General features: G+C 46.4%; 42 protein-coding genes, 1 pseudogene and 1 riboswitch. Of the genes and pseudogenes, 11 read left to right on the plus strand and 32 right to left on the minus strand.

What is annotated here, in order from left to right:
• The first annotated feature begins 53 nt into the window (after positions 1-53).
• A riboswitch (TPP riboswitch) is annotated at positions 54-160 on the plus strand.
• A gap of 92 nt (positions 161-252) precedes the next feature.
• The 5 genes from QMA09_RS14205 to QMA09_RS14225 all read left to right on the plus strand — a co-directional run bounded on the left by QMA09_RS14205 (position 253) and on the right by QMA09_RS14225 (position 4237).
• Positions 253-852 (plus strand): YkoF family thiamine/hydroxymethylpyrimidine-binding protein, encoded by a 600-nt coding sequence (locus QMA09_RS14205; RefSeq protein WP_290213572.1) that lies wholly within the window; start codon positions 253-255, stop codon positions 850-852.
• Positions 845-1426 carry an ECF transporter S component gene (locus tag QMA09_RS14210; protein WP_290213573.1) on the plus strand — a complete coding sequence of 194 codons (582 nt, stop codon included), beginning with the start codon at positions 845-847 and terminating at the stop codon, positions 1424-1426. The genes QMA09_RS14205 and QMA09_RS14210 overlap by 8 nt, the downstream gene beginning before the upstream one ends.
• Complete coding sequence (locus QMA09_RS14215) at positions 1413-2849, plus strand: ABC transporter ATP-binding protein (protein WP_290213574.1); 1437 nt, start codon at positions 1413-1415, stop codon at positions 2847-2849. Before QMA09_RS14210 ends, QMA09_RS14215 begins: the two co-directional genes overlap by 14 nt.
• Before the next feature lies 1 nt (position 2850).
• A complete protein-coding gene (locus QMA09_RS14220) occupies positions 2851-3588 on the plus strand; it encodes an energy-coupling factor transporter transmembrane component T family protein (RefSeq protein ID WP_290213598.1) in 738 nt (245 codons plus the stop codon).
• 184 nt (positions 3589-3772) lie between these two features.
• Entirely contained in the window at positions 3773-4237 is a 465-nt protein-coding gene (locus QMA09_RS14225; RefSeq protein WP_290213575.1) for a hypothetical protein, read from the plus strand.
• A gap of 56 nt (positions 4238-4293) precedes the next feature.
• Here the strand turns inward: QMA09_RS14225 and QMA09_RS14230 are convergent, their stop codons facing one another.
• The 4 genes from QMA09_RS14230 to QMA09_RS14245 form a co-directional block, all read right to left on the minus strand.
• Positions 4294-5118, minus strand: coding sequence for a GNAT family N-acetyltransferase (locus tag QMA09_RS14230; protein ID WP_290213576.1), 825 nt, complete (start codon positions 5116-5118; stop codon positions 4294-4296).
• A 123-nt stretch (positions 5119-5241) separates the two neighbouring features.
• Positions 5242-5655 carry a sporulation protein gene (locus tag QMA09_RS14235; RefSeq protein WP_290213577.1) on the minus strand — a complete coding sequence of 138 codons (414 nt, stop codon included), beginning with the start codon at positions 5653-5655 and terminating at the stop codon, positions 5242-5244.
• Between the two features lie 63 nt (positions 5656-5718).
• Positions 5719-6906 carry an AI-2E family transporter gene (locus tag QMA09_RS14240; RefSeq protein WP_290213578.1) on the minus strand — a complete coding sequence of 396 codons (1188 nt, stop codon included), beginning with the start codon at positions 6904-6906 and terminating at the stop codon, positions 5719-5721.
• Between the two features lie 56 nt (positions 6907-6962).
• Positions 6963-7913 (minus strand): LCP family protein, encoded by a 951-nt coding sequence (locus QMA09_RS14245; RefSeq protein WP_290213579.1) that lies wholly within the window; start codon positions 7911-7913, stop codon positions 6963-6965.
• Between the two features lie 149 nt (positions 7914-8062).
• Here QMA09_RS14245 and msrA (QMA09_RS14250) point away from each other — a divergent pair, with 149 nt between their 5' ends.
• Positions 8063-8587 carry a peptide-methionine (S)-S-oxide reductase MsrA gene (gene msrA / locus QMA09_RS14250; RefSeq protein ID WP_290213580.1) on the plus strand — a complete coding sequence of 175 codons (525 nt, stop codon included), beginning with the start codon at positions 8063-8065 and terminating at the stop codon, positions 8585-8587.
• 43 nt (positions 8588-8630) lie between these two features.
• On the opposite strand, the gene QMA09_RS14255 is transcribed toward msrA (QMA09_RS14250), so the two are convergent.
• From QMA09_RS14255 to QMA09_RS14265, 3 genes are read right to left on the minus strand one after another with little or no spacing between them, the layout of a single operon-like run.
• Positions 8631-9329 (minus strand): YjjG family noncanonical pyrimidine nucleotidase, encoded by a 699-nt coding sequence (locus QMA09_RS14255; RefSeq protein WP_290213581.1) that lies wholly within the window; start codon positions 9327-9329, stop codon positions 8631-8633.
• Between the two features lie 22 nt (positions 9330-9351).
• On the minus strand, positions 9352-10305 hold the full coding sequence (gene corA, locus QMA09_RS14260; RefSeq protein WP_135501385.1) for a magnesium/cobalt transporter CorA: 954 nt from the start codon (positions 10303-10305) through the stop codon (positions 9352-9354).
• Positions 10306-10334: 29 nt separating this feature from the next.
• A complete protein-coding gene (locus QMA09_RS14265) occupies positions 10335-11510 on the minus strand; it encodes an MFS transporter (protein WP_290213582.1) in 1176 nt (391 codons plus the stop codon).
• 90 nt (positions 11511-11600) lie between these two features.
• Between QMA09_RS14265 and QMA09_RS14270 the strand changes: the two genes are divergently transcribed.
• Entirely contained in the window at positions 11601-11837 is a 237-nt protein-coding gene (locus tag QMA09_RS14270) for a hypothetical protein (protein ID WP_135501383.1), read from the plus strand.
• 255 nt (positions 11838-12092) lie between these two features.
• Positions 12093-13700, plus strand: a complete 1608-nt coding sequence (locus QMA09_RS14275; RefSeq protein WP_135501381.1) for an ABC-F family ATP-binding cassette domain-containing protein — start codon at positions 12093-12095, stop codon at positions 13698-13700.
• A 56-nt stretch (positions 13701-13756) separates the two neighbouring features.
• On the opposite strand, the gene QMA09_RS14280 is transcribed toward QMA09_RS14275, so the two are convergent.
• The 5 genes from QMA09_RS14280 to QMA09_RS14300 all read right to left on the minus strand — a co-directional run bounded on the left by QMA09_RS14280 (position 13757) and on the right by QMA09_RS14300 (position 17441).
• Entirely contained in the window at positions 13757-14233 is a 477-nt protein-coding gene (locus tag QMA09_RS14280) for a YkvA family protein (RefSeq protein WP_135501379.1), read from the minus strand.
• A 40-nt stretch (positions 14234-14273) separates the two neighbouring features.
• Complete coding sequence (locus QMA09_RS14285; protein ID WP_135501377.1) at positions 14274-14480, minus strand: cold-shock protein; 207 nt, start codon at positions 14478-14480, stop codon at positions 14274-14276.
• Between the two features lie 159 nt (positions 14481-14639).
• Entirely contained in the window at positions 14640-16301 is a 1662-nt protein-coding gene (locus QMA09_RS14290; protein ID WP_135501375.1) for a M4 family metallopeptidase, read from the minus strand.
• A 375-nt stretch (positions 16302-16676) separates the two neighbouring features.
• Positions 16677-16874: a cold-shock protein gene (locus tag QMA09_RS14295; protein ID WP_135501373.1), complete on the minus strand. Its 198-nt coding sequence runs from the start codon at positions 16872-16874 to the stop codon at positions 16677-16679.
• A 279-nt stretch (positions 16875-17153) separates the two neighbouring features.
• The gene (locus QMA09_RS14300; RefSeq protein WP_135501371.1) at positions 17154-17441 is read right to left on the minus strand and encodes a DUF1033 family protein; all 288 of its coding nucleotides are present in this window, start codon (positions 17439-17441) and stop codon (positions 17154-17156) included.
• A 201-nt stretch (positions 17442-17642) separates the two neighbouring features.
• On the opposite strand from QMA09_RS14300, the gene QMA09_RS14305 reads away from it, so the two are divergent.
• Together QMA09_RS14305 and QMA09_RS14310 are read left to right on the plus strand one after the other, a co-directional pair.
• The gene (locus tag QMA09_RS14305) at positions 17643-18341 is read left to right on the plus strand and encodes a 5-bromo-4-chloroindolyl phosphate hydrolysis family protein (RefSeq protein WP_290213583.1); all 699 of its coding nucleotides are present in this window, start codon (positions 17643-17645) and stop codon (positions 18339-18341) included.
• Positions 18313-19494: a toxic anion resistance protein gene (locus tag QMA09_RS14310; protein WP_290213584.1), complete on the plus strand. Its 1182-nt coding sequence runs from the start codon at positions 18313-18315 to the stop codon at positions 19492-19494. Before QMA09_RS14305 ends, QMA09_RS14310 begins: the two co-directional genes overlap by 29 nt.
• Positions 19495-19550: 56 nt before the next feature.
• Here QMA09_RS14310 and QMA09_RS14315 read toward each other — a convergent pair whose 3' ends face one another.
• The 9 genes from QMA09_RS14315 to QMA09_RS14355 form a co-directional block, all read right to left on the minus strand.
• A complete protein-coding gene (locus QMA09_RS14315; RefSeq protein WP_290213599.1) occupies positions 19551-21404 on the minus strand; it encodes a vWA domain-containing protein in 1854 nt (617 codons plus the stop codon).
• Positions 21405-21413: 9 nt separating this feature from the next.
• Positions 21414-22271 (minus strand): AAA family ATPase, encoded by an 858-nt coding sequence (locus tag QMA09_RS14320; protein WP_290213585.1) that lies wholly within the window; start codon positions 22269-22271, stop codon positions 21414-21416.
• Positions 22272-22326: 55 nt separating this feature from the next.
• Positions 22327-22524: a DUF6501 family protein gene (locus QMA09_RS14325; RefSeq protein ID WP_290213586.1), complete on the minus strand. Its 198-nt coding sequence runs from the start codon at positions 22522-22524 to the stop codon at positions 22327-22329.
• Between the two features lie 69 nt (positions 22525-22593).
• Positions 22594-23184, minus strand: coding sequence for a DedA family protein (locus QMA09_RS14330; protein ID WP_290213587.1), 591 nt, complete (start codon positions 23182-23184; stop codon positions 22594-22596).
• Positions 23185-23275: 91 nt separating this feature from the next.
• The gene (gene odhB / locus QMA09_RS14335) at positions 23276-24541 is read right to left on the minus strand and encodes a 2-oxoglutarate dehydrogenase complex dihydrolipoyllysine-residue succinyltransferase (RefSeq protein WP_290213588.1); all 1266 of its coding nucleotides are present in this window, start codon (positions 24539-24541) and stop codon (positions 23276-23278) included.
• Between the two features lie 130 nt (positions 24542-24671).
• Entirely contained in the window at positions 24672-27488 is a 2817-nt protein-coding gene (locus tag QMA09_RS14340; RefSeq protein ID WP_290213589.1) for a 2-oxoglutarate dehydrogenase E1 component, read from the minus strand.
• A gap of 223 nt (positions 27489-27711) precedes the next feature.
• Positions 27712-29385, minus strand: coding sequence for a sensor domain-containing diguanylate cyclase (locus QMA09_RS14345; RefSeq protein ID WP_290213590.1), 1674 nt, complete (start codon positions 29383-29385; stop codon positions 27712-27714).
• Between the two features lie 18 nt (positions 29386-29403).
• Complete coding sequence (dapF, locus tag QMA09_RS14350) at positions 29404-30354, minus strand: diaminopimelate epimerase (RefSeq protein ID WP_290213591.1); 951 nt, start codon at positions 30352-30354, stop codon at positions 29404-29406.
• Between the two features lie 14 nt (positions 30355-30368).
• Complete coding sequence (locus QMA09_RS14355; protein ID WP_290213592.1) at positions 30369-31448, minus strand: undecaprenyldiphospho-muramoylpentapeptide beta-N-acetylglucosaminyltransferase; 1080 nt, start codon at positions 31446-31448, stop codon at positions 30369-30371.
• A 130-nt stretch (positions 31449-31578) separates the two neighbouring features.
• Between QMA09_RS14355 and QMA09_RS14360 the strand changes: the two genes are divergently transcribed.
• A complete protein-coding gene (locus QMA09_RS14360) occupies positions 31579-32931 on the plus strand; it encodes an MATE family efflux transporter (protein WP_290213593.1) in 1353 nt (450 codons plus the stop codon).
• Here QMA09_RS14360 and QMA09_RS14365 read toward each other — a convergent pair.
• The 11 genes and pseudogenes from QMA09_RS14365 to QMA09_RS14415 form a co-directional block, all read right to left on the minus strand.
• Positions 32922-33164: a hypothetical protein gene (locus tag QMA09_RS14365; protein ID WP_135501350.1), complete on the minus strand. Its 243-nt coding sequence runs from the start codon at positions 33162-33164 to the stop codon at positions 32922-32924. The two genes, QMA09_RS14360 and QMA09_RS14365, sit on opposite strands and share 10 nt — an antisense overlap.
• Positions 33161-34042 carry a CobW family GTP-binding protein gene (locus tag QMA09_RS14370; RefSeq protein ID WP_290213594.1) on the minus strand — a complete coding sequence of 294 codons (882 nt, stop codon included), beginning with the start codon at positions 34040-34042 and terminating at the stop codon, positions 33161-33163. The genes QMA09_RS14365 and QMA09_RS14370 overlap by 4 nt, the downstream gene beginning before the upstream one ends.
• Positions 34043-34100: 58 nt before the next feature.
• Complete coding sequence (locus QMA09_RS14375) at positions 34101-35630, minus strand: lmo1851 family serine protease (protein WP_290213595.1); 1530 nt, start codon at positions 35628-35630, stop codon at positions 34101-34103.
• A gap of 134 nt (positions 35631-35764) precedes the next feature.
• Entirely contained in the window at positions 35765-36469 is a 705-nt protein-coding gene (gene deoD, locus QMA09_RS14380; RefSeq protein WP_135501344.1) for a purine-nucleoside phosphorylase, read from the minus strand.
• A 69-nt stretch (positions 36470-36538) separates the two neighbouring features.
• A complete protein-coding gene (locus QMA09_RS14385) occupies positions 36539-36754 on the minus strand; it encodes a YozE family protein (protein WP_135501342.1) in 216 nt (71 codons plus the stop codon).
• Positions 36755-37209: 455 nt separating this feature from the next.
• Entirely contained in the window at positions 37210-37635 is a 426-nt protein-coding gene (gene msrB / locus QMA09_RS14390; RefSeq protein WP_135501340.1) for a peptide-methionine (R)-S-oxide reductase MsrB, read from the minus strand.
• On the minus strand, positions 37632-38162 hold the full coding sequence (gene msrA, locus QMA09_RS14395) for a peptide-methionine (S)-S-oxide reductase MsrA (protein ID WP_135501338.1): 531 nt from the start codon (positions 38160-38162) through the stop codon (positions 37632-37634). Before msrA (QMA09_RS14395) ends, msrB begins: the two co-directional genes overlap by 4 nt.
• 15 nt (positions 38163-38177) lie before the next feature.
• The gene (locus tag QMA09_RS14400; protein ID WP_135501336.1) at positions 38178-38759 is read right to left on the minus strand and encodes a YpmS family protein; all 582 of its coding nucleotides are present in this window, start codon (positions 38757-38759) and stop codon (positions 38178-38180) included.
• A gap of 14 nt (positions 38760-38773) precedes the next feature.
• Positions 38774-39571 carry a GDSL-type esterase/lipase family protein gene (locus QMA09_RS14405; protein ID WP_290213596.1) on the minus strand — a complete coding sequence of 266 codons (798 nt, stop codon included), beginning with the start codon at positions 39569-39571 and terminating at the stop codon, positions 38774-38776.
• 33 nt (positions 39572-39604) lie between these two features.
• A pseudogene (locus tag QMA09_RS14410) lies at positions 39605-40445 on the minus strand (DegV family protein).
• Between the two features lie 99 nt (positions 40446-40544).
• The coding region (locus QMA09_RS14415) for a lysophospholipid acyltransferase family protein (protein ID WP_290213597.1) at positions 40545-40979 on the minus strand (435 nt) is incomplete at its 5' end.

Here is a 40979-nt window from a genome sequence, read left to right on the forward strand (position 1 = left end):
TTGCGCTAGACTGAACCCATCGGGAAAACCCGGCACAATAAAACTGCATACCGTTTTTGCACTAGGGGTGCTTATTTTTAGCTGAGATGCAAGCGCAAGCTTCGATCCCTTATAACTCGATCAGGTTAGGACCTGCGTGAGGAAGTGCGGCGCATTTCTGTCCCGATCCTTTCTGGATTTTATACATGAAATTGTGGCTGCATCTTCACGGATGCGGCCTTTTTTGTGTAAATTTTAAGGAGGATTTTTTATATGGAACCACTACAATGCGGCACCAGCCCGATTGTCGGATTTCGCTTTTCATTGCATCCGATGGCCGGGGATTTCATCCAAGTCATTAAAGGGGCATTGCGGGAAACCGACACCACGAATGTTTGGATGCACACTGACGATGTTTCGACCGTCATCCGCGGCAGGCAGCTCCATGTGTTCAATGCAGCGAAGTCGATTGCGCTCCATGCTGCAAAAACGGGCGTGCACGTCGCCATGTCAGGCACATTTTCTGTCGGCTGCCCAGGTGATTCTGCCGGAGATGCCTATTTGGACAAAGGTGACGAGTTGCTGAACACCGATACGTCAAAGCAATATGTTTCTTCGCAATTCGCGCTTTATCCCATGAACAATCCCGATTATATGGCAATTATCTACCGGGAAGTCGAACGTGCGAAGGCACTGGGCGTCTTTAATGACTCCATGCATTATGCGAGCGGCATCCATGGTGATATCCATGATGTATTCGCTTTTTACGAAGAAGCGTTTGCCAATGCCCGAACTTCTGAAAATGCGCACCTCGTGATGACAGTCGCTTTGAGCATAAATAGCCCTTCTCATGGAGGTGGCAGCGGTGCTTAAAGATTGGAAGTTGAAAGAAATCGTCCTGATGTCATTGTTCGGTGTCGTCTTCGGCATCGTTTATCTCGTGTTTATCCATTTCGGCAACATATGGGCTGGCATTATCGGACCAATCGCATATGAATGGATGTTCGGCATCTGGTTTATCGTATCCATCATTTCAATGTATATTATTCGCAAACCCGGAGCCGCCGTCCTGCCTGAAACATTGGCGGCATTAATCGAAGTCCTTCTTGGCAATGCGGTTGGGCCGCGCCTGATTTTGTCAGGGCTCGTTCAAGGCCTTGGTGCGGAAGCTGCGTTTGCAGCCACGCGCTACAGACATTTCAATCTGGCAATACTGATGCTCGCCGGCGCCGGCTCTGCCGTGTTCAGTTTCATCTATGGCTACTTTATATCGGGTTATGCTGCACTCGATCCGTCATTTGTTGCATTCATGTTCACTTTGCGTGTCTTGAGTGGCATGGTGATTGCGGGGATTGGCGGCAAATATATAGCTGACGGCCTCCTCGCAACTGGTTCGCTGCGTGGTTATGCAATTTCCCGCAGCGGCAAAGGTGATGCGGGTGCCTGAGGAAGTCATCCGCTTAAATAACTTGTCATTCCGGTTTCCGGATTGCAGCAAAGCGGTATTGCACAATGTTTCAGCTATTATCCACCGGGGTGAACGCATCGCCGTATGCGGCCCGAGCGGCTGTGGCAAAAGTACGCTTTTGTATTTGCTGAACCGCCTTTATCCACTCAATTGTGATGGCATCGTCAGCGGAGAAATCCGGTTATTCGGAAAAAATGGGGAACATTACGCCCCCGGTGAAATCAATCGACGGATTGCAACCGTGTTTCAGGATCCCGATGCTCAATTCTGCATGCCGACAGTTGAAGAGGAATTGGCATTTACATTGGAGAATCTGCATATCCCTCAGGCTGACATGGAAGAGCGGATTGCGGGCATTCTTTCTTTGACGTCTTTGACTGAGTGGCGGCATTCCAAAATCCATAGCTTATCTGGCGGCATGAAACAGCGTGTCGCTGTCGCTTGCGCATTGATCATGGATCCGGAAGTGCTCTTGCTGGATGAACCATTATCCCATCTTGATCCGGTGACTGCGCGCGATTTCGTTTGTTGGCTCGACGGATTGCAGCAACTCCGGCAGCTGACAATTATCGCTGTGGAACATAGGCTGGTACATTGGAAATCTTTCTTCAAACGGGAAATTCGGCTTGGCAGAGACGGAAGGGTAATCGCGGATGGACCGCCGGCTGAAATACCGGCCCTCCTCTTCCCTTCGCGGCTTTCCGGAAAAGCGGCAGAAGAAGCACTTCGTATTCAAGGTTTGGCAGTAGAAATCGATGGCAAAACACGCCTTTCCCCTCTGTCCTTTTCATTAACACGCGGTGAAGTCACAATTGTCGCGGGTCCGAACGGCAGCGGGAAAACAACGCTTTTAAAAGCATTATGCGGAATCCATCAGGCAAGTGGCACCATCCAGGCAATTTCCCGGCGAGGCTACGTGCCTCAATCCCCCGAGTTCATGTTTTTAGCTCAGAGCGTTTCCCAGGAAGTGGCTTATTCGGGAATCTCTTCGCTGCAAGAAATCAAAGGGCTGATGAACCGGCTGGATCTCTCAACAATTGCGGATTCACATCCTTTTTCGGTGAGCCACGGCCAAAAACGGCGTGTTGCAGTCGGGGCAATGCTCGCAGACAAACGGCAAATCCTGCTTATGGATGAACCGACAGCAGGGCAAGACGCCGCATCGCTCCAAGAATTATATACGTTGATCGGTCAACGGACAGCAGAAGGCGCAGCATTTGTAATCGTCACGCATGACATGTCGTTCGCTTTGGCGGTCGCTGATTCCGTTGTACTGCTGAAAGATGGTGCGATGACCGGCAAATATTCCGCAGCTGACTTTTGGACACGGGATGACTTGCTGCTAGCCCATCATTTATTGGCTCCGGAAAGAGTGGCAATCCATGAAGCATCTATTGAATGACATGAATCCATCTTTCAAATTTGTCATTGTCACTTTATCGATGATCGTGATGGCTTGCTTTTTCAACCCCTGGACTCCGCTGATTTTTTGTTGCGGCATTGTCTTATTGCAAATCCTATTCAGCCAAACCAACTGGAAACTATGGTTGGTCTGCATGCTTCCTTTTGCTTTTGGCGCATTTGGCTATTTATGGACCACGATCGTTTTTGGCCGCGCTTCCAGCGGAACAATTATTTGGTCCTCCGGTTTTTTTGACATCACCGACCAACAATTAAATCTGGCATTGTCACTTTCGTTTCGGGTGCTGGCTTTTTCCGTGCTGTCGCTCATGTTCGCCTTCACTACTGCACCCGTCAAATTTGTCATGAGCCTTATGCAGCAAATGAAGCTTTCACCGAAATTGGCCTATAGCGTTCTAGTGGGCTACCATTTCCTGCCGCTTATAAAAGAAGAATTCGTGCAGATTAAACAGGTCCATGAAATGAGAAATGTTTCAGTGAAGAATAGCAGATGGCTCCAATTAACGTCGATTTACGGCATGCTCATTCCGACCCTTGCCGGTTCTGTCCGTAAGGCCGAAAGCGCCGCTTTTGCTATGGAAGCACGTGGTTTTACCGGTGAACCGCGAACATCTTATTTCCGACCGATTCGGATTAAACCAAGGGATTATTGGCTTTCGCTTCTTTTTTCAGCCCTCTTGGCTGCAAGTTGCATCATCGGTGTTTTACTCGAAAAATAACGGCGCGGCTTGCATATTGCAGGCCGTGTCTTTTTTCTTGTAGGCGTTTTGGGTTTTTAAGAATACCTTATGTAGTTATATACATTTATTATCTCCAAGACCGTCTTTGTGTTTTTCAAAACGATTGTTCGGATTTTTGCATTTAAGGGTATAGACTATAAAACCCGTTGTGGAGGTGCCTGTGATGCACGAAATCCAATTGCTTGATGAAAAAGACGACCGAGTCTACCTTGTTTATATGACCAACCGCCAAGACTCCTTCAAATTATTTGAGCGGGACATGTCACAGATGATGGAACGCGCCTCTGCCGAAATTTCAATTGGCTATACGAATTTATGGGCCATGAAGCGCATCGGCATAATTGAAAAAGAAAAAGTCTGCTACTTCCCTGACAACGAGCTGCTGATCGAGCCTGCCTTTTTTCAGCAGTATGGAAAAATGGAAGTTTACATAATTTTTTTATTTGTAAAATACAATCCTTCCGCTCCTTTTATGTTTTCTAAGCGCATGAATATGGAGCCTTATAGCCGTTTCGAAGATGCTGCCGAGGCTGGATGCAGGCTGATTGAGTTGATGGAAAACACTTATCCTGGCCGCCAATTCAAAGTGCTGTGCGCAAAATTGCTATACGACATCCCTTGGCATTAAAACATCCGAAAAGCCGGCTGCGGGAAATTCCCGCAGCCGCCTTTTTTGCCTTTCACTTATTCCAAACGCGGGCTGCGCAGCACGGCTTTGTCGTAGGCCAATTGAAAACCGCTGCGCCTGGCGTTGCGTGCTGAAGACGTTCCGGGTTTTGTCGTGACCGTGGCATACGTGCATCCTGCTTCTTTCGCATATCGCAGACGCTCTTCGATCAGCATAGCCTGATAGCCTTTGCCTCTTTTAGCAGGCAGCATCGCGGTCATAAACAATTCCGCGAGTTCCCCGTCAATGGCCATGCAGCCGCCACCCGTGCATTCTCCGTTTTCCCTTACCAGAAATGCCGTATTGCCTTCCACTTGCCAAAATGATCTGACCGACTCAACCGCCACTGCCGCTTGGTAATCGTCGTCAGAAATTCCCAGCGCAACCGCCCATGCCCAGTCATGAACATTTTCATCATCCACTTTCTCGACGATTGCCCCGCTGTCTTTCTGGACTTCCCTTGGCTGCCATTGCTGCAAGTCAATCAGCCAAACGTTCAGAAAATGGTCCAATGTATAGCCGAGCACTTGCAGGCGCTTGATGAGCTTTTCATCCGCATATGGCGTAATTTCCAAGAAAAGCGAGAAATCCGTTCTTTTTTTACGCACAAAATTCTCCATTTCATCGATGTCTGAGGATGCAAGCACCTCATCGGTCCCGAAACCGAGACCGTGGCAGGAATCCCCAGAACAAAACACATCGCCTTTGCCTTTCAACATCAGATATTCTCCAGTAAATGAAGGGCTTTGCTTCTGGTATTCTTTAAAATATGCTTGTGTCCCTTTACGTTTAATGTCTTCAATCTTTTTTGTTGTTTCCTTGTTTTGTCCCCATTCCATCATTCGCTGCCACCCTTCTTTACCATAAATACACGCTTCTTCCCGCTCCCTAAATCCTTCGGGAAAATAGAAAAACGGCATCCAAATCAGTATTCAATTTGGATGCCGTCCTTAGCTTGAAATTTATTATTGCGGTGTATAGGTGATTTCATCTTCGTCTTGCGCATCAACGCCGTTTTGGATATGGACGATTGTGCGCAGCAGCAATTTCGCTTTAGGATTGTCCAAAATCCAGCGTTCATCCGGAACAATGTCAAATTGCTGCATGACTGTTCCTTTTGATTTCACCGTACCGAAAAATTCCAGTGTCTGTTTCGTAATCAATTTTTCGATAATCTGAAAATCACTGTCTTCCCGATACTCGACAATCTGTGCCACAACTTGAAGTTCAATAAACTCAACTTCCTGGTCGCTGTCGCCGCCTTCGAAGTAAATCGTACCATTCAGTGTTTCGCCTTCAATTAAATGCGGCCTCTCGACGACTGTATCGATTTTCACCGAGCCGATGCCTACTGAACTAAGGAATTTTTTGAAATTCATAAAATGGAGACCCCCAACTTTTTGTAAGTATTCTATACCACTAAAGAAATAACGTTAAACCGCTCAATTCAGTTCTGTGTAATCGTATTGATGTTCAAGATTGGTTTCATGGCGGTTATAGCGCCGCTTGAATAATTTGTAGAAATGGCTGATCAGAACGCGGAGCAAAGCATACATCGGGATGCCGAGAATGACTCCGGCAATGCCGAATAATGAACCGGCAGTCAGCAGCACGAAAATGATCGTCACGGGATGAATATACATTGTCTTGCCCATGACTTGCGGCGAAATCAAATTGCCTTCAACCAGCTGAACAACCGTCCAGACAACTGCCAATTTGATGAGCATGAACGGCGAAGTCACGAGCGCAATAATTGCGGCTGGCGTGATAGCAATAGCCGGCCCGATATACGGCACCACGCTTGTGATCATCGCCAGGACGCCAAGGAGCAATGCATAATCCATGCCGATGATCAAAAATCCGATGTAGACCATGACGCCAATGCAGAACGCCACGATCAGCTGGCCCTGTATGTATGCGCCAAGCTGTTTGTCTGCTTCGCTCAGCACTTCCCGAGTATCGTCGCGGAAGCGCGGCGGCAGCAGCTTGACGAAGTAGCCCGGCAGCTTGTCCCCGTCTTTCAGCAAATAAAACAAAATGAACGGAACGATGACAATCGACAAGATGACACTGGTGATTGTCGAGATAAAACCGGTGATGCCGGAAATGATGCCGGTTACGACGGATTGCAGCGTATCGGAAACATTCGCTGGCAGCGTAGCCATCAATTGTTCAATATCAAAACTGGAACCGCTGTAATAATCGCCGACAAACGATGTCCGCAGAAAGCTATCGAGGTCTGTCAGCAATTCCATGAAGTATTTTGGGAACTCCATGACCAAAGTCTGAAACTGTTCTTTCAAAAATGGCAGCACCAGTACCGTGATCAACGCCAGGATTCCTGCACCCCCGAGGAAGATGATTGCAATCCCGCCAATCCGGGGAATTTTGGCCTCCATCAACAGCCGCAGGATTGGCCGCAGCAAATAATAGAAGATCAACGCCAAAACCACCGGCAGCACCACTGTCTTCATAAAGACACTTAGCGGATGGAAGATAAAAGACACTTCCCGGAAGATGAAAATGACCATGCCGAGAAGCACCAACGCAATCAATGAAAATAAGGTATTCGTTCCACCCAGAAACCGGATGAAGTTGGTCGAAAAAAAGGATTGCTTGTCAGGTTCCACAAAAACTCCTACTTTCTGATTAAGTTCACTTTAATTTTAGCATATTATCAGAAAGTTTAATTCAATGGCTGTGACAAAAATTCGGAAAGTGCTTGTTTGTTCTGCTCGACATCGATATCCAGCACTGAACCCGCATGCGAGTAGTTCCCATAGCTATAGCTTCCTTCTACAGGAACTGTCAGGCGCTCCAAATCCCCGCCGCCTTTCAAGGCAAGCTGAACTGCAAGTTTTACTTGATCGGCTGTCGAGATATCGGTTTGTACATAGCCTCTCACTGCCCCCGCAAGTTTTGGGTATTGCGGAATAGCGGACGGGCTGATCAGCTCTTCTTTCATTGCAGCCAGGACTTGCTGCTGGCGGCGGACCCGTCCGAAGTCGCCTTCATTGTCGGCGCGGAATCGGGCATAGCCAAGAAGTTCTTTGCCGTTCAAATCGTGGACGCCTTGCTTCAGGCTGACACCGATTAATTTAGACATATCTTTTTCCACATCAATTTCGACGCCATTCGGCGCAGCAATATCGACCATTTGTTCAAAATTCGAGAAGTCGACCAATGCGTAATGATGGATTTCCACGCCGAACATTGAGCGCAATGTATCTGCCAAAAGGTCAGCGCCGCCCAAATAATAAGCCGTATTCAATTTATACGATTGATAATCCGGGATATCTGCGTATATATCACGCATGAACGAAGTCAATTTCACTTCATCAGTTTTTTTATTATGCGACAGCAGCATCATCGTATCGGTGCGGGATTGCTCTTCCCCGCGGGAATCAACTCCCATGATCAAGATGTTCGAGTAATCCGGATTTTCCGGATCTCCATCAAAACTGACCGGCTCAATCTCTGTATTTTTTTCTGCTGATTTTAATCCGCTCTGGTATTGCACAAACGCATAAGCTCCCACTGCGAGCAATATGATAAACAGGATGAGAAGCACGCCGCGGAACCGCAGCCGTTTCTTTTTGCGCCGCCCTGATCTGGCAGGCTGCATTTCTTCTTGCATAATTAACACGTTCCTTTCTATTTCTTGCCTAACATAAGACGACATTTCATAAGAAGAAGTTTCGGCAATCCTATTATAAACATATAAATTGTCGTCTAACAGCGACAATGGTAAGATTTTTCTATTCCCTATGAGAGGAGCAACCCCGAATGACAGAAAAAGCAACATTCGCAGGCGGCTGCTTCTGGTGCATGGTCAAGCCATTCGACCAATTTGATGGCATCGAAAGCATCGTTTCCGGATACAGCGGCGGCAGCGTCGAAAACCCTACTTATGAACAAGTGAAATCCGGTACGACCGGACATCTGGAAGTTGTCGAAATCACATTCCAGCCCGAAGTGTTCAGCTATGAACAATTGCTTGAAATTTTCTGGCAGCAAATAGACCCGACCGACAACGAAGGCCAATTCCAGGATCGCGGCTCTTCCTACCGTGCTGCTATTTTCGTGCATAATGACAAGCAGCGCCGTTTAGCCGAAGAATCGAAACAAGCACTTGATGAAAGCGGACGTTTTAACAAGCCGGTTGTCACCGAAATTCTCGACGCCGCACCATTTTATCCGGCAGAAGATTACCACCAGGATTATTATAAAAAAAATGAGGCGCATTATAAGGAAGACCGCGCCGCCTCAGGACGCGATAAATTTCTAGAAGCAACCTGGAGAGAAGATTAATAAGCAGTCAAAGAAAAGGCCGATGCACGTCATCGGCCTTTTCTTATTCCATTTTTCCGTTGACGATTTCAGGAAGTTCTGACAAACAGCGGATTTCATGTGTCGGCTGGACCGCAGTGCCGTTGTGCTTGCCTTGCGGATTGAACCAGCACGTCGCAATGCCATAATCCATGCCGCCTTTAATGTCCGACGTCAGCGAATCTCCCACAATCAGCACCGAATCTTTGCTTGTCAGGCCCAATTTACGGAAAGCGTAATCGAAGATGCCGCTATGCGGCTTCTGATAACCCGCTTCTTCCGAAATGATGACGTGTTCAAAAAGATGTTGCATCGGAGAATTCTTAAGGCGTGCTTTCTGCACAGAACCGAAGCCATTAGTAATGACGGCCAGGTGGCAATCGCTGAGTCCCTCAAGCATTGCTTCCGCTTCCGGAAATAAATGTGTTTCCTGCCCCAAATAATCCAAATACTGTGAGCCAAACGCTTCTGCGCTGAAATCCAATTCATGCTGATGGAACAGGCGCTTGAAACGCTCGATTCCCAATTTAGCCAGCGGCATTGTTCCCGCTTCCAAATCCTGCCATAGCACCTTGCTGATTTCCCGGTAGGAGCCGTGGAAACGGGAAAAACCATCGGGCATTCCATAATCGACAAATGTATTGTGCAAAGCGGCGCGCTCGGAAAGCCTAAAATCCATCAAGGTATCATCAATATCAAACAAAATCGTGTTGTATCTTGCCATATTCCCATTCCTCTCTATAGGGTCAATCGCTGTCGAACCAGCCTTTTGATTTGAACCAAACGCTCATGCCGATCGCCATCACAAGCATGACTGCCAAAACGACAAAATAACCGTTCTCGGTGCGCAATTCCGGCATGTTGACAAAATTCATGCCGTACAGCCCTGCAACAAATGTAAGCGGCATGAAGATGGTCGTAATGACCGTCAGCGTCTTCATGATATTGTTCATGCGATAAGAGTTCAATGATATGTAATTATCGCGGATATCCGTCGTCAATTCACGATTTGAATCGATCATCTGGCTTAATTTGATGAGATGGTCATGGACATCCTGGAAATATGCGCGTTTCTGCTCTTGAATGATAAAACGCTTCGATTCAAGGATGCGGTAAACCATGTCCCTTGTCGGCACGACGATTTGACGGATTTTCAATAAATTCCGCCGCACTTCGAACGTATCTTCCATAATCGATTTGTCCGCTTTTTTCAATCGCTCTGAACCTTCTACAGAAGCGAGGCGGTCTTCAAGCTCCTCTACCAATGGAAAAAAACCATCTACAATTTCGTCCATGATTTTATAGGTAACTTCAAGCGGCTTGAAGCTTTCCACGTTTTTCATATGCCTAAAATATTCCCATGCGTAATTGACTTCATCCAAATCCTCAAAATGGAAGGTCACCAAGAAATCCTCACCCAGGAAAAAATCCACTTCATTGACATCCAGTTCCCCTGGCACAAAAGAATGCATCACTAAAAAAGTCACATTTTCGTAATACTCCATTTTCGGACGCTGCAAAGAATGGATGCAATCTTCGATAGCCAGCGGGTGGAACGCAAAATGGCTGCTGAGCAAATCAATTTCTTCGGGTGTTGGTTCATTGAAATCCACCCAATGCCATTTCATCAATTTCAGCTGGCTCAATTCCGGGTCGATAACGAGTTTATCTTGTTGATCAATGGCTAAAATTCGAATCATAACGTTCTCCTTGCTCTTATTTATTTGAATTAGTTTTGCTTTATTTCGTTTCTATACAATAAAATTCCGAACAGCATGACCAGTGCTGCAAAACTCAATAAGAGATATAAAGTAATGGAATGCTCACCCCAACGGTCATACAGCATGCCGATTAAAAATGGCATCCCGCTTGAAATGATATAGCCTCCAGATTGGATCATCGCCGTCCAGCTGTTGACATCATCCGCGTGTTCGTTCTCATCAAGCGGCATTAAAAGCGCTATCGGGAACAAACAGCCGAGCATGATGCCGAGGAAAACCGCGGCAGCCCAAGTCGCGGCGGCTCCGCCGAATAAAAGCAATAACAGTCCGGCAACGCCCGACAGCAGCGACAGGAAAATCCATAAAAGCCGGCTTGGGAATCTTGCCAACAAAACCGGCAGAGACAAGTTTCCAACGAGCTGGACCGCTGCCATGACCGTCAAAACCGCGCCAGCAGTCAACACGGTCATGCCTTTATCGATGGCGATAGGCGCAAGCCACGTAATCAGTGAGAAAAACATAGCCGACTGAAAGCCGAAAAACAGCAGCATCGTCCAGGCGCGCTTGTTTTTCCATGGGGGATTCGCCGGGCTGCCAGCATCCACAGCGTACGTTTTCGGAGGTTCCTTCACACGCAGCCAAAACGGCAACGCGATCAGCGCCAGCACTCCCCAGCTGGCCAGCGCAAGAGGCCACCCTGCCAGCGTGTAAAATACGCCGGTCAAACCGGAGGCCAGCATCGCGCCAAGCCCCATGCCGAATGAATAAACGCCGATCAATGAAGCGGTTCTTCCCGGAAAATTCGTTTTAATCGCAGCCGACAATAGCGGACTGACCACCGCGATTGCAAGGCCGATAAAAAAAGAACTCGCGAGCAGCACAGGGTATGTCGGAAACAAGCCCCGAACAAACGTCAGTGCACCGAGCATCGCAATCAAAAGCGTGATGCTTTTTTTGATTCCGAATTTGCGGTTAAAGCCGATTGCCAGCGGCGCGAAAAGCCCCATGCAAAATACCGGAATTGATGTCAGCAAGCTGATCTCGCTATTGGAAAGTGACAAATCACGGCGGATCGCTTCGAGCAGCGGCCCAACAGAGGAAATTGCCGGCCTCAAATTCAACGACACAAACAAAATGGCAATCACCATTAAGCCCAGTGCCGGCTTGTTTTTCAGTTGCGCCATTTTCTTTCATCCCCTTCTCCGAATCGCTTTTGTCCAAACTTGTGTTCGCCGCTGAAATTCATTAAAATGGATGTGAAAGGCGGGCTGGAAATGAGATTAGTAAATTGGAGCTACGCGAAACGCTATAATATCAAAGCTATTTTTGACGAGTTTCCGCATGTCGTCGTCTGGTTCCGCCAAATCGGCGGCTATTATTTCATTTATACGATGAAAGGCCTGACAAAAGACCACATCCCGGAAAGACGCGATTATGTACGCATGGAGTATTTGCTGAATAAGGACCTGGGCATGCTGGAAGCTTATAAAGAGCGGAAATATAAAGTTTGATTCCTTCGAGCTGAAACTATTCATCAAAATAGGGTAAACCATAGAGCTATTCCACTTACCTGCTCTGCTGAAACATAATTTTCTGTTTATGCATAGCCGTGCGGAAAGCATCTGTTAGAAAAAAAAATGAAAAGCTTCAAGAAATATTTTATGCCATTCCATTAAGTTTATCTCAGACTGCAGACGAATGCTATCGATTTCAGCGGGTTTCATGGTATACTATTCTTATTGTGAAATTTGGGAGGTACGTAAAAAATGATAGCAGTAAATGACGTAAGTCTTCGCTTTGGCGACCGTAAACTTTTTGAAGATGTAAACATCCAATTCAACCCTGGTAATTGCTACGGCCTGATTGGCGCGAACGGCGCCGGCAAGTCTACATTCATCAAAATTCTGTCAGGTGAGCTTGATGCGCAATCCGGCAATGTCTACATGGGTTCAGGTGAACGCCTGGCCGTTTTGAAACAGGATCACTTTGAATACGAAGAATACCCGGTGCTTGAAACAGTCATCATGGGCCATAAGAAATTATACAAAATCATGGCAGAAAAAAATGCCATCTATATGAAAGAAGACTTTTCAGATGAAGACGGCATGCGTGCTGCAGAGCTTGAAGGCGAATTCGCTGAACTCAACGGTTGGGAAGCGGAATCAGAAGCTGCAATCCTGCTTCAAGGGCTTGGCATTTCTGAAGAGCTCCACGATAAGAAAATGGCTGAACTTTCCGGTTCGGATAAAGTCAAAGTGCTTCTAGCACAAGCTTTGTTCGGCAAGCCTGATGTTTTGCTGCTCGATGAGCCGACCAACCATTTGGACTTGAAAGCCATCCAATGGCTGGAAGAATTCCTGATCAACTTTGACAACACCGTCATCGTCGTCTCGCATGACCGCCACTTCCTGAACAAAGTGTGTACGCATATCGCAGACTTGGACTTCGGTAAAATCCAGCTATACGTCGGCAACTACGATTTCTGGTATGAATCCAGCCAGTTGGCAACACGCCTGGCATCTGACCAGAACTCGAAAAAAGAAGAAAAGATCAAAGAGCTTCAAGCCTTTATCGCCCGCTTCTCCGCCAATGCTTCTAAATCGAAGCAGGCAACGTCGCGGAAGAAAATGCTTGATAAGATCGAACTGGATGATATCCGTCCTTCTTCCCGTAAATATCCGTTCGTCAATTTCACTGTCGGCCGCGAAATCGGAAATGACGTGTTGACTGTAAAAGACCTAAGCCAGTCAGTAGATGGCAAACAGCTTTTAAATAACATTAGCTTCAATATGGGCAAAGACGATAAAATCGTACTGATTGGCGATCCGCTTGCTAAATCAGCGTTGCTTCGCATCCTTGCCGAAGAAGATCAGCCTGCTTCTGGCTCAATCCGCTGGGGTGTAACAACTTCACGCGCTTACTTGCCGATTGACAATGCCGCTTATTTCGAAGGCAGTGAGCAATCGCTGGTGGACTGGCTGCGCCAGTATTCTCCGGAAGATGAAAGTGAAACATTCCTGCGCGGTTTCCTGGGCAGAATGCTATTCTCCGGTGAAGAAGTGAAAAAGAAACCTTCGGTCCTATCCGGTGGCGAGAAAGTGCGCTGCATGCTGTCTAAAATGATGCTGTCGCATTCGAATGTCCTGTTGCTTGATGAGCCGACCAACCACTTGGATCTTGAATCGATTCAAGCATTGAATAATGGCATGATTGCATTTAAAGGCGCTATGGTCTTCACTTCACATGACCATCAGTTTATCCAGACAGTTGCAAACCGCGTCATTGAAATCCGTGAAGACGGTTCAATCTTGGACAAACAATTGACTTATGACGATTTCCTGGAATGGAAAGATTCACAAGGAATCTTAAGCTAATAAACAAAAAAGCCCGCAGCTCTTAAATAGGAGCTGCGGGCTTTAGCTTGCCTTTTTTATTTCATGAAGCGCTTTACTAAACGGCCTGCTGGTATCTTGGAAACGACTTTGCTGCCTGAATTTGAAATGCCGCGTACGACGGATAACAGCTCTTTGTCCCCTGCCCAATGTTCTTCAATCACTTCAGTTGGGAATTTGTTGAGCAATGTATTGACGATGAACACTGCGACTACCACATCATCCAAGAAACCTCCCGGCCCTACTAACAGCTCTGGCAGGAAATCGATCGGTGCGAAAAAGTACAAAATACCGGCTCCGATTTTGCTTTTGCTGGAAGCATCAATGCGGCTGTCCAACATGAGTCTGCTTAACAAATGGAAGAAATCCGGTGCAAATAAGACATATTGCCCTAATTTCCCGACGCCACCCGAACGGTTATCGAGCCATTTTTGGATTCTGCTTCTTAGTTTTTGGTAGAAGTCATCTTGTTCTTGTGAGTTTGGAAGCGGTTTTTTCAAATAATCGTTAGTCATGTATGTTCCTCCTGCACCTCGTAGGTATTTTACAGCTCTTTTAGAATTTCAATGTGACGTTTGTGGCAATGCGTTCTTTTTCCGGATTTCCTTCAACTGGGATGAAGTCCACTTGTTGGCCTTCGTTCAGCACGGAGAAATCCCCGATGTTTGAATGCTCAGAATGCGTATAGAACATTTCACCGTTATCGCCTTTTATAAAACCGAATCCTTTTTCCTTGTCGAATGATACTACTGTGCCTTTCATCTAAAACCCTCCTAAAGGTAACTTAATTCACTACATGATTTATACCCTTAAAAGGCTGTTCCTTAAACTAAAGGGTTTCCGGGTTTTTTCGGCAATTAATACCTCCCAAAAAAGGGCCGCTCCACAGAGCGGCCCCACCTACCTTATTTGATTTGATTATCAGTTTACACCGACTGCTGAGAATGCGGCTTTGACGCTTGCCACTTCAGCGCTTGAAGCTCCATAAAGGTCCGTTGCCGCCTGGATTGTTGATGCGCGGTAATGGCTGTAGTTCGAGCTTGGCGTCAAGTATTGCGTCAACGTGCGATAGAAGATATCCGCTGTTTTGTCATTGCCGATGGCAGTGACTGAAACGCCATAATGCGTGCCGCCATTAGCCAATAGGTATGCAGCTTTATTGCTGATGCCTGAGTTGATGTGGACGCCGCCATTATCGCCTGTTCCTGTATAGCGTTTAGAATAATGGTCCGGATCGCCATTGAGTGTCGGATCTGCCATCGAACGCAGTGCGTCGCCTGCAGTTCCAGGTGTATAGATGTCTTCGCCGATCAACCAGTCCGGATTGTTGTTAGCGTGATATTCGACAATCGTTCCGAAAATATCGGACATCGATTCATTGATGGCACCTGATTCATTTTGGTAAATCAGATCAGCTGTTGTATCCGTAACAGCATGCGTCAATTCATGGGCAATGACATCAAGCCCGCCTGACAACGAAGTGAACTGGACGCCATCTCCATCGCCGTAAACCATTTGCGTTCCATTCCAGAACGCATTATTATAGCTGCGGCCGTAATGCACAGTCGATATCAATTGCGCGCCGTTGCCATCGTAGCTATTGCGGTTATGCTGTTCTTTGTAATAATCATAGGTTTCAGCTGCATAGGCGTGAGCATCAACCGCTGCTGCGTCATATGCAGCATTATAAGCATTGTCCGCGTCAAGCCACAATGTGCCTGGCAGGCGTGTACGGTTGCTGGCATCATATGTGAAAATTCCGCCGCCGCGTGTTTTGTCCACGAGGTATGATCCGTTGCTGTTAAGTGTCGTATTGAAAGATTTTGTATCGCCCAATACACCTTTGCCTGTTGCAGTTGCGTTGGTTCCAGTCGGAGCTGTTACGCCGTTTGTCGGCTTAGCTTCATGCATCTGGTTAAAGGAATCCAAGACTTTACCTGTTTTTGCATCGATGAAGTATTGGTAATTGCCCGGTGTCGGGTAAAGGAATTGGAATTCTGCACTATAAGCGTATTTTGGTACACCGCCATCAACATAAATCGTCAATTTAGGCCCTATCTGCTTATCAATTGCCACATCATCACCGATATTCGCTTTTAAATCTGCTAAAGCAGTTGCTGCAGCTGCAGCCGGTTTAACGGTAGCACCTTTTTTCAAAGAAGCTTTATTGAACAATTCAGGAACTAAAGTTCCTGATACAGCCGTCAAAACGCCTTCTTTGTTAACAGTTGCTGAAATGACAGAACCGAATACAGGCACACCTTTAAACATTTGTTGAACTTTCACGTTGGTCATGCCAAGCTCATCTTTTGTCTCACTCACTACTTTAAAGCCAGCTGCTGAGCCTTTGCCAGTTTTGTAAAGAGTTTCTTGTTTTTCTAAGTATGTAAAGACAATTTCTTTTGCAGCTTTGTTTGAAGGAACCGTTAAGTGGCCCGTGATCAGATCAGCTGTTTTACTTTTTTGGTTTACATGGACTTTTTCAGATACGGCATTCGTTGGCGATGCATACACTGATGCAGAAGTTGCGGACAATGCCAGCGCAGCGGCCAGGCTTAACGTCAGTAATTTTTTCTTTGTCATGTAATGGTTCACTCCTTTTATATGCCACCGTTTCTTTCGGGGTACTTAGAAGCATAACCGTTTAAGTATTCTGAATAAATAGGAATCTATAACTGTTTTAAATTACCTATAAAAGTGTTTAAAGGATTATAATTAAATTTGTTTTCAAACTATTCTGGAATTAAACAGGTTTATTTTCCTATTTTACTTTTTCCTCCAGTTATTTTTCTGACAATTTACAAGAAACCTTATCAACGCGCGTATCAACCTATATTCGTTCCACTATTCCTGTTAGCGGAATCAAAAAAATTCTGCACCCAATTTCCTTTAAATCAGCTCCAAAACGGATAAATCCATAAAAAAAGACCCGCTCACGTATGAGCGGGTCTTGGGAGATTAGATTTTAACTACGTTAGTAGCTTGAGGTCCGCGGTTGCCTTCCTCTACTTCAAACTCAACTTTTTGTCCTTCGTCAAGCGTTTTAAAGCCTTCGCCTTGGATCGCTGAGAAATGAACAAAAACGTCGTCTCCGCCTTCAACTTCGATAAAACCAAAACCTTTTTCTGAGTTAAACCATTTTACTGTACCTTGCATGCAAAAAACCTCCTGAGATTTAAAAAATTTTCAATATGGAATTTTTCCATAAAAAAATTCACATATTCAAAAAAGTACCATAACGTGCTGATCACTTTTTTGAATAGGTGAATAGCTGTTTCTGGTGGTTTCTTTGGTTCTTAAGTCTATTATAGCAATTATAACTGAGAAGTCAAATAAATCTAAAAACTTTTTTATTGGGCTTTGCACCTACTACATGATGTACCAATATACACATTAGACCACTATTATCATTGAAATCAGACTTTTCTAATAACATCAACGATTGGTTTCTGTGTGCAAATGGATGATTCCGTGGTATACCTGGAGATCCTCTTCACAGTCCGGACAGTATTTCAATTCACCTTTTTCCCAATAAACGTCGAAATCTTCCCCTTTTTTCTTATGCTCCGGATATGCATTGCGCAGCGTGTCGGCCAATTTGCTTTTAAAGCTAATCGCTTCTTCTATAGTAGAAAAAGAGTTTCGCTGTACGATATCCTGCTCCCATCCTTCGAGCATCCACCATGGTTCATAAAAACTTTTCACGTAAATGATTTCATGCATGCCATCAACTCCCAGTTTTCTTCCTATTAATCATTGTGCCAAATAATCGCATTTCTGTCCAGAGTTTGCTGGTATCCGATGCAGTCCTGAAGTTTGTATTGCTTTCTCCTAAGCTGTAAAATATGAGGTATATGGAGTGAACTTGAAACTTTTCACCCGCTGAAACGTATAAATGAGCAGGAGTACTAGGAGGTCATATTTATGAAGCCTGTTGAAAAATTCATCCAACGGCAATCAATCAGCCTGCCTTTGATGACCGTCATGTTTCCCATCTTTTACTTAGGGGCTGAAATCGGGCTTATTGCCTCCGGGGCAGTTGCGGCTGGAACTTATTTGGCCAGCAACACGACGATCAAACAAGTTCAGATAAGTTCCGATTCGAAAAAACTGGGTATGACACGCAGCGAATACAAACATGTCCGGATCCAGATCAAAGAAGCCCAGAAAAAAATAAAGCTATTGCAAAGCCAGTATTACCGGGTCCGCTCGATTTCATCGTTCAAGCAATTGATGAATATGGTGAAAGTATCCAACAAAATCATTACTCAAGTGCAGCAAAACCCACGGAAATTCTATTTGGCCGAACCCTTTTTTTATTCCCATTTGGATTCCGCTTTGGAATTGACCGAAAAATATACGATGTTGGTCGGATTGCCGGTTAAAGATCGTGAATTAAAAGCGACTTTGCAGGACACGCGGGAAATGCTGAAGTCTTTAAACAGTGTGATAGAACGCGATTTAAAGCTTACGCTGTCTTCTGACGTAGAAAAATTGCGGATGGAGCTCGATTACGCCCGCTTGACTGTCGATCAGCATCATAACCAGAAATTGCTTCATCAATTACCTGACGCCAATGAAGGAGACGTGGATCATGACACAGAATCGATCAAACCAAAGTGAACTCGATGATTTACTCGGCAACCCGTTCGGAATGGAAGCCGTTAAAGAAGAATCCAATTTGCCAGCCAGTGAAGCCGGCAAACCTCAAGCATTAATGGAGCGACTGACGAAAGACGAGCAGGCAAAAGCCCGGGAACTGGCAAAACAGATTCCTGCGGGCAATTATGAAGCCATCCTGACATACGGGGCGAACGCACAAAACCAGCTTAGCCAGTTTTCCCATAAGATGCTTGACCATGTCCAATCGAAAGACATCGGCCCAGTCGGCGATGTGCTGAATGACTTGATGAAAAAATTGCAGGAACTGAACCCTGAAGAACTGTCCCAAAAGAAGCGCGGCGGTATCCGAAAAATATTCGCTAAGGCAAAATACTCGGTTCAGGAAATGATGACGAAATACCAGAAACTCAGCACACAAGTTGATCGCATCAGCATACAGCTCGACCATTCGAAACGCGGCTTGCTGGATGACGTCCAGATGCTCGAACAGCTATACGACCAGAACAAGACTTATTTTCAAGCTTTGAATGTCTATATCGCTGCTGCTGAGCTGAAGCGTGATGAAATCCTGACTGAAACCATTCCCGCTTTGCGCAAAAAAGCCGAGGCGTCGAATGACCAAATGGCTTATCAGGAAGTCAATGACATGGCACAATTCCTTGATCGGCTGGAAAAACGCTTGTACGATCTGCAATTATCGAGACAAATTACGATTCAAAGCGCACCGCAGATCCGCATGATCCAGCAGACCAACCAAACTTTGGCGGAGAAAATCCAGTCTTCCATCATGACATCTATTCCCCTTTGGAAAAACCAGATTGCCATCGCCTTGACGTTGAATCGCCAGATGAAAGCTGTCGAAGCACAAAAACAAGTGACAGCAACCACAAACGAGTTGCTGTTGAAGAATTCCGAAATGCTGAAAGTGAACTCGATTGAAACAGCGAAAGAAAACGAGCGCGGCATCGTGGAAATCGAAACCTTGAAGCAGACCCAGGAAAACTTGCTTAATACAATTGAAGAAACCCTCCGTATCCAAGCTGAAGGGCGCAAAAACCGAAAAGCCGCAGAGATCGAAATCGGCCGCATGGAAGAAGATTTGAAACAGCGCCTTCTTGCGATACAAGACGACCGTGAAGGCAAACAATACTAATGCATATTAAAAACGGCTGCAAAACCTGCAGCCGTTTTTTCATGGATTTTTTTCAGTTAGACGGATTGGATGATCAAATGCAGCGTCCGCTTAAGCAGACGCAGAGTCTGATCGACAAAATGCTCGAGCGAATCGGCACTTACGGATTTATTGCCATACATCATGCGGTAAAAAGCGGCTTGTTCATCTGAAATCGTTCCGTTGCTCAAGAACAGATGGAGCACTTCTATGTTCTGCTTTTTTGCTTCCGCCACGGCATCCGCTGTATCGACCACGCCATTTTCCGCGTAATTATAGGCTGATGGTTCCCCGTCCGAGAAGACCAGCAGAAACCGATGCTTTTCCTGGCGGCTGCGCAGGCGGTCCGACATCCAGCGGATGGCAAAGCCATCCCGGTTATCTTCGTGCGCCTCCATCGACGCGATGGCATCCGCATGGTCAAGCGTACCATCTTCCATTTTATGCATCCATTCAAAATAATTAGGCTGCCGGTCATCACTCGCTTCATAGGCATCCTCGTAGAACAGCACAATTTCATGCGGCACGCCAAGTCCGCGCAAAACATCATGGAACAGCAAGACAGCCTGTTTTGTTTCATCCAGTTTATCGATCATTGATGCAGAGCCATCGATCAACAGGCAAAATACAGCATCCAATTCTTTTGACGGCGCTGATTTGCGGTAGAAAGGCTTGGGCCGGTCTTCTATCACTAGCGGCAGCAAGTCTTTTGACAACCGTCCTGCATTCAAATTGGTTCTGACGGATTGCTGTTTTTGCATCATGCGTTTTTTCAATTCGCGCAGCAGCGATTTTACGTAAGGCGCTTGTTTGCGCCGCCATTCTTCAATCTGCCCCCGCTGGCCTGCCGCGATTCGGATGCGGGATTCTGTATAAGCGACACGATTATTGGCGTTGCCGAATTTCGTGCCGGCTTGTTTTGAGGAACTCGCCATCTGCCGGTCATCCGCTTCGTTGTCTTCTTTATGTTCTCCGCGCGAATCGCCTTTTGCGGTATGCTCCACTTCCCCGCTGCCGTCTTCTTCGCGGCCGCCTTCGGCATAGCCTGAACCGCCTTGTTCAAGTTCAAATTCCATCGCCGCCGATTCGGAAGCTTCCGATTCCCGGTGCCATGACTGGAACCATTCTTCAATCGTATCATTTTTTTCTTCATCTTCGCTTTGTTCAGGCTCAATTCCTTCGTGGTAACGGAATGGCTGGTTTTTCTCGACTGCTTCCCCGAACGTATAATAGCCGTGGACCAAATCCGCTTCAAACAGGTATTCCAGCCTGTCCATCATCGCTCCGACAACTTCAGCGGAATCGGCTGTCGACTGTGCATCGAACATTCTGCTCCACATGAAAAACAGCGGTTCCCATTCTTCCGTATCCACAACGTCGATGCTGCGCAAGCGCAGAAATGCAGCATTCAGGAAGGCGTCCGCCGCAAAGCCTTTCTGCCGATTCCCTTTGTAGCGGTCTTTGTGGTAGCCAGCATATGTCTCCTCACGGACTTTAAACGCTTCTGCAGTACCGGGACGTGCTTTCTTGATTTTCTCGCTTAGCCTGAATTCTTCCGCGCATAAGAGCAATTGTTGTTTCAATTCTGGCAGCGGAGAATGGCCGCTGATGAATGTGCGCCATGCAGGTACATCAAAATCCCGCCAGAATCCGGCGGCCATCAAATAGATATCCGATTTGTAGCCCAGGCGTTCAATATGCGGTGCCCTGTGGCGCCAGAATACACTGATGGATAACATCGATTCCGAAGGGCGGAATTCCACCAATTTGCGCGTCGTCACTTTCAAATACGGCGCATCAGCCAATGCTCCAGCCAACATTTCCATCCCATGCAGCAGCTTCGTATCGATGGTTTCATTATTGAATTGGATAAATCGGTTGACCGAAGCCATTCGCTTCACCTACTTCTTCCAAGTATGGGCCAGATCCATGAACAATTCCCGTTCACTTGCATCTTCCAGTTTTTCTGCTATGGCATATCGGATTGCCCGCATCGGGTCCATATGCTGAGAAAGTGCGGTTGCATCAAGCAAGCTTCGGATCGATGCAGCTTCTTCTGACAGCAACCCATTTTCTACTTGCTTCATCAAATCCGCAGCTAAATTAAGGATGAATTTTTTCAATTCGGGATCTGCGCCTGGAAATTCACGGTCCCAAAGCTGCCGCAATTGGTCCCCTGCCAAATACGGGATCGGATAGGCGATAAAACGGTTTTTCAACGCCTCGTTCATCGGTGCCGTTCCTATATAGCCCTCGTTGATTGCTGCAATAACGCCAAAATCAGGATGGGCTTCGATCACTTCCCCTGTGAAAGGATTTGTCATCATCCGGCGGTGATCGAGTGCGCTGTGAAGAATCGGCAGCGTTTCAGGCTTAGCCATATTAATCTCATCGATATACAAAAATTGGCCTTTTTTCATCGCCGTAACGACCGGGCCTTCGATAAACTCGATCCGGCTTTCTCCTTTATGCTGCACCAAAGTTTTAAAACCAAGCAGCGCTTCCGCATCCAAATCCACCGAACAATTGATGCTTTGCATAGGCTGGCCGTAGGCAGCGGAAATGCTTTCTGCAAGTTTGGTTTTGCCCGCCCCAGTCGGCCCTTTCAATAAAACCGGTTTGCGAAGCACCACAGCTGACAGGATGTCGTGCCATAAATCAGCATCGGGAGATATATAGCCGCCTTCTGCAATCAGTTTTTCATAGCCTGCATGATCGCGGCTTTTTCTGCTTTGAAAATCTTTTTCAATAAAATCCATATGAACCCTTCTTTCCACGAAAAAAACCGATGACGCATCATCGGCTTTTTTGTTTTCATTCAAAATATGTTTTGTAGAACCCGCCAACTTTTCCAGTATTATCGACAACGAAAATGAATTCATCCGTTTCGTTTTTCACTTCATAGGTTTTGCCAACAGTTAATACATTGGAAACCAGAAATTTAGCTGCGTCGGTATGCTTGCAGGTTACTGTGCGGATTGTTTCTTTCGTAAGCCATTCGTTGTGAATCACATAAATCATCCTTTTCTATGGGTCTATAAACTTCAGTATAAGGAAACTCCGCGCAAATTTCAAACCCACTCAGCTGCGCTGCTTTTTTGATAGCCAGATCATCCGGATGACAGAGCCGGAAACGACCAGGAAAGACAAGCCCAGTAGGAAGCCTTGAAGATGGCTGATTATCGATTCGTAGGCATACGGGAATGTGCGACCGATGTTGAAGTAAATAAACATCCATACGAATCCTGCAGTGTACGCATACAGCGCATAATGGCCAAATGGGTACCGGTTTGCTCCAACGACGTAAGGCATCGCCCAGCGGATGCCAGGCAAGAAAAAGCTGAACGATATCGCCATCTTGCCATGCTTGGCCAGAAAAGCGGAAAAGCGCTCGATGGTTTTATTTAGCCATGTCTTTTCCAATCGATGCAGCAGGCGCTGACCGAATATGCGGCCCAGCATATAAGCAAATGTATTGCTGCTAATCAGCCCTAGGTAGGCGGCTAGAAAAGCGTAGATCGGCGTAAAATAGCTGATTTCCGTCAACATGCCTGAAAAAGCGGCGGCGGCTTCGTTCGGAATTGGCAAGCCGAACAACAGCAGCCAATTAAATGCGAACATACTAATATAGCCGTATTCTATAACTAAATCCATTAATTGGGATAAATCCATCGGCATCTGCCGCCTTTCGGCAATTCTCTCCTACTATCATCCCAAAAAAAAGAGGCCCCTGCAATTCAGGGGCCTTTCTTTCCTAAAAATATTAACCTTCAAGCAATAAATCTTCAGGATTTTCTAACAAGTCTTTGACCATTTTCAAGAATCCGACAGAGTCGCTGCCATCGATGACGCGGTGGTCATACGAAAGTGCCACGTACATCATCGGGCGGATTTCAACTGCATCGCCAACGGCAATCGGGCGTTTTTGGATTGTGTGCATGCCGAGGATCCCGACTTGCGTACCGTTCAAGATCGGCGTTGATAATAATGAGCCGAATACGCCGCCATTAGTGATGGTGAAAGAACCGCCTGTCATGTCAGCAATCGAAAGTTTTTTGTCGCGTGCTTTCGTCGCCAATTCGCCGATTGATCTTTCGATTTCAGCGAAGTTTTTCTTGTCCGTATCACGGACAATCGGAACCACAAGGCCTTCTTCAGTTGAAACGGCAATGCCAACATCAAAGTACTGCTTCAAGAGGACATCCGTACCGTCCAATTCAGCGTTTACGTATGGATATTTTTTCAATGCTGCTGTAACAGCTTTTGTGAAGAATGACATGAAACCAAGTTTAACGTCGTTGTTTTGCTGGAACTGATCTTTTTTGCGGCTGCGCAGCGCCATGACATTTGTCATGTCGATTTCGTTGAACGTTGTCAGCATCGCAGTCGATTGCTTGACTTCCAACAATCTCTTCGCGATTGTCTGGCGGCGGCGGGACATTTTTTCCCGTACTACACGTCCGCTTTCTTCATCAGAAGAAGGTGCAGCAGCTTTTGGAGCTTCCGTTTTAGCAGCAGGTGCAGATGCGCTTGCTGCTGGTTTAGCGGCATGTGCCTCAACATCCTGGACACGCACGCGGCCCATCGGATCTACAGGAGAAATCGCAGCAAGGTCGATGCCTTTTTCACGTGCCAATTTACGGGCAGCCGGGCTGGCGATCGTACGGTCAGAGGAAGATTGTTCTTCAGCCGCCGGCGCTTGTTCAACTGCTTCTTGCGTTGCAGGCGCTTCAGCTTTAGGAGCTCCTTCTGTTTTCGCAGGTTCTTGCGCTTTTGGTTCAGCAGCTGCGCCTGAGCCAGCTCCAACGATTGCGATGACTTGGCCGACTTCAACCGTGTCGCCTTCTTGTGCTAATAGTTCCTGCACCGTTCCGGCTTCTTCAGAGATGACTTCAACATTGACTTTATCCGTTTCCAGTTCAACGATGAATTCTCCTTTTTCAACTGTATCGCCCGGCTGTTTAAGCCATTGTGCGATAGTTCCTTCTGTAATCGATTCTGCTAATTCAGGTACTTTGATCTCTGCCACAAAAAATTCCTCCTTATAATGTCTCGCTTAAATGACCCGCAAGAAATCCGCTGCAAAGCGGTTTCTTGCGGCCATCCAAGTCCGATTCGGTGCTGGTCACATCAACAGGGCTTGCCTGCTGTAAACTTTTTTAATTTGACAATGCAGCGTCAAGGATTCGGCCTTGTTCCGCTTTATGCGCTTCGCCGTCGCCTTCTGCAGGGCTTGAGCGTTTGATGCGGCCGTAATAAGCAACGTCTTTGCCGTTTGCAATATCGCGCAAATACGGTTCTGCGAAAGTCCATGAACCCATATTTTTCGGCTCTTCCTGTACCCATGCCAATTCTTTGGCATTCGGGTAACGGTCAACAATCGCTTGGATTTTCTCAGCTGGGAACGGATACAATTGCTCAACTCGGACAATATGCGCCCAGTCGAATCCTTTGCCGTCTTTCACCCGCTCAGCCAAATCGATTGCCATTTTGCCGCTTGCAAAAAGAATGCGTTCCACTTTTTTCTCTTTCGTGCCCATTCCAGGCTGTTCGATAATTGTTTGGAATTGACCTTCAGCCAAATTTTCGACTTCTGCACCGACTAGTGGATGGCGCAAAAGGGATTTTGGCGTCACGATGATCATCGGGCGGATCGATTCTTCCCCAAGCATTTTCGCTTGGCGGCGCAAGATATGGAAATAATTTGCGGCGCTTGAAAGATTCGCTACTGTCCAGTTGTTTTCACCAGCATTTTGAAGATATCTTTCAAGGCGTGCACTTGAATGCTCCGGGCCCTGGCCTTCATAGCCATGCGGCAATAGCATGACAAGACCGGATTTTTGTCCCCATTTCGAGCGGCTTGCCGAGATGAATTGATCGAACATCATTTGAGCCATATTGGCGAAATCGCCATATTGCGCTTCCCAAAGGACCAGCGCTTTGTCATTCTCGACATTATAGCCATATTCATAGCCCACTACCGAAGCTTCACTCAAAGGGCTATTGTGCACGACAAACGACGCTTTCGCGTCAGAAATGTGGTGCAGCGGCACAAGCTCTTCGCCGGTTTTATCGTCGTGGAGCACGAGATGGCGGTGTGCAAAAGTTCCACGCTGCGCATCTTGCCCCGTCAAACGGACAGGCGTTCCTTCCTGGATAATCGAACCGAATGCCAAGGTTTCTGCATGCGCCCAATCGATTTTTCCTTTGCCATTGAAAGGCTCTTCTCGGCGTTTGAGAATTCGTGCCAATTTGCCGAAAGCAGAAAACTCGCTTGGCCAAGTCAGCAATTCATGGTTCATCTTCTCCAAAGCTTCACGGCCTACGCCCGTTTGGACTTCAGGGAAACCATTCAATACAGCTTCCGGAATTTTAATTTCGTGTGTTTCTTCCGACTTGCTTTCTTTCACTTTATCGTAAGCCGCCTGCATCAACTTTTGAGTATCTGCATCAAGCGCTTTGACTTCCGCTTCAGTCAGTACGTTTTCAGAAGATAATTGCTGTCCGTAAAGTTCGCGGACCGTTGCATGCTCATGGACGCCGTGGTACATCATCGGATTCGTCACAAGTGGCTCATCCATTTCGTTATGGCCATAGCGGCGGTAGCCGATCAGGTCGATCAAGATGTCTTTGCCGAATTTTTCACGGTATTCAAAAGCAAGTTTTGCAACAGCTGCCACTTCTTCCGGATGGTCAGCGTTGACGTGGATAACAGGCACTTCAAAGCCTTTAGCAGGATCGGATGAATAATGCGTTGATCTTGAATCGAATTGCTCGGTCGTGAAGCCGATCAGGTTATTGGCGATAATATGTACAGAACCGCCAGTCTGGTAACCGCGGATGCGGCTGAAATTCAATGTTTCCGTTACTACGCCTTGCCCAGGGAAAGCGGCATCGCCATGCACGAGAATCGCGTAAGCTTTTTTCGAATCAACGATCGGCGCTCCTGCCTGGTTGGTCAATTCCTGTGCTGCACGCGTATAGCCTGCGACGACTGGGCTGACAATTTCCAAGTGGGACGGGTTGTATGCAAGTTTGATGTTCGTACCTTTTGGAGACGTATAAGAAGCGCCCATATGGTATTTCACATCGCCGAACCAGCCTTTAGTAATTTCGACAGAGCCGTCTTCCGGCAAGAAGGGTTCATCAGGCACATGCGCAAAACCAGCAAACATCATTTCATATGGTTTGTTCAAAACATGTGTAAGCACATTTAAACGACCGCGATGAGCCATCCCGATCATTATTTTCTCTGTGCCTTTTGCTTCCGACAAGCGGACAAGTTCATCAATCAACACGACTAAAGAGTCGACTCCTTCGATTGAAAAACGCTTTTGGCCGACAAATGTCCGGTGTACGAACTTCTCAAAGCCTTCTACGCGTGTCAGAAGATCAAGGATTTGTTTCTTTTTATCAGCCGCATAAGAAGGTTTCAGTTCCCCTGCTTCGATTTTCGACTGAATCCAGCTGCGTTCCTGCAATTGGACAATGTGCGAGAATTCAAAAGCCACTTTATCCGTATAAAGTGATTTCAAATATTCGATTGCCTGCAAGCCATTGGCAACTTCAGCCGGTGCGTTTTCCAGAAGAAGTGATACCGGTACTTCTTTTAAGTCCTGGTCAGTCAGGCCATACGCAGAAGCTTCCAGCCGCGAAGAATCTTTGGGCTGGTCCTTTAATGGATAGATATCCGACGCAAGGTGGCCATGCGCACGGATTGCTTCCGCCAGCTGAACCGCTGCCAGAACTTTGCCGAACTTGCTGGAATCAACGCTGGCCGCAGCCGTTTCAGCAGATGATGAAGACTCCGGAGCAGCTTCTGCTGGCGGTCCATATTGCTTGAACATCTCAGCAAATTCCGGATCGAGCAATTCTGGAGATTCCTGGTACAAATCGTACATTTCCATCACATAGCCAAGGTTTGGCCCGGCAATGGAACTCCAGGGTGATTTTTCTTCTGAATAATTGGTAGACATTTAAATAACCTCCAACTTTTTGCCTCTAGGCAGTCACTTTTAGTATATGTGTATCTTCCATATTTTATCACGCATCCCGCTATACATAAAGCGGAAGGCGTTTCAACAATTGAAGAACAAATTTCCATATCAATCTTACTACTTCCAGTGAAAAAAACAATGCTTTTGCCCGAAAAGATTCACATAACTCAAATGAAAGCGATTTCATACCGTTATTGCTGCTTCAAGTGCGCGGTTCCGCGCTTCTCATATGCTCTTCGGTATAAAACAGCACTGAATTTTTGCCTTGCCGTTTGGCGATGTAAAGCGAATGATCGGCTTTATTCACAAGCTCGTCCATCGTTTTTCCTTGGCTTGGATAAAGGGATACCCCTAAAGTTGCAGTAGGTGAAAAATGCACATCGCCTATTTTCCAGCCGCGCTTCAGCGACGCCTTGATCTGTCCGATTATGTGTTGGGTCTGATCCGCTGCATGCAGCGGATCCAAGCCGGACAATGCAATTAAAAATTCATCTCCGCCGATTCGCGCCGCCATGTCCTGTTTGCGGATGCTGCTTTGGATTGCTTGGCCGAAGCGGTAGATAAACTCATCTCCTACTTCGTGGCCATTCTGGTCGTTGACCGATTTGAAGTCATCGCCGTCCATGTAGATTATCGCTAGTTGTTCGTTGTTCAAATCTGCCTCCGCTTTCATCTCGGCAAACTTGCGGACAATCGCTAAGCGATTCGGCAATTTCGTCAAACTGTCATGGTAGGCCATAAAATGCAATTGCTCTTCGAGCTTTTTCCTGTCCGTGATATCGAACATGATGGCCAGCATTTGCCCCGTGTTTCCTTTTTCACCGGATAACGGGATGATCGTCGTGTCTATCCAGAAAGATTCCCCGGTCTTTTTCAAGCTTTTCAATTCACCCCGCCAAATGCTGCCGGACAATACGACTTTCCGAATGTCATTGTATTGGTCAGAGCTTATGACCGCTTTGCCGATTTTGGAAATATGCATGCCGAGCATTTCTTCCCTTTCATAGCCGGTAGTTCCTTTGAAATTATCGTTGATAAACTTGATGATTCCCGATGATTCCCAGATTGCCACCAAAGCTGCGTAATTGAGCGCATTTTTGTAACTTTCCAGAATTTTTTCGGTTTTCCTCAGCTCGTGTTTCAACTGGTATTCCGTTGTCAACTCACGCAAAACGATATGGAAAGCTCGAATCTCGCCGCCTTCCATAATAGGGGAATAATTTGCCGAATAAAGCACTTCTTCGCCGTCATGCTTCTTTCTTTTGATGAACAGCGGTTTTGCATCCCGATGCGTCTTATAGCTATTCAGCTCCGACAGCACATAATTGTATGTGTCGTCGTCCACAAAAGGCAATTCGCCATATGGCTTTCCTACCCAATCGCGGTTCTCCACGCCAAACGTTTTCGAATAAGCCAGGTTCATATCAAAGATGATGAATTCCGAGGTGATCATCAACATCGGGTCAACTGAGTTGCGCACGAGTGATTGATAAAACAGATACTCTTCTTCCACCTTTTTCTGCTTGGCGACATTCTTTGAAACAGCCAGCACAAAAACATCGCCTTCATGTTCTATCGGAGTGATTGTAGTTTCATTCGTCGCGTTTTCTTTACTGAACAAATTATAGTCCCTGTATGTGTGGACCGCGTCTTGCTGCATCGCTATCCTGTATTGGTTTTTAATATCCTCCGCTAAATGCGGAGGCATGACTTCATCTAAACTCAAGCCTGACAAATCTTTCCGGAATACTTTCCGCACGGCAGCGTTCACGTATTCATATTCGTACGTGTCCCCTGTCTGCCGCATGAAATAAATCAGGCTGTCGGTTTTACCATACAACAGTTCCAATTGCTTTTTTGTAAAAGGCCCCCGCATGAACATCTCTCTTTTCTTTTACACGAATTGTCCGCTTATCGTTGATGTTTTTAAGATGAAATCTTCATAATCACGCTGTTCCCCGAGTAATTCTGAAGATATAAACTCGCTGTTTGTGCCGCTCTCTTGCCATAAAAACAGATGATTGGAAAGGTACGTAGCATTCCCAGCCAATTGCAGTGAATAGCCGCTATCTCCCTTTATAACTGAACACTTGACCATTCCCCCCGGATTGAAGACGGAAACGTCTCCGTATGGCACAAGCCCAGCTAAACAGCCCACTAAAGCGGAAGCAGTCATAGCTGTTCCACAGGCATTTGTAAATCCGACGCCGCGTTCAAAAGTTTTCACGAAAATGCCGTCTTCCGCCTTGGTGACGTAGCTGACATTGACGCCGTCTGAAAAATAATCGTTCGGCCCATTGAAAAACTCAGCCCATTTTTGTTGATGTGCTCCGCCTTTTTGCAGCTCTGCCGGAACAATGCCAATCAAATGTGGATTGGGTACAGCCACGGCTGTAAAAAGGATTGTTTCAGAGATAAGCGGCAGTGGTTTTAATATCCATTCTTCATTGCCTTCATAGGCCATGGGCAGATCCGCCAATTTAAATGACACGGGGGAGATTTCCACCGCATACATGGCGATACTGCCGTCAGATGCCTGTTTTTCCACTTTCAAATTTGCTTTCATCGTTTCAATGACCGCATTTTCCAGCCCATCACGCTCGCACACATAACGCGCTACACAACGCAGCCCGTTGCCGCACATCGAGGCTTCCGAACCGTCTTTGTTAAAAACACGCATTCGCGCATTCGCGGATGTCGAAGGCAAAACTGCCAGCAATCCATCAACTTCCGGATCCAGCCCGCATAATTCTTCAGCAAGCACGCCGTAATCAGATCGGTCTGCACCTTCGTAAAGATAAAATGTATTCATAGAGCCATGTACTTTCATCAACTTAAGTTCCATTGCTATCACCTCTATTAATTCTTTGTGTGGGCAGCGACAAGCTTCGCCATTTCATAAGCGGTTTTTGGCGATTCCGCATTAGTCATCGTATCAACTAACAAGTCTTCATCCATTTGTAATTTCTGCATCTCAGCCAGGAAACGTTCCGGCGTCAATTCCTCTTCTTCCACGACATGCGCAAAGCCTTGCTGTTGAAATAAACGCGCATTTAAAATCTGGTCGCCGCGGCTTTTCAGCTTCGACAACGGGATCAGCAGCATCGGTTTTTTCAACGCCAGAAATTCAAAAATCGAATTTGATCCAGCGCGTGAAACGACAAAGTCAGTCATGTGCAGCAAATGCGGCAACTCGTGAGTGACATATTCGAATTGTTTGTAGTTCGCAAGATCCATCAATGAGCTGTCTGCATTTCCTTTTCCGCAAAGATGGATCACATTATACTGCTTCAACAGCGCCGTCAGGTTCGAGCGGATCGCTTCATTGATGACAGCTGAACCTTGGCTCCCGCCCATCACCATCAGCACTGGCAAGTCGTTGTTGAAATTGCAGATTTCTTTGCCTTTAGCGGCAGAGCCGTCCATCAATTCACTGCGGATGACCGATCCCGTGCATGTCGATTTCTCTTTGGGCACATGCTTAAGCGTTTCTTTAAATACGGTGAAGATATGGTTGGCAAATGGCATTGCAATTTTATTGGCTAATCCTGGCGTGACATCCGACTCATGGATAATCACAGGAACTGACATCAATTTGCCTGCCATCGCAACGGGTACAGATACGAATCCGCCTTTAGAGAAAATTGCCGCAGGTTTTGTTTTTCGGATGACATTAAGCGCCTGCACAAGCCCTGCTCCGACCCGGACCGGATCGGTAAAGTTCTTGACAGAAAAATAGCGGCGAAGTTTCCCACTGGCAATTGGATGATATGGAACATCGGGGAACGAATCAGGGATCAGTTCGCTTTCAATGCCGTCTTTGGAGCCGATGTATTCTACGTTAAAGCCTAAGTTCTTCAATTCGGGAATCAATGCCTGGTTCAAGGAAACATGGCCGGCTGTTCCGCCGCCCGTTAATAAAATGGTTCTGTTTTTCATTTTTGGAGTCCTACTTTCTCATATTGAAATTGCTCATAAGGCTTTCTGGATGTCCGCCTCAAAGGGTCGGCCTTATATGCTATACTTAAATTTATTTATCGATTTCACTTAGGAATATTGGAGGAAAAGCATGTTCGAAACCACTAACACTTCAGAGAAACTTCAGATGCTTTGGAAAATCGTCGTCCCTATTCTAGTGACGCAAGTTGCCATGTACTTGGTGACATTCTTCGACATCTACATGACTTCAAGGTATGGGACTGAAGATTTGGCCGGCGTTTCAATCGGCTCTTCGTTCTGGTTTCCCGTTTACATCGGATTAGCTGGAATATTGATGTCCATAACCCCAATTGTAGCACAATTGATGGGTGCCAAAAGAAAAAAAGAAGTAAAAGAAGCGGTCCAGCAAGGCATATACCTGTCGATCATCTTGGCAGTATTGGTCTTTATCTTCTTTTTCACTTCCATTGACAATCTTCTCGGATTCATGGATCTCGAGCCTGCTGTTGAAAAGGTGGCTTCTGAATACATTTTCGCCTTAAGCTTCGGGGTTGTCCCTTTGTTCGTCTACAACACGCTTCGCTCGTATATTGATGCGCTAGGCTCAACGCGTGTGTCGATGATCATTTCACTGCTGTCCGCGCCAATCAACGTCTTTTTCAATTACCTTCTTATCTTCGGCAATTGGAGCTTTCCGGAACTCGGTGGAGCAGGCGCGGGTCTGGCTTCCGCCATTACCTACTGGCTAGTGCTGTTGATCGCGATGTGGATTGTCCATACGCAAAAACCGTTTAAAGATTTCTTCATCTTTACAAATTGGCCAAGAATTTCATTGGCCCGCTTCAAGGAAATTTCCTTGATCGGCATTCCGATCGGCATTTCCTTGTTTGCAGAAACAAGTATCTTCTCCGCTGTGACGCTGATGATGAGCACTTATGGCACCATTACAATTGCCGCTCATCAAATCGCAATCAATTTCACTTCTTTGCTGTACATGCTGCCGCTTAGCATATCTATGGGGGCGACCATCCTTGTGGGCTTTGAAGTCGGCGCCAAGCGTTTCGGTGATGCGAAAAAATACAGCTGGTTAAGCGTAGGTTCTGCAATCTCTTTCAGCTTCATCTCCTCCGCAATCTTGTTTTTCATGCGCGAACCCATTGCGGAGCTGTATTCAAGTGACCCGGCTGTAATCGAATTGGCTGTCCAATTTTTAATCTTTGCCGCCTTATTCCAATTGTCCGATGCCATCCAAGCGCCTGTACAAGGTGCGTTGAGAGGCTATAAAGACGTGAACATTACATTCATCATGGCTTTAATTTCTTACTGGGTCATCGGCTTGCCGGTCGGTTATTTGCTGGCCAGCTATACGGGCTTCGGCCCTTTCGGCTATTGGATCGGTTTGATCGCCGGACTAACTGCCGGAGCAGCCACATTGTCCATCCGTTTAGCCGCCATACAAAAAAAGATTGCTGCTCATTCCTGAGCGGCAATCTTTTTGTATAATTGGGCTAATTCGGTTTGTTCGGCTGTCGAGAGATCAGACTCGGCAATGCGCTGAAGCGCCATGTCCAGTTTTTCCTGGCGTGATTTGCGGACGCGCGGATGGGTCAGTTCATCGTTCAGCTCGATTTGTATTTTCTGTTCCAGCTCTTCAATGCTCCCAATCGAACCAGTGCCGCTCCGGCTTGGCCATAATTTCCGGTAAGCTTCAATCACGGAAGCTTCACCTCTTCCAAGTTTTCACCGATAACCACGATCTGCGGCCGCATTTTCATGTATTCCGGGAGCCATTGCGCCATCCCATATGCATATTGGAACGCATGCGGATACTTGTCGCCTTCCAATGGCACATATCCTTTAATGCGGAACACAGATTCCGGCAGCGCACGCAGCCATTGTTCAAAGACGTCGCGCTTGACTGGCGCTTCAAAATGCAGCACTTGTGCATTGAGATTCAATTTTGATACCGGCGCTTTTTGGACTTCTCCTTTGACAGAAGGTGCAATTTTTTCAAGGGCAGCCATCGGCACTTTCGCCTGCACGGTCTGGATAATTTGCGCGGAAGAGTTCAAGGACTGTATTTCATAAGTCACTTTGGCTTGTTCTTCCTCCGACAGCAAATCCATCTTGTTCGCAAGAATCAAATCAGCATGGCGGATTTGTTCAAGGTACAGCGATCGGATTTGAGGAGAAAGCTTGCTGCGGTCCAGCCAGCGTTTGCTGTCTGCAACCGTAACGATGCCTTTGAAGTTCAACCGTTCTGCAAAAAGCGGCGAGAAAACCGCGTCCAACGCTTCGACAGGATGTGCCGCGCCAGTTGTTTCGATAAGCAATACATCAAACTCTTCTTCAGCTAAAAGCGTCTGGATCTGGGCCTCAGACTTTTCGGAGCCGGTGCAGCAGATGCAGCCATCCAGCAATTCTTTTTGAGGCACGCCGTCCACGATTTCATCTGAATCGAAATTCATCTCACCCAGCTCATTCATAAAAACTGCGGGCACCAGCCCCTGGTCTTTCACTTGTTGGATAATGTGTTTTAGCAGTGTGGTTTTTCCGCTTCCTAAAAACCCACTGAACAAATATACATCTTTCATCGAATCCCCCTCGAGATATTATTGCGTAAGAAAAGGCCCGCTTCCGCGGGCCTCCCTGTTATTCTTTCGCGTCTTCTTCTTTCTTTTCTTCAGCAGGTTTTGCTTTAATGCCCGCTTCTTCCATAATGATCTTTTTGGCCTCTAGAAGCTGAGGATCATCTTTTTCTATTTTCAGGCGGAGTTCATCCATGACAGCGAATGCCGTGTCGCCTGTCAATACGCCTGTCGTTTCCAGTTCTTTGTCCTCCTGGAAAGTTTCAACCGCTTTTTCCATCTCGGCTTCGAATACGCCATCTACTTTGCCCACTTCATAGCCAAGGGCCTCCAGCATTTGTTCCGCTGTTTTCACTTGTTCAGAAATGGTGCCATCTTTCAGTTCAACAGATGGATCCAAAACAGATAGTGAAGCATAAGCTGGCAATGGAACTTCCACATCCGGCTCAATACCTTTTTCGTGGATCCAATTGCCGTCCGGCGTCAGCCATTTAGCGGTAGTGAATTTCAAATTCGAGCCATCTGTCATATCATTGGCAGTCTGAACCGTACCTTTGCCGAACGTCTTCTCGCCGACAAGCTTAACGTCTGCCGATTCACTCATTGCTCCAGCAAGAATTTCAGAAGCTGAGGCACTTCCACCGTCAATCAAAAGCGTCAACGGGACTTTCACTTTATCGACCGATGAAGACATATAGATTTCAGGTTCTTCGCCTTTAGCCTGCACTTCGAACATTTCTTTACCATCTTCAATAAAGAGGTCCGATATTTCAAGTGCAGTCGTCAGCAAACCGCCTGGGTTTTGCCGGACGTCCATGACCATTGCTTCCATGCCTTGTTCTTCCATATCAGCTATCGCTTTCTGCAATTCGTCGTACGTATTTTCAGAGAAGCTGGTCACTTGGATATGAGCGACATTGTCGCCGATCATTTCTGCATAAACCGTTTCAATTGGAATCTCATCACGGACAATCTTGATTTGAATCGGATCCGCCAATTCGCCTCGTTGAACCGTCAATGTCACTTCCGTGCCTTTTTCACCACGAATCAACATGACCGCTTCGGATGCACTGAAACCTTGGATGCTTTCTCCATCGACTTCTGTGATTTTATCGCCCGGTTTGAGCCCGGCTTTTTCCGCAGGAGAATTCTTGATCGGAGCAACGATATTGATAAAGCCGTTGCGTTCCTGCACTTCTGCTCCTATTCCTTGGAAACTTGATGAAATTCCTTCCAAGAACTGCGAAGCTTCTTCTTCGTTCATATAATCCGAATATGGATCATCCAGCGACTCGATCATGCCATTGATAGCACCGTTGATGAGCTTATTGCTGTCGACATCTTCGTAATATTCGTTTTGAAGCTGATCATATGCTGTATACAGCTTTTGGAATTCTCTCCGCTCAGGGGAATTGACTTCTACCGCTTTGTCATCTCCGAAGGTCAAGGCAAAGACGGTCAGCCCTGCCGTAAATAGAATCAAAGTGAACACAAGCATTATAAAATAGAACGTCTTCATCCGAATAAAATGGGAGGGTTTTTCTTCAACTGGCTCGACCTGTTCGTGATCTTCGCCGGGACGCTTTTCATCCATTACTTTCACCACTTTCATTAATGCCATTCATGCTGTATCGATTTTATCAAGCTTTGGTGAATATTAAAAGAAAAAGACTGCCGAAACAGTCTTTTCCGCTATAAGCCATACAAACGGCGAATCGCTTTCAACCTTTATTCCTGAATTGCTGCTTCAAGTGCAACGATGATCATATCGTTGAATGTTGTTTGGCGTTCTTCAGAAGTTGTCACTTCACCTGTCAGCAAGTGGTCGCTTACTGTCAAGATCGACAAAGCTTGGCGCCCGTATTTAGCCGCAAGCGTATAAAGTGCTGACGATTCCATTTCCAGTGCAAGAATACCATATTCCGCCCATTTTTCATGCTCTGCATGGTCGTTGTAAAAAACGTCTTCCGTGAAGACATTCCCAACGCGCAAGCTTAAGCCTTTTTCCAATCCAGCATTATATGCTTTTAGCAATAAATCAAAATCAGCTGTTGGGGCATAAGAAATGCCTTTGAAAATGATTTCGTTCATTTTTGAGTCTGTTGAAGCGCTTTGTGCGATGATCACGTCACGCACTTTTACATCTTTGTGGATTGAACCGCAAGTGCCTACGCGGATCAGTTTTTTCACATCGTATTCGTTCATCAATTCAGTCACATAGATGGAAATTGAAGGTACGCCCATGCCAGTCCCTTGGACAGAAATGCGCTTCCCTTTGTATGTGCCTGTAAAACCGAACATATTGCGGACATCGTTATATTGCACAACATCTTCTAAAAATGTTTCAGCAATATACTTTGCGCGGAGTGGGTCTCCCGGCAATAAGATCGTATCGGCGATATCGCCTTTTTTTGCATTAATATGAACACTCATGTTAAAACCTCACTTTATTTTAGTCGTACTTATCATACTGTTTTTTTCTATGTTGTGCAACGCATTGCATTATAGCCCTTCATATTCCTCCCACATCGCATCGAAGGCGGACGCCTTTAGAACAGGATGTGCTTTTTCTTCAATATAGCGCGACAGCAATTCGAAGTTATCGGAACTTCTTGGAAAGCTGTGATCCAAGAACATCGCATCCGCGAATCTGGAAAAGTCGTCTTCGACCAGCTTGCCGCGGTATTTTAACGCAAATTGATAAAACGAACGTTCCATCAAACAGCCTCCTTTTGAGAAAAATTAACAATTATATACGTTGACCTGAAGAAGTTAATGTTCATACACCGCTTCGGTCGCTTTGGGCATGGCTCCCGCTATGAACCGAGAAGAACACTCGTCTCATAGCTTCGCCTAGCCCCTTGACGCGCCTCCGCTAAAAGATATCTCGATATGGAACAAAACAGCGGAGAAAACCATACTGCTCCTTTCCCTGTCCCTGCAACGCTGCGCTAGCTTCGGGACATGAAAATGCGTTGCATCGCTACGCTAGCTTCGGGACAAAAAGTACGTTGCAGTGCTGTGCACATCGTCGCAAAGGTATCTCCCAAATTCTTGGGTCGATACCTTTGCAGCTGTTTTGCGGAATTTCGACAATTAAAAATCATTAGTTCAACTTATATAGCTTAATGTTTGAGCATATAAAAAGCCCGGACAGTTGCCCGGGCATCTCGTCATTCGAACAATTGCTTGTATTCGGATAAGCCTTCTGCATCCAGCTGGTCTTTCGGTATGAACCGCAAAGATGCTGAATTGATGCAATAGCGCAAGCCACCTAAAGACGACGGGCCATCCGGGAACAAATGCCCGAGATGCGAATCGGCTGTAGCGCTGCGCACTTCCGTCCGGCGCATGCCATGGCTGGTGTCGAAGCTTTCCTTGACTTCGGCACTTTCCAGCGGCTTCGCAAAGCTCGGCCAGCCGCAATGTGAATCGAATTTATCTTTTGAGCTGAACAACGGTTTACCGGAAACGATATCCACATAAATGCCGTCTTCAAAAAACTGGTCGTATTCGCCTTGGAAAGGCGGCTCCGTGCCGTTTTCCTGTGTAACGTGGTATTGCATCGGCGTCAATTTCGCTTTCAAATCTTCTTTCATGAATGTCCACCCCAATTTTTTTCAATAAATCCTGCACGTCCTGAACCGACAGAATAGCGGTTATAATGTGCAGGGTTTTTCTTATAATAATCCTGATGGTATTCTTCAGCCAAGTAAAACGGTTTGGCCGGCAGAATTTTGGTAGCAACCGGCTTTGCATATTTCCCTGAGTTATCTAATTCCTGTTTGGATTTTTCAGCTGCCAGCTTTTGTTCTTCAGAGTGATAAAAAATTGCCGTCTGATAGGATTGCCCCCGGTCAAAAAATTGTCCGCCTGCATCAGTCGGATCAATTTGAGTCCAAAAAATGTCGAGTAATTTTTCGTAAGGAAACACATCTGGCTGGAAAGTGATTTGCACGGCTTCGTAATGGCCTGTCGTCTCTGAACACACTTGCTCGTAGGTCGGATTCGGCAGATCGCCGCCTGTATAGCCGCTTACCACCGACTCGATGCCATCATATGAATCGAACGGCTTGACCATGCACCAGAAACAGCCGCCTGCGAATGTCGCTTTTTCGGTTTTCATCCAATCACTCCATTCTTATTGATTGATCGTCACTTTAAGGCGAATATCATCTTCTTCCAAATTAAAGGACGTTGCGCGGATTGATACACCATTGTCTATCGGAATCTCTGAAAGTTTCAGTAAAACTGTTTCGTCGCCCGGTGAAACGGACATGAAATCCGGCAATTCCACTGAATCCCGCAGAAGTTTAAGCGCTGATTCGGGTGGAATATCCAATAACCCGACCTCCACGGATTTTTGGACCAGCAGCAAATTGCCATCAGGCTGGACAACAGGATCAAACCTCAGCAAAATCGGCAAAGGCACTGAAAAAATCTCCAATTCCGACGATAAACTGACGTCTCCATTCACTGCCAAAGCCAAAGGAACCGGAGAATTATCCATTTCCCGCTGGATGTAGGTATTGGCAAGCCCTTCGAAATCCGCTTTGGTGACATTGATGATCAGTGAATTGCCGCTGCTGGCGGTAATTGGCGCCGTTTCAGAAACAGCCAGGTTATGGCCTTTAGCAGGGATGGTGATAATCATGAAGAACGCGATAATCGCCAAAAGATTTAAGCTAAGGGATATAAAAAACGCGAGGCGCCATAATTTCATCTATCGTCACTTCCTTAATCTTGGGAACTGAACCCACATTCGGCCATTCGCTCCAGTACCCGTTCGCTCATCAAATCATAGCCTTTGCTGTTCGGATGGAAAAAATCCGAATGGTACACCAGGTTATCATTTCCTTCGAACAAATCACTGACAGGGACAAAACAGGCCAGCGGGTCTTCTTCCACTATTTCTTCCATTGTATCGTTATATGCCTGAATAATCTCTTCAAACTCCTCGACCTCGTCTGTGACCAGCGAAAACGGATTATAAATCCCAACCGCTATTATAGGCACAGTTGGGTTGATTGAGCGTATGGAAGCGAAGATTGTGCGGTAGCGATTTTCGTATAACACCAACTCATCCATGAAAGCTTCGAGGTTCAAAGCGAAAAGATCACGTTTGACGATTTTCATGACATCATTGCCGCCAATTGTCATCAATACGTAATCCGCTTCAGTCAACGGCCCGGTCAACGTCTCTTTCTGGAACATCGCCAGCAGCTGGTCACTACGCCGCCCACGCTTCGCAGTATTGTCGACTATTGCATTTCGCACACCCGGCCAGCTGCTTATTTCAGTTGCAACCCGGCCGACATAGCCACCACGGTTTTCTACATCTCCAACACCCTGTGACAGAGAATCGCCGACAGCCGTAATAACCAGTGCATCCGGCACGAAATTGGGCGGCACATAATAATTTGTGAATGCGGCAGGTTCACGGGGTGTCGCTTCTTCTTTTCCAAAAATGAAAGATGAGCTGCATCCGGTTAAAATTACCGCAGTCAAAAGGACCATAAACAGGATGCGTTTCAAATGCTTTCTCCCCTTTTCTGGAATGTCTTTCTTTTATTCTGTGTAAAACATAAAGCCGATTGCGCCAATGCCGGTATGAGTTGAAATGACCGGTGTGGTGTAATCAAACTTGATGTCCGCAAAACCGCTTTCAATAATTTTTTCGCGAAGCGGTTCCGCCATCGCCAAACCTTCCGCATGAACGAGGCCGACCCCTTTGATGATTTTCCCCGCCGTCCGCTCTTTAAAATCGTTCATCAAATACTGGACGACTTGTTTATAGCTCCGTGCTTTTGCAACTGGCGTGTATTCCCCGCCGTCCAATGAAGCGATCGGCTTGATCTTCAAAAAAGAGCCGATCATGGCACGGCCTTTGCCGATTCTGCCGCCTTTGACGAGATTATCCAGCGTATCGACGACCACAAAAAGTTTCGTGTTTTCGCGGACATGATCCAATCGTGCAATAATTTCTTGCATCGTCTTGCCTTGTGCCGCCATTTCCGCAGCTTCAATCACTTGAAAAGCAAGCGCATAAGAAATGTACCTTGAATCGATGACCGTTACGTCAGCATCCGACAATTCCGCAGCAGTGCGTGCTGATTCAACCGTGCCGCTCATGCCCCCTGTCATATGAATCGACAAAACTTGGTCGCCGTCTTTTCCTAAGCGGTCATATAATTCTTTAAACACGCCAGGAGCAGGCTGTGAACTTTTTGGCAGCTGAGCTGATTTCCCCCATCAGTTCAAGGAATTCTTTCGGCTGCAGATCCACCCGGTCCAAATAGGTTTTTCCATCAATGAGAATATTCAACGGCACGACATGCAAATTGTATTTTTCAATTACATCGGGCCTTAAATCTGAAGTTGAATCCGTAACAATATGAATTTTCGACATGAAATCACTCCTCTTGAACAAAGATATATAGACAATTCCTTATATGGGCTTGCCCGAAACAATTTCTTTTCCAGGCAACATCCATTGAGGCTTCTGGCATCAGCGAGAACTTGCCGCTAACGCCTTTTCAATGCGGGAGCGGACATCTGCCACCAGTTCTTTCGCCGTTTCCTGCGAAATGGCTGCGGCTGAAATCGGCTCCAAAACTTGTACAGCCACGTTCCCGGCCTTCACCTTATTATTATTTTTCTCCATAATTTCTGAGGTTCCGCTGATGGCAATCGGCACGATGGGAACGCCTGAATCCTTTGCGATGCGCATAAATCCTGCTTTGAATTCCCCGAGCCCGCCGCCTTTGCTGCGGGTACCTTCAGGAAAAATCAGGATTGAATGGCCTTGCTGCAGCTTCTCGACTGTATCCCCAATCGACTTCAGCGCACTTCTTCGGTCGCTGCGGTCCAGAAACACACAATTCATTTCTTCCATATAAACCGGAATAACCGGAAATTTCTTGACTTCTTTTTTCGAAATAAA

Origin of the sequence: Planococcus sp. APC 3906 (assembly GCF_030407685.1) — a bacterium.
GTDB classification, from domain to species: Bacteria; Bacillota; Bacilli; order Bacillales_A; family Planococcaceae; genus Planococcus; species Planococcus koreensis.

What these genes read in the sequence shown, in the direction of transcription:
- QMA09_RS14345 (WP_290213590.1), bottom strand. Translation starts at nt 29,385, where the DNA reads ATGCGGGGGCCTTTTACAAAAAAGCAATTGGAACTGTTGTATGGTAAA.
- QMA09_RS14400 (WP_135501336.1), bottom strand. Translation starts at nt 38,759, where the DNA reads ATGAAATTATGGCGCCTCGCGTTTTTTATATCCCTTAGCTTAAATCTT.
- QMA09_RS14265 (WP_290213582.1), bottom strand. Translation starts at nt 11,510, where the DNA reads ATGGCGCAACTGAAAAACAAGCCGGCACTGGGCTTAATGGTGATTGCC.
- QMA09_RS14360 (WP_290213593.1), top strand. Translation starts at nt 31,579, where the DNA reads ATGTTCGAAACCACTAACACTTCAGAGAAACTTCAGATGCTTTGGAAA.
- QMA09_RS14225 (WP_290213575.1), top strand. Translation starts at nt 3,773, where the DNA reads ATGCACGAAATCCAATTGCTTGATGAAAAAGACGACCGAGTCTACCTT.
- QMA09_RS14220 (WP_290213598.1), top strand. Translation starts at nt 2,851, where the DNA reads ATGAATCCATCTTTCAAATTTGTCATTGTCACTTTATCGATGATCGTG.
- QMA09_RS14275 (WP_135501381.1), top strand. Translation starts at nt 12,093, where the DNA reads ATGATAGCAGTAAATGACGTAAGTCTTCGCTTTGGCGACCGTAAACTT.
- QMA09_RS14280 (WP_135501379.1), bottom strand. Translation starts at nt 14,233, where the DNA reads ATGACTAACGATTATTTGAAAAAACCGCTTCCAAACTCACAAGAACAA.
- QMA09_RS14255 (WP_290213581.1), bottom strand. Translation starts at nt 9,329, where the DNA reads ATGGCAAGATACAACACGATTTTGTTTGATATTGATGATACCTTGATG.
- QMA09_RS14235 (WP_290213577.1), bottom strand. Translation starts at nt 5,655, where the DNA reads ATGAATTTCAAAAAATTCCTTAGTTCAGTAGGCATCGGCTCGGTGAAA.
- QMA09_RS14245 (WP_290213579.1), bottom strand. Translation starts at nt 7,913, where the DNA reads ATGCAAGAAGAAATGCAGCCTGCCAGATCAGGGCGGCGCAAAAAGAAA.
- QMA09_RS14385 (WP_135501342.1), bottom strand. Translation starts at nt 36,754, where the DNA reads ATGGAACGTTCGTTTTATCAATTTGCGTTAAAATACCGCGGCAAGCTG.
- QMA09_RS14300 (WP_135501371.1), bottom strand. Translation starts at nt 17,441, where the DNA reads ATGCATGAAATCATTTACGTGAAAAGTTTTTATGAACCATGGTGGATG.
- QMA09_RS14320 (WP_290213585.1), bottom strand. Translation starts at nt 22,271, where the DNA reads ATGGATTTTATTGAAAAAGATTTTCAAAGCAGAAAAAGCCGCGATCAT.
- QMA09_RS14270 (WP_135501383.1), top strand. Translation starts at nt 11,601, where the DNA reads ATGAGATTAGTAAATTGGAGCTACGCGAAACGCTATAATATCAAAGCT.
- QMA09_RS14340 (WP_290213589.1), bottom strand. Translation starts at nt 27,488, where the DNA reads ATGTCTACCAATTATTCAGAAGAAAAATCACCCTGGAGTTCCATTGCC.
- QMA09_RS14205 (WP_290213572.1), top strand. Translation starts at nt 253, where the DNA reads ATGGAACCACTACAATGCGGCACCAGCCCGATTGTCGGATTTCGCTTT.
- QMA09_RS14355 (WP_290213592.1), bottom strand. Translation starts at nt 31,448, where the DNA reads ATGAAAAACAGAACCATTTTATTAACGGGCGGCGGAACAGCCGGCCAT.
- corA (WP_135501385.1), bottom strand. Translation starts at nt 10,305, where the DNA reads ATGATTCGAATTTTAGCCATTGATCAACAAGATAAACTCGTTATCGAC.
- QMA09_RS14330 (WP_290213587.1), bottom strand. Translation starts at nt 23,184, where the DNA reads ATGGATTTATCCCAATTAATGGATTTAGTTATAGAATACGGCTATATT.
- QMA09_RS14295 (WP_135501373.1), bottom strand. Translation starts at nt 16,874, where the DNA reads ATGCAAGGTACAGTAAAATGGTTTAACTCAGAAAAAGGTTTTGGTTTT.
- QMA09_RS14310 (WP_290213584.1), top strand. Translation starts at nt 18,313, where the DNA reads ATGACACAGAATCGATCAAACCAAAGTGAACTCGATGATTTACTCGGC.
- msrA (WP_135501338.1), bottom strand. Translation starts at nt 38,162, where the DNA reads ATGAAAACCGAAAAAGCGACATTCGCAGGCGGCTGTTTCTGGTGCATG.
- QMA09_RS14375 (WP_290213595.1), bottom strand. Translation starts at nt 35,630, where the DNA reads ATGGATGAAAAGCGTCCCGGCGAAGATCACGAACAGGTCGAGCCAGTT.
- QMA09_RS14370 (WP_290213594.1), bottom strand. Translation starts at nt 34,042, where the DNA reads ATGAAAGATGTATATTTGTTCAGTGGGTTTTTAGGAAGCGGAAAAACC.
- QMA09_RS14315 (WP_290213599.1), bottom strand. Translation starts at nt 21,404, where the DNA reads ATGGCTTCGGTCAACCGATTTATCCAATTCAATAATGAAACCATCGAT.
- deoD (WP_135501344.1), bottom strand. Translation starts at nt 36,469, where the DNA reads ATGAGTGTTCATATTAATGCAAAAAAAGGCGATATCGCCGATACGATC.
- QMA09_RS14305 (WP_290213583.1), top strand. Translation starts at nt 17,643, where the DNA reads ATGAAGCCTGTTGAAAAATTCATCCAACGGCAATCAATCAGCCTGCCT.
- QMA09_RS14230 (WP_290213576.1), bottom strand. Translation starts at nt 5,118, where the DNA reads ATGATGGAATGGGGACAAAACAAGGAAACAACAAAAAAGATTGAAGAC.
- msrA (WP_290213580.1), top strand. Translation starts at nt 8,063, where the DNA reads ATGACAGAAAAAGCAACATTCGCAGGCGGCTGCTTCTGGTGCATGGTC.
- msrB (WP_135501340.1), bottom strand. Translation starts at nt 37,635, where the DNA reads ATGAAAGAAGATTTGAAAGCGAAATTGACGCCGATGCAATACCACGTT.
- QMA09_RS14290 (WP_135501375.1), bottom strand. Translation starts at nt 16,301, where the DNA reads ATGACAAAGAAAAAATTACTGACGTTAAGCCTGGCCGCTGCGCTGGCA.
- QMA09_RS14215 (WP_290213574.1), top strand. Translation starts at nt 1,413, where the DNA reads ATGCGGGTGCCTGAGGAAGTCATCCGCTTAAATAACTTGTCATTCCGG.
- dapF (WP_290213591.1), bottom strand. Translation starts at nt 30,354, where the DNA reads ATGGAACTTAAGTTGATGAAAGTACATGGCTCTATGAATACATTTTAT.
- QMA09_RS14285 (WP_135501377.1), bottom strand. Translation starts at nt 14,480, where the DNA reads ATGAAAGGCACAGTAGTATCATTCGACAAGGAAAAAGGATTCGGTTTT.